Annotated in this window: 46 protein-coding genes (2 of these 46 running past the window's edge); 17 read left to right on the plus strand and 29 right to left on the minus strand. The window is 35.1% G+C overall.

Features of this window, described 5'->3' with window-relative positions; genetic code table 11:
- Positions 1–334, minus strand: partial view of a UDP-N-acetylmuramate--L-alanine ligase gene (locus DIT68_RS01785; RefSeq protein WP_109358092.1) — the 5' end (the start) only. 1,004 nt of this gene lie to the left of the window's left edge; the window shows 334 of its 1,338 coding nt (coding positions 1–334); it begins with the start codon at positions 332–334; its stop codon lies off the left edge, out of view.
- Positions 335–469: 135 nt separating this feature from the next.
- On the opposite strand from DIT68_RS01785, the gene truA reads away from it, so the two are divergent.
- The 3 genes from truA to DIT68_RS01800 all read left to right on the plus strand — a co-directional run bounded on the left by truA (position 470) and on the right by DIT68_RS01800 (position 4,193).
- Positions 470–1,213 (plus strand): tRNA pseudouridine(38-40) synthase TruA, encoded by a 744-nt coding sequence (truA, locus tag DIT68_RS01790; RefSeq protein WP_109358093.1) that lies wholly within the window; start codon positions 470–472, stop codon positions 1,211–1,213.
- A gap of 80 nt (positions 1,214–1,293) precedes the next feature.
- Positions 1,294–2,118 carry a PorV/PorQ family protein gene (locus DIT68_RS01795; RefSeq protein WP_146194092.1) on the plus strand — a complete coding sequence of 275 codons (825 nt, stop codon included), beginning with the start codon at positions 1,294–1,296 and terminating at the stop codon, positions 2,116–2,118.
- Entirely contained in the window at positions 2,115–4,193 is a 2,079-nt protein-coding gene (locus tag DIT68_RS01800) for a helix-hairpin-helix domain-containing protein (RefSeq protein WP_146194093.1), read from the plus strand. Before DIT68_RS01795 ends, DIT68_RS01800 begins: the two co-directional genes overlap by 4 nt.
- A gap of 249 nt (positions 4,194–4,442) precedes the next feature.
- Here the strand turns inward: DIT68_RS01800 and DIT68_RS01805 are convergent, their stop codons facing one another.
- Positions 4,443–10,889 (minus strand): FG-GAP-like repeat-containing protein, encoded by a 6,447-nt coding sequence (locus DIT68_RS01805; RefSeq protein ID WP_109358096.1) that lies wholly within the window; start codon positions 10,887–10,889, stop codon positions 4,443–4,445.
- A gap of 672 nt (positions 10,890–11,561) precedes the next feature.
- Positions 11,562–12,038: a DUF2452 domain-containing protein gene (locus tag DIT68_RS01810; RefSeq protein ID WP_109358097.1), complete on the minus strand. Its 477-nt coding sequence runs from the start codon at positions 12,036–12,038 to the stop codon at positions 11,562–11,564.
- A 216-nt stretch (positions 12,039–12,254) separates the two neighbouring features.
- Between DIT68_RS01810 and DIT68_RS01815 the strand changes: the two genes are divergently transcribed.
- The gene (locus tag DIT68_RS01815; RefSeq protein WP_109358098.1) at positions 12,255–13,067 is read left to right on the plus strand and encodes an enoyl-ACP reductase FabI; all 813 of its coding nucleotides are present in this window, start codon (positions 12,255–12,257) and stop codon (positions 13,065–13,067) included.
- 119 nt (positions 13,068–13,186) lie between these two features.
- Here the strand turns inward: DIT68_RS01815 and dnaA are convergent, their stop codons facing one another.
- Positions 13,187–14,617, minus strand: coding sequence for a chromosomal replication initiator protein DnaA (dnaA, locus tag DIT68_RS01820; protein WP_109358099.1), 1,431 nt, complete (start codon positions 14,615–14,617; stop codon positions 13,187–13,189).
- 308 nt (positions 14,618–14,925) lie between these two features.
- On the opposite strand from dnaA, the gene DIT68_RS01825 reads away from it, so the two are divergent.
- The 5 genes from DIT68_RS01825 to DIT68_RS01845 all read left to right on the plus strand — a co-directional run bounded on the left by DIT68_RS01825 (position 14,926) and on the right by DIT68_RS01845 (position 19,690).
- A complete protein-coding gene (locus tag DIT68_RS01825) occupies positions 14,926–15,339 on the plus strand; it encodes an acyl-CoA thioesterase (protein WP_109358100.1) in 414 nt (137 codons plus the stop codon).
- 18 nt (positions 15,340–15,357) lie between these two features.
- Entirely contained in the window at positions 15,358–16,320 is a 963-nt protein-coding gene (locus DIT68_RS01830) for a formimidoylglutamase (RefSeq protein WP_109358101.1), read from the plus strand.
- 38 nt (positions 16,321–16,358) lie between these two features.
- A complete protein-coding gene (locus DIT68_RS01835; RefSeq protein ID WP_109358102.1) occupies positions 16,359–18,644 on the plus strand; it encodes a patatin-like phospholipase family protein in 2,286 nt (761 codons plus the stop codon).
- 4 nt (positions 18,645–18,648) lie between these two features.
- Complete coding sequence (locus DIT68_RS01840) at positions 18,649–18,993, plus strand: translation initiation factor (RefSeq protein WP_109358103.1); 345 nt, start codon at positions 18,649–18,651, stop codon at positions 18,991–18,993.
- A gap of 232 nt (positions 18,994–19,225) precedes the next feature.
- Positions 19,226–19,690 (plus strand): hypothetical protein, encoded by a 465-nt coding sequence (locus DIT68_RS01845; protein WP_109358104.1) that lies wholly within the window; start codon positions 19,226–19,228, stop codon positions 19,688–19,690.
- Positions 19,691–20,138: 448 nt separating this feature from the next.
- Here the strand turns inward: DIT68_RS01845 and DIT68_RS01850 are convergent, their stop codons facing one another.
- Positions 20,139–20,990, minus strand: a complete 852-nt coding sequence (locus DIT68_RS01850; protein WP_109358105.1) for a Cbp1 family collagen-binding glycoprotein adhesin — start codon at positions 20,988–20,990, stop codon at positions 20,139–20,141.
- Between the two features lie 82 nt (positions 20,991–21,072).
- Between DIT68_RS01850 and DIT68_RS01855 the strand changes: the two genes are divergently transcribed.
- Complete coding sequence (locus DIT68_RS01855) at positions 21,073–22,851, plus strand: M61 family metallopeptidase (protein ID WP_109358106.1); 1,779 nt, start codon at positions 21,073–21,075, stop codon at positions 22,849–22,851.
- A gap of 6 nt (positions 22,852–22,857) precedes the next feature.
- Positions 22,858–24,144 carry an exo-alpha-sialidase gene (locus DIT68_RS01860; protein ID WP_109358107.1) on the plus strand — a complete coding sequence of 429 codons (1,287 nt, stop codon included), beginning with the start codon at positions 22,858–22,860 and terminating at the stop codon, positions 24,142–24,144.
- 15 nt (positions 24,145–24,159) lie between these two features.
- Here the strand turns inward: DIT68_RS01860 and DIT68_RS01865 are convergent, their stop codons facing one another.
- From DIT68_RS01865 to DIT68_RS01890, 6 genes are all read right to left on the minus strand, one after another.
- Entirely contained in the window at positions 24,160–25,293 is a 1,134-nt protein-coding gene (locus tag DIT68_RS01865) for an alginate O-acetyltransferase AlgX-related protein (protein WP_109358108.1), read from the minus strand.
- A gap of 3 nt (positions 25,294–25,296) precedes the next feature.
- Positions 25,297–26,718 (minus strand): MBOAT family O-acyltransferase, encoded by a 1,422-nt coding sequence (locus tag DIT68_RS01870; RefSeq protein ID WP_109358109.1) that lies wholly within the window; start codon positions 26,716–26,718, stop codon positions 25,297–25,299.
- Positions 26,719–26,729: 11 nt separating this feature from the next.
- Positions 26,730–27,875: a cysteine desulfurase family protein gene (locus DIT68_RS01875; RefSeq protein WP_109358110.1), complete on the minus strand. Its 1,146-nt coding sequence runs from the start codon at positions 27,873–27,875 to the stop codon at positions 26,730–26,732.
- A 124-nt stretch (positions 27,876–27,999) separates the two neighbouring features.
- Positions 28,000–29,385, minus strand: coding sequence for a phosphoglucosamine mutase (gene glmM, locus DIT68_RS01880; protein ID WP_109358111.1), 1,386 nt, complete (start codon positions 29,383–29,385; stop codon positions 28,000–28,002).
- Positions 29,386–29,397: 12 nt separating this feature from the next.
- A complete protein-coding gene (ribH, locus tag DIT68_RS01885) occupies positions 29,398–29,886 on the minus strand; it encodes a 6,7-dimethyl-8-ribityllumazine synthase (RefSeq protein ID WP_109358112.1) in 489 nt (162 codons plus the stop codon).
- 3 nt (positions 29,887–29,889) lie between these two features.
- On the minus strand, positions 29,890–30,531 hold the full coding sequence (locus DIT68_RS01890) for a tetratricopeptide repeat protein (protein WP_109358113.1): 642 nt from the start codon (positions 30,529–30,531) through the stop codon (positions 29,890–29,892).
- Positions 30,532–30,680: 149 nt separating this feature from the next.
- On the opposite strand from DIT68_RS01890, the gene recF reads away from it, so the two are divergent.
- From recF to DIT68_RS01910, 4 genes are all read left to right on the plus strand, one after another.
- A complete protein-coding gene (gene recF / locus DIT68_RS01895; RefSeq protein WP_255411146.1) occupies positions 30,681–31,817 on the plus strand; it encodes a DNA replication/repair protein RecF in 1,137 nt (378 codons plus the stop codon).
- Complete coding sequence (locus DIT68_RS01900; RefSeq protein WP_109358114.1) at positions 31,814–32,116, plus strand: DUF721 domain-containing protein; 303 nt, start codon at positions 31,814–31,816, stop codon at positions 32,114–32,116. Before recF ends, DIT68_RS01900 begins: the two co-directional genes overlap by 4 nt.
- Before the next feature lie 49 nt (positions 32,117–32,165).
- The gene (locus DIT68_RS01905) at positions 32,166–33,443 is read left to right on the plus strand and encodes a lipopolysaccharide biosynthesis protein (RefSeq protein ID WP_109358115.1); all 1,278 of its coding nucleotides are present in this window, start codon (positions 32,166–32,168) and stop codon (positions 33,441–33,443) included.
- Between the two features lie 374 nt (positions 33,444–33,817).
- Entirely contained in the window at positions 33,818–34,126 is a 309-nt protein-coding gene (locus DIT68_RS01910; protein WP_158276090.1) for a DUF2442 domain-containing protein, read from the plus strand.
- 154 nt (positions 34,127–34,280) lie between these two features.
- On the opposite strand, the gene DIT68_RS01915 is transcribed toward DIT68_RS01910, so the two are convergent.
- Genes DIT68_RS01915 through DIT68_RS01935 form a run of 5 tightly spaced genes read right to left on the minus strand, consistent with a single transcriptional unit; the run spans position 34,281 to position 39,571 of the window.
- Entirely contained in the window at positions 34,281–35,873 is a 1,593-nt protein-coding gene (locus DIT68_RS01915) for a phosphoethanolamine transferase (RefSeq protein WP_109358117.1), read from the minus strand.
- Between the two features lie 3 nt (positions 35,874–35,876).
- On the minus strand, positions 35,877–37,475 hold the full coding sequence (locus DIT68_RS01920) for an OstA-like protein (protein WP_109358118.1): 1,599 nt from the start codon (positions 37,473–37,475) through the stop codon (positions 35,877–35,879).
- Positions 37,476–38,753, minus strand: a complete 1,278-nt coding sequence (locus DIT68_RS01925) for an adenylosuccinate synthase (RefSeq protein WP_109358119.1) — start codon at positions 38,751–38,753, stop codon at positions 37,476–37,478. It abuts the gene before it with no gap.
- A complete protein-coding gene (locus tag DIT68_RS01930; RefSeq protein ID WP_109358120.1) occupies positions 38,750–39,106 on the minus strand; it encodes an STAS domain-containing protein in 357 nt (118 codons plus the stop codon). Before DIT68_RS01930 ends, DIT68_RS01925 begins: the two co-directional genes overlap by 4 nt.
- Positions 39,107–39,109: 3 nt before the next feature.
- On the minus strand, positions 39,110–39,571 hold the full coding sequence (locus tag DIT68_RS01935; RefSeq protein WP_109358121.1) for a Fur family transcriptional regulator: 462 nt from the start codon (positions 39,569–39,571) through the stop codon (positions 39,110–39,112).
- A 249-nt stretch (positions 39,572–39,820) separates the two neighbouring features.
- On the opposite strand from DIT68_RS01935, the gene DIT68_RS01940 reads away from it, so the two are divergent.
- The gene (locus DIT68_RS01940) at positions 39,821–40,633 is read left to right on the plus strand and encodes an SDR family oxidoreductase (RefSeq protein ID WP_109358122.1); all 813 of its coding nucleotides are present in this window, start codon (positions 39,821–39,823) and stop codon (positions 40,631–40,633) included.
- Positions 40,634–40,743: 110 nt separating this feature from the next.
- Here the strand turns inward: DIT68_RS01940 and DIT68_RS01945 are convergent, their stop codons facing one another.
- From DIT68_RS01945 to DIT68_RS01980, 8 genes are all read right to left on the minus strand, one after another.
- On the minus strand, positions 40,744–41,346 hold the full coding sequence (locus DIT68_RS01945; protein ID WP_109358123.1) for a hypothetical protein: 603 nt from the start codon (positions 41,344–41,346) through the stop codon (positions 40,744–40,746).
- Positions 41,347–42,216: 870 nt separating this feature from the next.
- Positions 42,217–43,467: a metallophosphoesterase gene (locus DIT68_RS01950; protein ID WP_109358124.1), complete on the minus strand. Its 1,251-nt coding sequence runs from the start codon at positions 43,465–43,467 to the stop codon at positions 42,217–42,219.
- A gap of 62 nt (positions 43,468–43,529) precedes the next feature.
- Positions 43,530–45,776 carry a RelA/SpoT family protein gene (locus DIT68_RS01955; protein ID WP_109358125.1) on the minus strand — a complete coding sequence of 749 codons (2,247 nt, stop codon included), beginning with the start codon at positions 45,774–45,776 and terminating at the stop codon, positions 43,530–43,532.
- Between the two features lie 19 nt (positions 45,777–45,795).
- Entirely contained in the window at positions 45,796–47,067 is a 1,272-nt protein-coding gene (fahA, locus tag DIT68_RS01960; protein ID WP_109358126.1) for a fumarylacetoacetase, read from the minus strand.
- Positions 47,068–47,159: 92 nt separating this feature from the next.
- Entirely contained in the window at positions 47,160–47,546 is a 387-nt protein-coding gene (locus tag DIT68_RS01965) for a hypothetical protein (RefSeq protein ID WP_109358127.1), read from the minus strand.
- A 109-nt stretch (positions 47,547–47,655) separates the two neighbouring features.
- Positions 47,656–48,930 (minus strand): serine hydroxymethyltransferase, encoded by a 1,275-nt coding sequence (gene glyA, locus DIT68_RS01970; protein WP_109358128.1) that lies wholly within the window; start codon positions 48,928–48,930, stop codon positions 47,656–47,658.
- Positions 48,931–49,175: 245 nt separating this feature from the next.
- A complete protein-coding gene (locus DIT68_RS01975; protein ID WP_109358129.1) occupies positions 49,176–49,958 on the minus strand; it encodes a C40 family peptidase in 783 nt (260 codons plus the stop codon).
- Positions 49,955–50,545 (minus strand): DinB family protein, encoded by a 591-nt coding sequence (locus DIT68_RS01980; RefSeq protein ID WP_109358130.1) that lies wholly within the window; start codon positions 50,543–50,545, stop codon positions 49,955–49,957. Before DIT68_RS01980 ends, DIT68_RS01975 begins: the two co-directional genes overlap by 4 nt.
- 300 nt (positions 50,546–50,845) lie before the next feature.
- Between DIT68_RS01980 and DIT68_RS01985 the strand changes: the two genes are divergently transcribed.
- Positions 50,846–51,103 carry a hypothetical protein gene (locus tag DIT68_RS01985; RefSeq protein ID WP_109358131.1) on the plus strand — a complete coding sequence of 86 codons (258 nt, stop codon included), beginning with the start codon at positions 50,846–50,848 and terminating at the stop codon, positions 51,101–51,103.
- 350 nt (positions 51,104–51,453) lie between these two features.
- Here DIT68_RS01985 and DIT68_RS01995 read toward each other — a convergent pair whose 3' ends face one another.
- From DIT68_RS01995 to scpA, 5 genes are all read right to left on the minus strand, one after another.
- Positions 51,454–52,680, minus strand: coding sequence for a chloride channel protein (locus tag DIT68_RS01995; protein ID WP_109358133.1), 1,227 nt, complete (start codon positions 52,678–52,680; stop codon positions 51,454–51,456).
- Positions 52,681–52,771: 91 nt separating this feature from the next.
- Positions 52,772–54,763: an excinuclease ABC subunit UvrB gene (uvrB, locus tag DIT68_RS02000; protein ID WP_109358134.1), complete on the minus strand. Its 1,992-nt coding sequence runs from the start codon at positions 54,761–54,763 to the stop codon at positions 52,772–52,774.
- A gap of 448 nt (positions 54,764–55,211) precedes the next feature.
- Positions 55,212–55,931 carry a hypothetical protein gene (locus DIT68_RS02005; RefSeq protein WP_146194094.1) on the minus strand — a complete coding sequence of 240 codons (720 nt, stop codon included), beginning with the start codon at positions 55,929–55,931 and terminating at the stop codon, positions 55,212–55,214.
- Positions 55,932–56,065: 134 nt separating this feature from the next.
- Entirely contained in the window at positions 56,066–57,118 is a 1,053-nt protein-coding gene (locus tag DIT68_RS02010) for an AI-2E family transporter (RefSeq protein ID WP_109358136.1), read from the minus strand.
- 5 nt (positions 57,119–57,123) lie between these two features.
- Positions 57,124–57,671, minus strand: partial view of a methylmalonyl-CoA mutase gene (scpA, locus tag DIT68_RS02015; RefSeq protein ID WP_233244141.1) — the 3' end only. 1,552 nt of this gene lie beyond the right edge of the window; the window shows 548 of its 2,100 coding nt (coding positions 1,553–2,100); its start codon lies beyond the right edge, outside the window — the gene reads right to left on this strand; it ends in the stop codon at positions 57,124–57,126.

Below are 57,671 nucleotides of genomic sequence, written 5' to 3' on the forward strand. Positions count from 1 at the left end.
GCGAGCCACCGATCACAACACGTTTTTTATTTTTAGACTGTTCATAAATATATTCAGGGTAGGAAAATATTTCCAATCCAAGTTCTTTGGCCTTTGCCAATTCTGGATTATCTTCTCTGGCGTGCATTCCCAAGATTACAGCATCTAAATCAGCGTGAATAAAATCAGTATTCCAGCCAATTTGCTCTGGAAGAATTCCCTCTTTTTTTAATCGCCCTTTAGAGGGTTCAAAAATTTCATCATCAGAACCTGTTACAAGGAATCCTTTTCTTGATAATGCAATAGCTAAATTGTGCATAGCACTTCCTCCAATGGCAATAAAATGAACTTTCATGAAATGATTGTTTGTGAATTATAAAAGTAAACATCTTTTAAAATGCACGGGTTCTGAAAATAATTTTCTATTAACTTTTTACTGTTGATACGTATTTCACTTTTGACCATTCTTATATTTTGCTAAATTTACGGCATGAAGAAACGCCTCTTTTTTCAATGCACCTATGATGGTAGCAATTATTCTGGTTGGCAGAGACAACCTGTTGTAAAAACTATTCAAGGAGTTATTGAAGAGAAATTGTCTATGCTGTTTGGAAATCAATCTATTGATATTGTGGGGTGTGGTAGGACAGACGCAGGAGTTCATGCCTTACAATCCTATTTTCATGCTGATTTAGCACCAGTTTTTTCGAATGATCAGTTGCAATACAAACTGAATAATATGCTTCCATTAGCTATTGCAATTAATGATATTGTGGAAGTGGATGCGGAGGCTCATGCGCGATTTGATGCAACTAAACGGACATATCATTACTTTTTGCATCAGAGGAAACTGCCTTTTCACCAAAATGCCAGCTGGTTTTATCCAAAAAAATTAAACATTTCTGAAATGAATGAAGCCGCTTCTTATCTCATAGGACGTCAAGATTTCACTTCATTCTCAAAACTGCATACTGACGTTAACAATAATTTTTGTGAGGTTTATCATGCAGAATGGAAGCTAGTAGGAGATCAATTAAGATTCGAGATTAGTGCTAATCGTTTCTTGCGTAACATGGTAAGGGCAATCGTGGGTACGCTATTGGAAGTTGGAAAAGGTAATATTTCTCCAGAAAACATAAAAGATATCATAGCTAAAGAAGATAGAGGAGAAGCAGGTTGTTCTGTGCCCGCCAAAGGTTTGTTTTTGCAAAGTATAGAATATCCTTATATTTGAGCATATTATTTAGGAAAATTAACGCGAACAAAAAGTTCAGGTTTTCGATTTTACAATTGCTTATTCATAAAATTCATGGTATGAAAACACTACTCACAGGAGGTTTTACTTTGCTATTTGCTTTTGCAATAAATGCACAGGGTTGGTTGTCACAAGGTGCTAGGAGTGGCGCAATGGCCAACAACGGTGTAACATTTATTGATGCATTTGCTTATCATCATAATCCTGGAGCTTTAGGTTTTATGGATGAAGGAAGTGCAGGAATTTCTTACGAAAGTAGATACGCGCTTAAAGAACTACAAACCCAAAGCTTCGCAGTTGCTGTTCCACTTAAAGTTGGAGTAATTTCTACTGGAGGTCAATTTTACGGTTACGATACCTACAGAACAACAAGAGCAGGACTGGGATACAGTATGAAGTTATCTGAAAAAATATCTGCTGGAGTTCAATTTAATTATTTAGGTACAAGGCTAGACCCCGCCTACGGTGTAAAACATGGAGTGAGTGCAGAGTTTGGAGCCTTGGCAAAATTAAACGATAAAATTAATTTAGGTTTCTCGGTGGTGAACCTGGGACGAACTAGAATCGCGGACTATAAAGACGATCGCTATGGAACACTTATTAGGTTAGGGCTTTCATATCAATTGATTGAAGGCTTATTGATGGTCGCGGAAATAGAACAAGAAATTAATTTTGATACGCGCTTAAGAGCGGGAATAGAATACCATCCAATCGATTTACTATATATACGTGCTGGGGTTCAAGGTTCTCCAATGGATTTTGCATTTGGTTTTGGTTTGAAGTATGAAAGAATGAAACTTGACTTTTCTTCTCAATACAACCAAGTTTTAGGCTGGACACCAGCAGCTTCTTTTATTGTAGACTTTTATAAGCCTAAGAAATGATGAAATATTTACTCTTTATATCATTCTTGGTGTTTGGAACAATTCTTTTCGGTCAAACGAAGAATGAAGTTATACAGCAAAGAATTGAGTTTATAGCCCAGGATTTAGAAGCCGAAGAACTGTCTTTGGAAGATGTTTTTGATGTATTGAATAATTACTATGACAATCCTCTAAATCTAAACCTAGCATCCAAAGAAGACTTGCAAGGCTTGTTACTGTTGAGCGATTTTCAGATTAACGCTTTTTTGAAAGCAAGAGAAGAGAAAGGTGTTTTTAATACCATTTTTGAAATTCAAGAAATTGAATATTGGGACATTCCAACATTGGAAAATATTTTGCCTTTTGTAATGGTTTCAAAAGTCGAGGAAAAGAAGAAAGGGAATCTTCAGAAGTACTTGAAAGAAGGAAAGGTCGAAGCTTACTTTCGCTACCAACGCAATATTGAAGATAAGGTGGGATACGCTGATGTTTCAGATGAAGAGAAGGAGGAAAGTAGCAAGTATTATTGGGGAGATCCAAATAAACTGTATTCTCGACTTCGTTATACACACAAGACCGATTTAAGTATTGGTGTTACCATGGAAAAGGATCCCGGTGAACAATTGTTTGGAGATAAATCGCCAAATGGGTTTGATTTCTATAGTGCTCATGCTTATTACAGCGGAAATAATTTTATTAGAAAAGCTGTAATTGGGGATTTTCAGGCACAATTTGGCCAAGGTCTAGCGATGTGGACAGGCTACGGATTTAGTAAAACTGCAGATGCCACTTCAGCTAGAAAAAATGCCAGGGGTTTAAAAGCTTTTAGCTCTACCGACGAAACAAGGTTTATGCGTGGAGCAGGACTAGAAATGGGAATTAAAAACTTTTCGTTAACCACTTTTGCTTCTTATAAGGGAGTTGATGGTTCTGTTGAAATGCTGGATACATTAGATTCTGAAGAAGCAAGAATGGCTTCATCCATAAACATGTCTGGTTATCACAGAACAAGCTCCGAATTAGATAGAAAGAACAGTTTGATGGAGTTGATTTATGGCGCAAATTTTAAGTACGAAAGTAGAAATTTCCATGTGGGAATATCTGCTGTTCAACAATCCTATGATGCCTATTATCAGAGGGTTGACCGATTGGTGAATAAGTACCAATTCGCCGGAAAAGAACTGTTGAATCTTAGCGCAGATTATTCTTACATATTTAGAAACTTAAGTATTTACGGAGAAATAGCACAAAGTAAAAGCTCTGATGCAGTGGCTGTTCTACAAGGCGCTACCATTGCTATGGGGAGAAGGGCTTCTATTACAGCTTTATATAGAAATTATCCAAAAGATTACCATACTTTTTATGCACAAGGATTTGGAGATGGAAGTAACACCAATAATGAATCGGGGATATATTTGGGTGGGTCATTTAAGCTAAATAAACAATGGAGTCTAAACTCTTACGTTGATTTCTTTAAATCACCTTGGTTAAAATTTAGAGTGGATAGCCCTAGTGAGGGGCATGAACTCTTAGCACAATTAAAATACCGTCCAAGTCCACGCTTTGAAACTTATTTGCGTGTTCGAGAAAAGAGCAAGATGATAAATGTTAGTGAATTCACAGGGAATATTCGACCAATAGAAAACTATGTACAACGTAAGTATCAAGTTGGTTTAACAGCAGATTTAGGTTCTGGTTGGAAATGGCGTTCACGGATTGATTACGTAACAGACCAAAGGGAAAGCAGCGGAAAGCAAGACGGTTTTGCCTTGTCTCAAGATTTGCTTTATAGAAGCAAAAAGTTTCCTCTAGAGGTTTCTATGCGTTATGCAATTTTCAATACGGATAGTTACGAAACTCGAGTTTATGCTTACGAATACAACCTTGAAAATGTGTTCAGTATTCCTGCTTATTTCAATAAAGGAAGTCGGGCTTACTTAATGTTGAGATACACTTTCTTCAATGAAACATGTGATTTGTGGGTGCGCTATGCTGCTTTTGTCTATAATCAAGAAGAAACTTTGAGCAGTGGTTCAGAAGAAATTACTGGAAATGTAAAAAGTGAAGTGGGAGTGCAGTTGAGGGTGAGATTTTAATTTGACTTATTTGAGAACTTTGGCTATTTCAGCGATCAAAGCACCCGTTTTTACATCGATGGAGAGCATATAATCGAAAACATTTAAGACTATTTTATAAGCTTTTACACTGGTTATTCAGTAAGACTAATTTGTGGTGATCCTGTAAATTGAATAAGATAAAAAAGAAAATCCTGCATTCTAATTACCTATAAGTAAATAGAATGCAGGAATAAAGGGTGCTAAAGGATAGCTTTGAGGTCTACTTCCTTATTTTACTAAAATCTTCGCATTAAACATTTGCCCATATACATTACGAATATTCGCAAAATATATTCCAGGGGAGAGGTGCGATAAGTTTAATTTGGCGCTTTTAGCATTCACTTTTGTGTCTAAAACAATCTTTCCAGATGGAGAGCTGATTGCGATGTTGTCAATTGGATCCGAAAACTGTTCTTCGTTGATTAAGTATATATTTACCCAATCTGATGTAGGGTTTGGATACAGAATGACTTCGGTATTTTTGTTGTCGTAATCTGGACTAATGATAATTTCTGTGTTGTTTGTAGAAATAAAATCATTGTAATCAAATTGAATCTCGGCGTCATTATTAATGATTTGGAAAGGAAGTAAATCCTGTTTTGGTTTGATTTGGAATTGAACATATCCATTACTTCCCTCAGGATTCGAAGTTGAATCTGGTAATTCGATGTTGTTGTTTATCCAGGTTACTTTTCCATTTACAACAGAAACCGAGAAGTGATGGGATGAACTCATTTTTCGGAATGTACTCCAATCCAAGTGCTCAGATAATTGATCTTCAATTTGAACACGCTGTGCCGCGTAGTTACCTAAGTTTTGGAAACGGATTTTGTACACTAAAGTCTGGTTATGGTAAGCTTGTGAAGAAACCCCAACTCCGTCTATTAGAATTAATTTATCATTTGGATCAATGGAACCCACAACAATATCTGTTAAGTTACTGCTGTTGTTCAAAGCATTACATTCCTGACCATCATAACTTAGATTTACATTTACAGTAATCAAATCATCTAGAGAACTGTACACATCAACAGAGTCAAATAAAGGGAGTGTAAAATTAGACATCGCCTCTATATTACTAAAATAAAAAGTGTATACTCTATTGTTTTGGTTTTCAACTAAATTATCCCATTGTGATCCTTTAAGAATTACATTGTTGGATAAAGTTAAATCTAAAGTTAAAACTTCTGGCGCATCGTATGCTCCTTTGTTGTGAATTACCAAATTGAATTCATTAGTTAAACCTCGTCTGAATGCTGCAGCTCCAATTTCAACTTCAAATTCAAGAAATAGACAAATGGCCTTGTTTCCAAAATCATTTCCACAATATTCGGCTTGTGTACTTTTATCAATGTTAAGCGTGTATGCCGTAAGTGGTGCAGTGACTTGCCAATCATTTGATACCACCTGATCAATGGTGTAATTACCGTCATCGAAATACATTTCATAATATCCACTTTCATTGGTGAAGATTTGGAAATTATTTGGACTCACAAGAAGTTGTGCATTTGCAATTCCTTGTTCTTCTGGATCTTGAACACCATTTTCGTTAGCATCAAAATAAACAACACCACAAACTTTAGATCCACAAGATTCTGTGATAAGCAAGGTTTGATTGATGTTTGGATTTACAATATTTGTAATTACTCCAGATGGCCACAATACAACTAGACTGTCAATTGAAGTTGCATCTAAGATTCCAAAAAGTATTTTCGAGGAGTTTTGACCTCCCATTGATGAACTTTGACTCGATACATTTTTCGTTTGCCAAACATCAACTCCATTAATGTTTGCTTTAACTTTGATGGTCGCACCAATTCCAAATCTATTCGAATTACAACCGTTTAACCTAACGCTAATGTGGTTGGTACAAGAAGCTTTTGCATTATTAAATAAATTATTGGTGTTACTTCCAACGTTAGCAACAATTAAATCATAATCTCCATCATTGTCATAGTCTGACCAAGCCATTCCATAAGAATCACTTTCTTCTTCGGTAATTGCGTTATCAATTTTGGTAAATGTTTTGTCGCCGTTATTTGCAAAGAGAAAATTCTTCTTTTGCTGGTCATTAGAAACTACTAAGTCTAAATCACCATCATTGTCATAATCTGCCCAAGCAGCTCCATTTGAGTTAGAAATATTTGTCACTAAAGCCAAATGTGTTAACTTAATGAAATCACCATTCCCTATGTTTTCGTAGAAGAAGTTGGGATCAGTACTTCTTGAATTAGACACAAATAAATCCAAATCACCATCATTGTCATAGTCACCCCAAGCGCCACCAACAGAGTATCCTCCGTCATTCGCGATGATGTTATTGGTGTCAAGAACTAATATACCATTTTCATTATTAAATAGTTGATTGTTTTCTCCATTGGTATTGGCGATAAACAAGTCTGGGTCTCCATCATTGTCATAGTCGGCCCAAGAAAGCCCAACTGCTGAAGTTGCTGATAAACTTACTTGACTTGCTTCGTCTACCACAAAACCTCCATTTCCATCACCTTTAAAGAGGTAATTGAAATTTGTAGGGTGATAATCTGAAACCACTAAATCTAAATTTCCATCTTTATTATAATCTGCCCAAGCTGAAAAATGAGAATATATTGGTTGATCAATCAATGGGCTATTTTGAACGGAGGTGAAGTTTCCATTTCCATCATTGTGGTAAAGTCGGTTAGATGAATTTTGATTGTTTGAGACAAAAAGATCTAAGTAGCCATCGTTATCATAGTCTCCCCAATTTCCAGAAATAGACGCTCCTAGGTCAGTCGCGATTGGTCCAGTGGTAACCTTGGAAAAGGTTCCGTCTCCGTTGTTATGATATAAAATACTTGGTTCATTAATAGCATTTACAGGAATAAATAGGTCATCAAATCCATCATTATCATAATCTCCCCAAGATGCACCCCAAGTATTATCAAAATCTAAATGAATTCCAGAGGTGTTGTCTTTTTCAAATTTCGAACTCGGGTCTATTGCTAATTTGATTGTAGGAAGTGAATCACCACAAGCGTCATTACCTTTAATATAAACAAATAAGAAATCTCCAGCTTGAAATGCTTGACCTGTTTTTATCATTGTTTTAAGTCGGTAACGATTGTTAGTAACATCCGTAATTCCAGGTATTCCATTCGCAGGAAAGGAAGCATCGTAGTCAGGGATATTAAAGGTATATGTGGACGCCGTGAAACTTGGGTCATTTATACTATTGAAAGCATTTGTTGTATTATACTGGAAGAATGAAGATCCATCTACTACATTAATTTTAGCAGAGTCTGGAGTAATCAGTTCTATTGTCATATCGTAGATGTTTCCCATCAATACGCTGGTAATATCAAATGTTAATTCCATTTGAGGTACACAAGGATCCTCCATTATTTCACTGGCAATCCTGGTTTGGAAAGCAGCATTGTATGGTTCGATGTATAAATTAAGTGACTCTGTAGGACAAGAAAACGAGGCAAGTGAGGAAGGGTAACCAGTACAATCAAACCCTGAAAAGGCAGTAATTTGCGCTTCATCACAGTTTTCAATTTGTCCGTTTATGGTGAAATTCATAGTCGTTTTCCCATTTACATCACCCACTTGATAAAAACCATTTTGTGCCTGTAAAGCTTGTCCTGTGGCATCGTTTGTAATTGAAGTAATGGATAGATTACTTGGGGTTTGCAAATAAATCCAAGTATTTGTCGCCTTCCCGTTTGTGCTGTTCTTTAGCTTGTAATTCCAAGAAACACTTTTGTTAATTGTATTTTGGTAAGGGTTATTAGATGATAATGTAATGTTAGCTGGGTTATATTTAATTTTATCAGGTATATTGGTTGTAATCATTCCAGATTCCTGACCATCAATTGCTTGGGTTTTTTGGTAATTGAAAGTCCAATCTATTTCTTCGAAAGTATTTTTAGGAGTATTACAATTGGCCATTAATTCTACTTCGATATATCCATGAAAACCATCATCACTATAATTCAATTGATTGCTATTGTAGTATTGGTCAATGTCAAAAGAGATAAAATTCCCTGCTATATTATCCGCAGGAACACCTGTTATCGATTGCGTTGAAATTGAATTTGTTTTTACGGTACGATATTGAACAATTTTGGCCTCAACAAATGAATAATTTGTCGGTATTTCTAGCATTATATCTTTTAAGCTAGCCCAAGAACGGTATTCATAAGGGAATAAATTTCCTCCAGCATAATTAGAACCCGTATTCCCAATAGAAAGACCGAAATATTGTCTTGTACTGTTAGTGCATGTTTCTAAGTTGACGTTATTGTGCCAATTGTTTCTAAAGGAATAACCAATTAAGGTAATTCGTCCATTTCTAAAATTACACGATTCTTTCTCATTGCTTGTCGGTGATGCAACTTGACTTAGATAAAAATCATTGAGGAATGTTGTTTCCTGAATTAAGCCTGGAACAGAAGCGGAAACCGCGTAGTTGAAATCAATGAAGATTGAATCTCCTGCGGAATATAAATAATTGGATAAAATAGGATTTAAGCTACTTAACTGCGCTCCACCTAAGTCGTATTCAAAGGTGCGTTCGTTTGAACCATTATTTACGACTGTTGGTACATTGCCCAATACAATGTGGTAGGAGTTGTTGCTCGCATCGTAAATTTTAATTTCAGAGGAAATAAATGTAAGCGCACTTCCATAGTTTACTTTAGAGCTGAATTGAGCAAAAGAAAAGTTCTCGTTTGTTGCTCCAACTGCTGCATATACCGAACCTTTAATGGTATCGCCAACCATGGCTCTGTCTGCTCTAACTTGTGCAAGATTTAGATTTCCAGTATTGTCTGCAATTCCGTTTTGATCATTGTCTGGAGATCCGAAGTTAGTTCTTTCCAAAGAAAAATCAATAACGTTCAAGGTGTTACAGTTTCCTCCCGGACAATGCAAATAGGTGGAGATTTCTTGGCTGCACACCAATGGTACTTCACAAATGTTGGTACAACTCGTGTCTGCTACGTAAGAAATATCTAAAGTAATATCTTTCCAGCCCGATGTTCCACAAGTTCCCATTACATCCAGTACCAATTCACTCTGGATTAAGTTGAAAGGATTTGGAGTAAAAAATTGAGCAGTTACCACGTTTGAGCTAGCATCGTAAGTGATGTTATTATTTTGCCAAATATCGCCATTACTTTTAAAGTCTAAATTTTGATAAACTAAATCAGGGGCTAAGGTAAATACAGCCTTATAATGCGCGCCAGGACCTTCTGGTAAATTGTTTTCGAAACTCGAGATTAAGAATTTAAATGCTTTTGTTTCACCAGCATTAATATCTAAAGGAGTTTCTGTAAATATATTGAGATTTTGTTTGTTTCTTTTTTGACCTAAAATCGACTTATCATAGGATTGAATGTTGCATACGTCGGTATAGGTTATATCAGCTTTCCAACCTTTAATTGCATCGTTATCACATGTCTGAATACAACAGGAAATAGCATCCCAGTTCACGTAAACTTCCTCTCCAGGAGCAATTGCTGGAATAGTAAAAATCAAACGTCCTTTGGGTGCCGTGCCTAAGCAAGCATAAGTGGAGGAGTTTTGAGTAGGAATTGCTGTTAAATTATTAGGATAGACGGGAACTCCATTACTTCCTATCTTGTAACTTAAGGTTGTTTCGTCAAAGCGACTGTAAATTGACTCATCGTATGCAGTTCCCAATGACTTATAAAGATCAATCTCTACCTGTGAAGCCACACCGCTTCCATTATTTTTAATAACGAGCTCTTGTGTAAAGGCGTTCCCGTTTCCAAAACATGAGCCGAAGCTTTCATTTGCTGTTACCTTAAGGTTTGGACTCTGAAAATCGATATTAACATTGGAGTAGGTTGTGGCAGAGGATGAAATGAATGGAGTCTCACAACCCCAATGTACTTTCATAGCAGAACTAACGGTAATGTCGTTGCAGCTAATTCCTGTTAAGGTTTCCTCAATAACAATCGTTTCGTTTTGATCCAAAAAGTGATCTCCATTTCCAATTGAGCTGAAATCTGACCCTGAAATGAAAATGGTATCATTGCTCCATGTTCCAACATTTAATCCCGTGATTGATAAATCCGAATGATTCATTAGGTCGGTGAGGATGAACTGATCTATTTTTCCATTTCCTCCATTAATTATAGTAATGTCTCTGGTTGTTGAACTCCCGCTTATAATTCCTTGACTCGTTGGCGAAACACTGAGGATGCTAAGTGCTGGATAAAGAATATTAAAGCTTTTACTCTCTGAAGTTTCAACCCCACCGCTGTGATTAATAGTCAAGGAATGGCGAAAAACACCTCCATTGTTTTGAAAATTAATGGCGCTATTATCTACAGAATAAGCCAGTTGAAATTGTAAACTGTCCCCTTCTGGGATGTTGTTCGACTTAAGTACCAGATTTAAACTAGAATTAAGGTCGAAACCATACAGTCCTTGATTAGATAATTCGTTCAAGGAACCAGAAGAGTAAGTAAATCCTTCTGGAAGAGATAGAATAAATTCAGGATTGTTTAGTACACTAGTTGAATTGTTAGTGATGGTTAGGGTAAGGGTATCTTCAGGACCGCATACTTCTAATTCTTCACTGTTCATAAATTTAATGTCCACAGTTTGAGCGATAGAAAGGCTGCTGACCACCAGGAGAAAATGAAATAAAATTGACTTCATATAATTGTTTTTGATGCTAGGTCTAAAATATGTGCCAATTAATTAAGTGCTTGAAAAACAGTTTTATAAGATTTATTAAGAGTACAGAATCCTCCATATTTTGGAAGTTTATTCCATTTTATGGAGAGCTAGTGAGTTTTGTAAATCTCTGTTGCAGAAATCTTTAGATAAAGTACTTTTCGCCTCTCACTTGAAATATGATCCTAGCCTAATGTCATACTGAGGCGGATTTCTGTTTTCAACTGATTGGAAATAGAAATTTGCGAAGGACCTTGTTAGTTTAACCCCGAATCACATGATTGTTGGGTTAGATGTGTTTATTGGTAAAGTATCGAATAGGTACTTTAGATAAAGTTGGAAAGCACTTGCATAAGGGGCTAATCGATTAATAAATTTATGTTTTTATATCAGGTGATTAGTGCAAGGTGAAGTAAGGAAAAATAGATAAGATAAAAGGTTGCTCTGTTTTCTAATATCTAACACGTAAATCAATCATCTTTTGCTTACGAGCAGATACTTTCTTGCGTTGTTTTTAACTTTAGTTCTAACACTCTTTTTGAAACCTCTAAAAATAAACCCATCTCGAATCAGTTTTACTTTTATCCTCTTCTATTTTTTTTAAAAGCTTAGCGATTTTCCCACTTCTTCGGAGGTATACCCTAACCTAGCGGGTCATAGTTCCAAATCGCTCTTATCCAATACATCCCAGGTATGGTCTGCCAATAATTGAACAGTAGCAACGTATTCAAAAGTTTTTTTCGATCTTCCCCATTGGTCAGGTGCAATCAAAGAAAGTAAGTAGTTTTTATCGTCTTTTTGATACAAATAATAGATGTGATTAATTAAAGGCTCGAAACGCATTTCAGCATTATAAATCTTTTCGGAAATAACTTTTCTATCTTGCAAGCCTTTTGCCTGACTAGCCAATAAATTCATTTGGTCATAAAGCTGTTTAAGCTGCATGTCTGTTTGATGCTCCATTGCATTCAATGCCCTTCCTTTAACCTTGCCTTCATCTACTGGTTTTACCAATGCGCTTCCTTGTGTATGAGGGTAGGGCAGGTTGTGTGGATTTTCTGTAATGTGATCAGGATCAATGGGATTGATGAAATCTTTATGCTTGTTCTCTTCCTCTTTATTTTTAGACATTTTTGTCGGACTTTAAATATGTTTTATTTTTTAAATGAAGCGTTAACCGCTCTATTTAAGCTCTTCTAAAAGCTACGGGAGTTTTTCCTATAAACCAATGAAAGGTATAACACGAAGATAAGAAATTGGTTCATGATTATTAAGTGTTTTTTCATTTGTTTCATTTCAATCTGTGGTTTTCAGTAAGTTTTCTATTTTTGTCCCAAAATACTTTATATGGCAAACAATATACTAAAAGGAAAACGCGGAATTATTTTCGGAGCATTAAATGAGAAATCAATTGCATGGAAAGTTGCTGAATTGGCTCATGCGGAAGGAGCAGAGTTTGTTTTAACAAATGCACCTATCGCAATGCGAATGGGAGAAATCAATAATTTAGCCGAAAAAACAAATAGTCAAGTAATTGCTGCTGATGCAACAAGTGATGAAGACCTTGAGAACTTAATTGAACAATCAATGGAAATTCTTGGAGGGAAAATTGACTTTATTTTGCATTCTATTGGTATGTCACCAAATGTGAGAAAAGGAAAGCATTACACTGAACTGAATTATAAATTCTACAGCCAAAGTTTAGATATTTCTGCAACTTCTCTACACAAAGTATTGGCGATTTCTATGAAGAAAGACGCAATTAGTGAATGGGGTTCAGTTTTAGCTTTGACATACATAGGAGCACAAAGAATTTTCCCAGATTACAACGATATGGCAGATGCTAAATCTTTATTGGAATCAATTTCACGTAGTTTTGGTTACCATTATGGAATCAAAAACAAAGTGAGGGTAAATACAATTTCACAATCTCCAACGGCTACAACAGCAGGAGAGGGGATCAAAGGATTCAATGAATTCATTAATTTCAGTGATCAAATGAGTCCACTAGGAAACGCAACGGCAGAAGCTTGTGCAGAGTATTGTATTTCTATGTTCTCAGATTACACAAGATATGTAACTATGCAAAACCTATTTCACGATGGCGGATTTAGCTCTACCGGAGTTACCCAGCAAGTAGTTGATAAATTTGCTGAATAATTGAACACAATATTTATGGAAAAAGGATGCTGAGAGGTGTCCTTTACAATAAAAAATCCTCAAAACAAAAATGCCGAATGAAAATCTCATTCGGCATTTTTATATCTTAATGATGCATTTTACTGCATCGATAATTTCTTTTCTAAGTCGTTTAAGTAAGCTTTAAACTGTTTGTCGGTTTCTGACAGGTTATTAACTGTTCTACAAGCATGCAAAACAGTAGCGTGGTCTTTTCCTCCACAATGTGCTCCAATATTTGCCAAAGAAGACTTTGTCATTTTCTTAGAGAAGAACATTGCAATTTGACGAGCTTGAACGATTTCTCTCTTTCTAGTTTTAGATTTTAAGATTTCGATTTCAATATCAAAATAGTCACAAACCACTTTCTGAATGTATTCGATAGAAACTTCACGGGTGATGTTCTTCACGAATTTGTCAATCATTTGTTTTGCTAAATCTAAAGTAATTGCTTTTTTGTTCAGCGACGCTTGTGCAATTAAAGAGTTTAATGCTCCTTCGATTTCACGAACGTTGGTATTGATACTATAGGCAAGGTATTCCACAACATCTTTTGAAAGCTCAATACCATTGCTGTACATTTTCTTTTCAAGAATAGCAATACGTGTTTCTAACTCTGGAGCTTGTAAATCAGCAGATAATCCCCACTTCATTCTGCTCAATAAGCGCTGCTCCATTCCTTGAATATCTACAGGTGCTTTGTCAGAAGTTAAAATGATTTGCTTTCCATTTTGGTGCAAGTGATTAAAGATGTGGAAAAATACATCCTGCGTTTTTTCTTTACCCGAGAAGAATTGAACATCATCTATAATTAAGACATCCATCATTTGATAGAAATGTACAAAATCGTTAGAAGTATTATTTTTAATTGAATCTATAAACTGGTGAACGAATTTCTCTGAACTTACATACAGCACTGTTTTGTTTGGAAATTGCTCTTTAATACCAATTCCAATTGCATTGGCTAAATGTGTTTTTCCTAGACCAACTCCTCCGTAAATCAGTAGAGGATTAAAAGCGGTTCCACCTGGTTTGTTGGCTACGGCATATCCAGCAGATCTAGCCAAACGGTTACAATCTCCTTCTACAAAGTTATCAAATGTATAAGCAGCATTTAAGTTCGATTCAACTTCAATCTTTTTTAATCCAGGGATAACGAAAGGATTGCGAATTTGATCTTCTCCAACTTTTAGAGGAACAGATACAGGGGTGTTTCTTAAAGAACTATTCCCTGAGGTAGGTATTTTTACGGTGTAAGGGGTAGAGTTTGGCGTATTACGTTCCATAATAATACTGTACTCTAATCTTCCATTGGCACCCAATTCTTTTTTGATTACTTTTTTAAGTAATCCAATATAATGTTCTTCTAACCATTCGTAGAAGAAATGAGAGGGAACTTGAATTGTTAAAACATCTCCATCTAACTTCACGGGAACAATTGGTGAAAACCAAGTTTTAAAAGCTTGTAATGGTACGATGTCTTTAATTACTTTCAGACAAGCTTCCCATTTTTGTTCATGCAGTTGACTCATTTAATCAGTTTAACGCGTTTATAGCAAATAAATATAATAGTAAGCGAATTTTATCACTTTTTGTCTCGTTATCGGAGGGCAAATATTTGGATAAAAAAGTTTAAAAAAAAATCAAATGCCTATTGACTTTTACAAAACTTTTACACCTACAACAAATAAAAAAATATAAATTTTATAATCGTTTTCATCGCAAAATTTTACTATTTTAAACGACGATTATGTCAGAATTGTAGCATTTTTTTATGAGTTGATTTGTTCACAATATACATATCTTTTTTAGAATATTAACTTTCTATTGTTAAAAAATAATGAGTAAAAATAAAGACGGTTTATACACCGCAAATACACAGCTTCGTGTAAGATATGGAGAGACAGACCAGATGGGCTATTGCTATTACGGAAATTATGCTCAATACTTCGAAGTAGGGAGGGTAGAAGCACTGAGAAGTCTTGGAACATCATATAAAGATATTGAAAATAAGGGGTTTATGCTTCCTGTATCTACCTATAGCGTGAAGTATAAAGCACCTGCGTTGTATGATGATTTACTGACAATCACCACAAAAATAATGGCTTTAGACGGGGTTAGACTTTACTTTGAATATGAAGTAAGAAATGACGAGAACAAACTTTTAGCTACCGCCGAAACAGTGCTTGTTTTTGTTGATAAAGTGACAATGAGGCCTGTTCTTCCTCCGCAAGATTTTATTGATTTATTGTAAGCTGAAAAATAAAATAAAATGAAAAGTGAATTCAATTCTTTTGAGCTGATAAAATTTGATGAATTTGACATTCAAAATAGCTTCACGCCAAGAACAGGAGAAATTAAACTGGGACAAGTTATTAACAATTCCGAAAATCCTAAGTATGTAATTCTCGGTATAGAAGAGTGTCTTGGACCCTTAAAAAATAAAGGAAGATCGGGGGCTCAAAATGGTTTTAAATCGTTTTTAAACGTTTTTACAGGTATGCAGTCCAATGAATCTTTATACGGTGAGCAAATTCAAATATTAGGAAAGGTAGTTCATAGGCATGAGCAGGAGGATGGCGAAAATCCATCAGTAGAAGAACTAGATAATTTCATTTTTGAGGTGTTAAAAGCGAATTTATCACAAAATCAAATCCCTATTTTAATAGGAGGAGGACACAACAATGCCTTCCCGTTAATCAAGTTTTCCGCACATCGATTTGACCAATCAATAAATGTTGTAAATCTTGATGCCCATGCAGATTATCGATTATTGGAGGGCCGACATTCAGGAAATCCTTTTTCCTATGCTTTTAAGCAAGGATTCTTGAATAAATACCAAGTTTTTGGACTACATCAGCGCTACAATAGTCAGCAAATCTTAGATGATTTACGCAGAGATAAGCATCAATTCACTTTCAACGAGTCGTATCTATTGGAGGAAAGGAATTATTTAGCAGACTTTAAAAAAGCGCATACTCAAATGAATTCTAGCGATCATTTCCTAGGTGTAGAACTGGATTTAGATGTAATAGAACGAATGCCAAGTTCTGCTTACTCTCCCGTTGGTATTTCCATTAAAACTGGGCGCCAGTACATTCGTACTTTTGCTACATGTGATAAAGTTGCGTATTTGCATTTACCAGAGGGTGCACCACAAAATGATGAAGAAAACCGTATAGTAGGAAAAACTTTATCCTATTTTGTGAGTGATTTCATTATTCAACACGGATAATCAAAATCTTTGTGCTATATTGTTGTATACCTTAAAAAATGATTAGACCAATACTAAAATTTCTGGAAGGCCTTAGGGCATTTTTTCCGATCAATTTGCTTTTTTCACAAGTAAAGTATAATCTGATTGTCTTATTTTACTGGATCTTTCTTTTTGGAATTATTAATAGTTCCATTGGTATGGGAATTGGTTTGCCTTATTTATTCCTATCGCCTGAATATCTGGGGTTATCTAATTATTTAGCATTTTTAATCCTAGGAATAAGTATTGGAGGTTTCATTATGGCCTTCCATATATACAGCTACATACAAATTGGACCCAAATATCCATTTATAGCCACTCTTTCCCGACCCTTTTATAAGTTCTCTTTAAACAATAGTCTTTTGCCCTTGGTGTTCATCGTCAATATGTGCATCAGAGTTTACAGTTTCCAAAAAGGACAGGAGTATGTTGGAGAATACCAGGTGTATGGGCAAATAGGCTCCTTATTGGGAGGAGTACTACTTTTTATTCTGTTTTCACTGCTCTATTTCTTTCCAACGAATAAGGATTTATTCTCAATTACCGGAAAACGTTCAGAAGAATTTCAAAAGAAAACAAGTAATGTCAAAGCAACCTTGCACAGAAAGCAAACCTGGTATGAGCCTTTTATGGACAAAAATGTGGACCGATATTATTACATTGGTTCAAGGTTTAAGCTAAGACAATCAAGAAGTAGTTCGCATTACGATATCAATGTACTGAACAAAGTGTTTTCACAAAATCATATTAACGCCTCTGTTTTTGAGGTCTTACTAGTGTTGTCCTATATTACTATTGGTTTTTTTAGAGATTATGAATTCTTTCAAGTGCCAGCAAGTGTTAGTGTTATGATGATCTTAACTATTGTAATTATGCTGGTTAGCGCTCTTTTTTCATGGTTTAAATCATGGACTTACCCGATTGTAGTGGCTTCCTTCTTTTTGGTTAATTATCTCAGTACCACAACAGATTTTTTTCAATTTAAAAGTTATGCGTTCGGTTTGTCTTACGAGAAAGAAAGTTTGGTAGACTTTACCAAAGAATCCTTGATTGATTATAAATATGAAGATAGTGTCATTGAACAGGATTATATAAACTACATTAAAACATTAGAAAACTGGAAAAACCAAACTGGAAAGAAAAAACCGAAATTAATTATTTTGAACACGAGCGGTGGTGGGTTGAGAAGTGCAATGTGGACTTTTAGGGTGTTACAAGAATTAGATAGTCTTACTGGAAAAAAATTCACCAAGAACATTCAAATGATAACAGGGGCATCTGGGGGAATGGTAGGGGCAGCATATTATCGAGATTTGATGATTATGGAAAGCAAGAATGAAATAAACTCAAGAACAAGCGGAAAGTATTTAATAAATGTTTCTAAGGATTTATTGAATAGACTGTCGTTTTCCATTTCTACCAATGATATGTTTTTCCGATTTCAAAATGTGGAAGTTAATAACCATAAATATAGTAAAGACAGGGGCTATGCTTTTGAGCAAGAATTAATTGCTAATCTAGATGGTGCTTTCCAAAGAACCCTTGGGGAATATGAAGAATTTGAGCGTTCTGGAGCATTTCCAACTATGATTTTTACGCCAACGATAGTTAACGATGGAAGAAGATTGTTGGTGAGTTCGCAGCACCATGGCTATCTACAAGCGACAGATCAGTTGGACGAAAGAGTGGGATTAAACCCTCAGATTGAAAATATTGAATACTTAAAATATTTTAGGAAAAACAATCCTGAGGATGTGAATTTTACTTCGATTCTTAGGATGAGTGCAACATTTCCTTATATAATGCCTATGATTACAATGCCTACTCATCCTGGAATGCAGGTTATGGATGCAGGAATAAGAGATAATTATGGTTCTAAAACGACAGTGAGGTACCTAATTGCATTAAGGAAATGGATACAGGAAAACACAAGTGGAGTAATTGTTTTAAAAGTCAGAGATACTAAGAAAACATTGGTAGGAGAGACTTTTGAGAATATTGGACTTTTTGAGCGTTTGCTGCTGCCCTTTGGAAATATGTATGGAAACTTTCCAAGGGTCCAAGACTTTAATCAAGATGAATTATTTTCCACCGCAATTCGATCAATGAAATATCCAATTGAAGTGGTTACTTTTAACTTGCGTGAAAATTATAATGATAAAATTTCGCTTTCGTGGCACTTAACGAAGAAGGAAAAAGAAAAGATTATAAATGCAATTCATTCTGAGGAAAACACGCAATCTCTTGAAAGATTATTGAAAATTCTTAAAATGGAAACAATCAAGAATAAAGAAACAAAATAAAACTATGGGTAAAAAAAGTAAAAAACGCGAAAATGTAGTGTACAGCACAAATCCAAATTTTGCTTACGACGACGATGAACAAATGGAAGAGGAAACCCTCGAAAACAATCAACAATTGCTCTATGTTTCGATAGACCGCAAACAAAGAAAAGGAAAGGATGTAACACTTGTTGAAGGATTTGTTGGCACAGAAGAGGACCTTAAAGACCTTGGGAAAAAATTAAAATCTTCTTGTGGTGTTGGAGGTACAGTAAAAGACGGCGATATCATGATTCAAGGAAACCACAGAGATAAAGTAATAGAGCTTTTGGAAAAAGATGGGTATAAAACGAAGAGGAAAGGAGGGTAGAGCCAATTGAAATTTAAAGAGAGAAGGAAATGCCAATAAATGGATAAATTGATTTTTAGGAGAGAATGCAAGCACAAAATTTTAGGTTTTAATGCATAAATCATTTTTTTATATTCAAAATCAAATGATTAGATGGATGTTTTTTTAGAATTATTTCATATATTTGATTAGCATTGTAAGTGTCAACTAAACATTGTATTTAAATCATATAAAACAAAACACCTAATAAATTATGGAAAACATCGATAAAATTTTAAAGCTGACAAAGGAATATCAAGAAGCTAATATTCGAATGAATGAAAGATATGCAATTTGGGAAAATGATAAATCTACTTTCATAAAGGATACACTCGCCAAAATTAGCAGTGCAATAAGTGCTCAAAATGACTTTTTCAAAAACAATGTTTACGTTGATTCAGATGATAACAACATAGCCATAAAATCCGGTGAAATAGCATTGCCTTTCGATGAGAATAATTTATCAGAAAATGGATTTCATATTGGCTTTAGCAGAATAAGCAATGGAAAGGTTTACGTCTATTTTCATCAGCATACATTATTAGGTTTAGGTGAAGACGAAAAATTGTTTCTATTTGATAATTTGGAAGATATAACGGAAGCCAAGATCATTAAACTCGTTTATGAAGGAATTGAAAAAGGAATGCATAGTTCCTTTTTGTTTGCAGGAGATAAGTGATTTACTTCTTGTTTTCCTCAGTTTTAACCAAAATAAGCCCTCTTTCCTCTATTCACGGTTTTTATTAAAGAATAGTGAATAAGGAAAGCAATTTTACAATTAGATTTAATAGTACTGTTAACGACATCTTCATTTACAAGGGAATACTTTTATACCAATGAGTGGTATGATCACCCAACGGAGTATCGTATTTCTTGTTTTGGATAAAGGTGAAGCACAAGAAGCACAGAAAAGAAGTTAGAGCTTAGCTTTAACTCGATAAATGTATTTAACTCATTGATTTTAAATATATGTTATCATCAGTTGAGGGCCTCGTCGGTTGAGTGTTAATTTTTCTGAGTATCTAAATTCGGAAATTCAGCTGTATTATTGTCATTCTATTTTTTCCACAAAAAAAGCGCAACAACCTTAAAGTCATTGCGCTTTCTAATGTCATTAACTAGTTCCTCTACTTTACCGTAACAACCAAATAATTAGAGATTTTCCAGAATTTATCAGCATCTAAAATAATCAATTTATTTCCGTCCCATTTATATGAAGAAATTGGATGGTCCGTAATTAAATCTGGTTTCTCACCAACGATTCTAATTTCTTTGACCTTTGTTTTATCCATTTTCTGGAAGTACTTTTCATTCAGATTCTCAGCAATGTTTGTTTTACGTCCAATTCCAATGAATCCTCCATCTCTAACCAAAACGCTGTTTGCTGTTAATTCATCCAGTGTTCCGTAGGCGTAATAAACAGTGTTCAATTCTTTCAGTACGTCTAAGGTCATTTCCACCTGTTCTTGGTATTCATCAAATAATTCTGAATATTCCATATCTAAATCGGCAAGCGTTCTTTGAAGAGAAGCAATTTGCTCATCTTTTGCACGAATTTGCATTACTAAACGGTCTCTCATGTTTTCCAATTCAGAAATTTTCAAATCTTTCTCGCTTAGCTTTTGTTTTAGGTTTTTAAGACTTTGAGCATTTTGTTTCCTCAAAAAGTTGATGTTCTGAATTTCTTGTAGAATCCATTCTTGGTCATCTTTTGAAATTTCAGGATTATCACTTCTTACTCTAATTTCTTCCTCTTTAACGTTGATTTTAGCTAAGTTGCTTTGTACTTCGTTGAAAAATGAAATGGCTTCATTCAATGCTGCATCTTTTTGTGAACTTTCAAGCTCTAATTGTGCAACTTTATTGCGAAGTTCAACCATTTCTGCATCTTGTTCAGGGCTAACATTTGAATCAGCATCAGCATCGCTTTTACAAGAGGCAAACGACAATAAAAGTGTAAATAAGAATAAGTATTTCATTAGTTTGTTTATTTGATTTTACTCACAAAATTAAGGAATTCTTTGGGTAAATCGTATATTTGAGAAAATTCAATGATATATTATGAAAATTTACAATTTACTCGCATTATTACTGCTCTTTAGTGGAATAGCATTAGGCCAGAAAGTGCATCATGAAGTTTCGATGCCTGCTCCAGAAACCCATTATTTTCATGTGGAAACCACCCTCACCGATTTTGATGAGGAGCAATTGGTAATCGTAATGCCCGTTTGGTCACCAGGTTCTTATTTAGTTAGAGAATTTCCAAAAAACGTGAATCTTGTTCGTGCAAAAGACGAAAATGGAAATGCCCTTGATGTTAAAAAAGTGAGCAAAAATAAGTGGGAAATCAATAAAGGAAAAGCTAAAAAAGTAACCGTTAATTATGAAGTTTATTCTTTCGAATTAACTGTGAGAACTTCATTCCTAGATAAAACGCATGGATATTTTAATGGAACAACCATTTTTACTTTTCCAGAAGGATATTTGGATTTAGGAGGAACTTTAACAATTGTGCCTCATTCTTCTTTTAAAACAATTACTGCTCCGCTCATTGAAGTTGCTGATGGCGTTAGCACAGACAATAACGCAAAGACTTTCCAATTTGATAATTTTGATCACTTGGCGGATTCACCAGTTGAGATTGGAAATCAAGAAGTTTTTAGTTTCCAAGCGGCTGGAATTAAGCATAACGTTGCGATGTATGGCCCTGGAAATTATGACGTAGAGAAGTTGAAAGTCGACATGGCGAAGATTGTTGAATCTACAACTAATGTATTCGGACAGAACCCAAATAAAGAATACTGGTTCATCATTCACAATACCGACAGTAGAGGTGGAGGATTAGAGCACATGAATTCTACTACTTTAAATGTAAACCGTTGGACTTACGCTCCAGAAGATTACAATAAGTTTCTCTCATTGGTTGCGCATGAATATTTCCACGTTTGGAATGTAAAACGTTTACGTCCTGCAAACTTGGTTGAGTATGATTACAGTCAAGAAAATTATACAGATTTATTATGGGTAATGGAAGGTTTCACTTCTTATTACGATGAATTAATCTTGAGAAGAGCAGGTTTTTACACCGAACAAGAATACATGAATGTTTTCCGAAATACCATAAATTATGTTGAAGGTACTCCAGGAAACAATGTTCAGCCAGTAGCCCACTCTTCCTATGATGCTTGGATAAAATCTTACCGTCCAAATGAGAACAGTAGAAACACAAATATTTCTTACTATTCGAAAGGTGGATTGTTGGCTCATGCAATTGATGCTATGATTATCAAGAAATTTAAAGGAAAGAAATCCTTAGATGAGTTTATGCAAGTGTTATATTCTAAATTCTATGAAGAAGAGAATTCAGGAATGACACCAGCTCAATTTAAGGCCACTTTGGAAGATTTCTTAGGTGACAATTTAGATGATTTCTTTAAGAAATATGTATACGGAACAGAAACGATTCCTTACGCATCTTACTTTAAAGATTTAGGTTTGAAAATTGACCAAATTAGAGAAACCAGAACTTCATTGGGTATTTCAGTATCTTACAACGATGGTAAAGTTATGGTCAACAGGGTTCAGTCTAATAGTGCTGCAGAAAGAGCCGGACTATCTCCCAACGATGAAATCATTGCCTTTAATGGATTTAGAGTAGATGAAAAATCATTGTTAGATTTTATGGGGAAATTAGCTGTAGATGACGAATTCAACCTGATTATCGCACGTGGTGACCAGTTGATGAGCATAGATGCTAAAATGGGTACCATCGAAGCACCTTATTATGAGTTTTCTTATGAAACGAATAAGTTAGGAACCTATTGGTTGCGTAAAAAATAAAAGAATATGAAAATTAAAAATTGCTTGTCTCTACTAATTCTGGGGACAAGCTTTTTTGCTTTTGGACAAAACTTTCAAAGGGTTCAATTGCAAAAACCAGCAGAAGCAACATACAAATATGCTCAGGTAGAGCCCAGTATTGTTATTAATCCAAGCAATACGAATGAAATAATCGCAGGAACCGTAATGAATGATTATTACTATTCAAAAGACAGCGGAAAAACTTGGTCGAGTTCTTCCTTAAGATCAATCTTTGGGGTAAATGGAGATCCTGTTTTGCACATCAATAAGAAGGGTAGGTATTTCTACTTTCATTTATCAAATCCAAAGGATGGGCAATGGATAGACAGAATTGTTTGTGATTATAGCGACACGATTACTGGGGAATGGACAAGTTCTGCAACAAAACCAAATCCGCCAAAAGCGCAAGATAAACCTTGGGTTTCTGAATGTCCAAAAACGGGGAATCTCTACCTCACTTGGACCGAATTTGATTTTTATGGTTCAGACAAGTGGACCGATTCAACACGAATACTTTTTTCAAAAAGTGTAAATAATGGTGAGTCTTGGTCGGAACCATTAGTTGTTTCAACACAATCTGGTGACTGTTTAGATGGAAATAACACCGTAGAAGGCGCTATGTCGGCAGTGAATAGTGATGGTGAAGTATTTGTGATTTGGACTGGTCCTTATGGAATTAGAATGAATCGTTCGAGTGATTTTGGTGAAACATGGCTCAATCACGAAATGCCAGTAATTGATCAAGTAGGGGGTTGGGTTTTTAAAATTAATGGACTGGGCAGAAGCAATGGACTTCCCGTCACTTATATTGATCAATCAAACGGTGAATTTCACAACAGGATTTATGTCAACTGGGTAGATCAATTCAATGGAAGAGGAAATCCTGATAGTTGGATGATTTATTCTGATGATAATGGAGAAACTTGGTCTGAAAGAACAAAAGTGAATCAAGACGAAGGGGCAAACGACCAATTTTTCACTTGGATGAGAATAGATCAAAGTAATGGAAATTTATATTTCATTTATTACGACAGAAGAAACACAGAGGGAAACGCCACAGAAGTTGTGATGGCCTGGTCGAAAGATGGGGGAAAAACAATCAAAGAAATGGTAGTTTCAAAGAATCCATTTACCCCAGATGAAGATGTATTCTTCGGGGATTATTTGAATATTGACGCTGTAAATGATGTGGTGAGGCCGATTTGGCCAAGAATGGACGACAGAGAGATTTCTTTGTGGACAATGCTGATTGATGGCAAGAAGTTGGACTAATTGAAAAACGTGAACTTATTCATAATCTTTGAGAAAGTGTTCAATGTGGGTTTCTAACCCGATGTAGATTACTACATCAGGCTTAAAAACTTCCATTATTTCTTCATTGATTTTGTATTGCCATGCATCAAAAATCATCACACTTTCTTTAAAGACTTCTTTGATAAAAGGACGAATTGCCGTACCAAATGAATCTCTAATAAAAAGAACACGTAGTCCGGTTTTAAGCTTTTTATGCACAAATCGATTTTCAAAATCCCAAGGGTAGGCAAAACCATCAACACCTTTAAAACCGTATTTATCAGCATCTATAGAAAGGGAGTTTGGTATTGTCGCTGTTTCAATTCTCTCGCTTAATTCGTCAATTCCCATCACGCGGTGGTGAAATCCTGACTGATATTTTTCATCAACTTCCCATTCAATTTCCGGAATATTTGGAATAATTTTATTTGGAAATCTATTTCTTAATTTGTCAATTAAAAGTTGGGTAACATGGAAACCTGCATGCTCATTCCAATGATTGTCAAGCTTAAAATACAGTTTAGATTCTTTCTTTTTAGATTTTAAAAGATCACTTGGATCGATAATTAAATCTGGAAAATCTGTTTTTAGGTGATTTTTTAATGCGTTAACTCTATTGGTTTCTGACAAATTGAAATTGTAAGGTAATTTTTCAGTGTATATTCTATGTTTTATTGGACAAATAATCCAATATACAGGGATTTCCAAAGCATCATAATATGCTTTTCTTTCCTTCCATTCATTAGCGAAAGAATCTAAAGTAGCAACAGAAAAGTCTAGCTTTCCACTCATTATATCCACTTCTTTTCCAGCTTTAAACATCCAACCCTCTTTCCCAATAATTGCTTTTTCAGGATAAGGAGAGATATTAAAAATCTTGAATTTTACCCTATGGAAGATATCTAGCATTGGAGCTCTAAGCATGAAGTTATCATTGATATAAGCATCAAACTCCGGTGGAAAATTATCTAGTTTTTTAATATTGAAATTTACTGAATCTTTAAATGCTCTATTTTCATCTTTTCTTTCAAAAAACTCAACGCCCGACATCGTTCCTATTGCGGGAATGAAAATTATAAGTAGAAATATAACCGATAACTGATATTTTATGAATTTATTTTCCTTCATATCTTAGAATCTAAAATATATAAATGGACTGTAAGAACCAGAATTAATATAAATAATCGATATGATAAGGAGTAATACCACACCCAAATCCATGAAAGCTTGAACGGTTGTAGTTAGCAATAATTCTCTTTTCTCTAAGAATTCCTTAATTTTCATAAAAAATAAGGAACTTGATATTATGGCCAAAACTAAGACTAAAATTCTCTCGTTATTCAAATAAGTGAGGAAACTAATTTCACTTGATTGGTCAAAACTAAAGAGTTTAGTAATGTATAAAAGTGCATCCGAAAATAATTCAACGCGAAATAAAACCCAGCCAATCATAACCACCAGGATGGTATAAAACCATTGAATTCCTTTTGGAAGTTTATCTAAGATGTTTTTGAAACCGATGCGTTCCATTATGAGGAAAAAACCATGAAATAATCCCCAAATTACAAAGCTCCAAGTGGCACCGTGCCAAATTCCTGTGAGAAAAAAGACTGTTATTAGATTAAAATAGGTTTTGTATGGTCCTTTTCTGTTTCCTCCCATGGGTATATAAACATAGTCACGAAACCATGTGGATAAGGAAATGTGCCACCTTCTCCAGAATTCTTGAATACTTTTAGAAATGTAAGGGAAATTAAAGTTCTCTAAAATTCTAAATCCAAACATTCTCCCTAATCCAATGGCCATGTCGGAATATCCAGAAAAGTCAAAGTAAATTTGAAGAGAGTAGGCGATAATACCTAACCACGCCACAGGAGTATTTAAGGAATCAAATGAATTATTGAATATGCTATCCGCTAATTCACCGCAAGTATTGGCGATAACTACTTTCTTAAAAAGTCCTAGTACAAAACGCTGAATTCCCGATCTAAAAAGTGGAAAGGTGGATACCCTGTGTTTTATTTGTCCTACAATGTCATTGTACCTCACAATTGGCCCAGCGATAAGTTGAGGAAATAAACTGATGTATAATGCGATGTTGGATAAGGAGGTTTTTTCGGTATTTTCATTTCTGTAAACATCCCAAATTAAAGACATTTGTTGAAAGGTAAAAAATGAAATTCCAAGTGGTAAGACAATATTTTGGAATGGAATAGTGGTGTAATCTGATTTAAACGCAGACCCTATTATATTGAGATTGTCAATTAAAAAGTCTAAATATTTAAATAAGACAATGATTAATACATTGACTGTGAGTCCAATAATTAGCCATGTTTTTTTGAATGAATTGTTTTTTTCAATCTGTTTTACAAACAAGTAATTGATTAAAATAGAGCCAATTAATATAAAAGTATAAGAAACACCTCCCCAGGCATAAAAGATTAAACTAAAGAACAGAATGGTATAGTTTCGGAACTTTTTTGGCGTAAGATAATAAAGCGTTAATAGTATAGGCAAAAATGCAAAAAGGAAGACTATACTATTGAATAACATAGGAACTCTATTTAGTCAACAAGTTCCTTTTCAAAAGCTTCTTTAAGTACTCCTACGGCGTAATCAACCTCTTCTTTTGTGGTGTATCTAGAGAAAGAAAACCTCACATTTGGACGCGTTGTATCGGCTTGAATTCCCTCCAAGACATGTGATCCTTTTGCACTTCCAGATGTGCAAGCAGAACCTCCTGAACAAGCCACGCCTTTTAAATCAAGGGTAAACAACAACATGGCCGATTTTGAAGTTTTTGGTAAGCAAACATTCACAACAGTGTATAAACTGTTTTCTGGGGTAATGTCTCCATGAAAAGAAACATCTTCTATATTCTTTCGAAGCTCTTCTATCATGTGAGATTTTAATCCTTGAACATGATTTTGGTGTGCTTCTAAATCTTCATAGGCGATTTCCATTGCTTTCGCTAAACCAACAATTCCATAAAGATTTTCTGTTCCACCTCTTAATCCTCTTTCTTGTGATCCCCCATGAATAAAGGGCAAGCCTTTAATGTTGTTATTGATGTATAAGAATCCAACACCTTTTGGACCATGAAATTTGTGAGCGGCTCCAGTAATAAAATCAATATCTAACGCGCTTAAATCAAAGCTATAATGCGCCATAGTTTGCACAGTATCGGAATGGAAGTAGGCTTTATGTTTACGACACATTTCACTCACTTTTTGTAAAGGCAGTAAGTTTCCAATTTCATTGTTTCCATGCATTAATGAAACCAATGTTTTTTTGTCGCTTTTGGCTAAAAGTTCTTCCAAATCTTCCAAATCAACATGTCCGTTTGGAAGTAGTTTCACCAAAGCAAATTCAAGGTCATTCTTTTTACAAACGTCTTCTGCAGTATGTATTACAGCGTGGTGCTCTATTTCAGAAGTAATAATGCGTTTTACACCTAGTTCGTTTATCGCAACACTGAAAGCCATATTATCTGCTTCAGTTCCGCCAGAAGTAAATATTATTTCAGAAGGTTTCGCTTTTATCAAACCAGCTACTTTTCTTCTTGAGGTCTCAATTGTTCCTTTGGCTTGACGGCCAAAAGAATGGGTAGAAGATGGGTTTCCAAATTCATTTTTTAAATATGGAACCATCGCTTCAAATACCTCTGGAGCAACGGGTGTGGTTGCAGCGTTGTCTAAATAAACTTTCATAATAAAATACCTTCTTTAAGTCATAAAAACCGACATTTTAATTAAAGTACAATTCCCTAAAATTTTAAAAAAAATTATTTAGGTTATTGTACTTTTAAAATTCTAATGTTCTTGTCTCAATAAATTATATAATACTTTCAATTTCTGCCATGATTTCTTTGGCTAATTGATCAGCTTTCGTTTCATTCTCGCTTTCAGCGTATATTCTAATAATTGGTTCAGTATTGCTTTTACGTAAATGAACCCATTCTTTTTCAAAATAAATTTTAACACCATCTGTTGAATCCACCTCTTGTTTACTGTATTTCTCAGCCATTCCGACAAGAACCTCGTCTACATTGGTTTCTGGAGTTAACTGAATTTTGTTTTTCGAGATTGTATATTTTGGGTAACTATCTCTTAACTCAGAAGCAGTCATTTTCTTATTTGCCAAATGTGTCAAAAACAAGGCAATTCCCACTAATGCATCTCGACCGTAGTGCAATTCTGGAAGAATAACACCTCCATTTCCTTCACCACCGATAACCGCATTCACAGCTTTCATTTTTTCAACAACATTTACTTCTCCAACTGCAGAAGCAAAGTATTCGTGGCCATGTTTTTCGGTAACGTCGCGTAAGGCACGAGTTGATGATAGGTTAGAAACAGTTGAACCTCCTTTGTGAGCCAATACAAAATCAGCAACGGCAACCAATGTATATTCTTCTCCGAACATTGTTCCATCTTCACAAACCATTGCCAAACGGTCAACATCTGGATCCACAGTGATTCCTAAATCTGCTTTGTGATGAACAATAGCTTCAGAAAGATCTTTTAGGTGAGCTGGTAAAGGCTCAGGATTGTGTGCGAAAACTCCATTCGGTTCGCAGTGAATTCCAGTTACTTTTTTCACACCTAAGGCGTCTAAAAGCAAAGGAACAGCAATTCCTCCTGTAGAATTAACAGCATCCACTACCACTGAAAAATCAGCTTTTTTAATGGCTTCGATATCAACGTAAGGAAGGTTTAGAACGGCTTCAATATGCTTTTGAATATAATCGTTATTATTGCTTAGTTTTCCTAAAGAATCAACATCAGCAAACTCGAAAGCTTCATTTTCTGCTATTTCAAGAACTTTCTCTCCTTCGGCGCCAGAAATAAATTCTCCTGCTCCATTTAATAGCTTCAATGCATTCCACTGCTTAGGGTTGTGACTTGCGGTGATGATGATTCCACCATGCGCTTTCTCCATTGTTACTGCCATTTCAACAGTTGGGGTAGTGGAGAGACCTAAATCGATTACATTAATTCCTAAACTTCTCAATGAAGCAATCACTAAACTATTTACTATTGGACCAGAAATTCTTGCGTCTCGGCCAATAACTACACTTAGTTTTTTAGCGTTGTTTTCTTGCTGCAGCCATGTTCCGTATGCAGATGAAAATTTAACAACATCAAGAGGGGATAGTCCTTCACCGACTTTTCCACCTATTGTTCCTCGAATTCCTGAAATTGATTTAATTAAGGTCACGTGTTTAAAGTTTTAAATTGATTTTTTTAAATGTACCATTTTTATGCAAGCTATTGCGGCTTCAATTCCTTTATTACCATGAATTCCGCCAGAACGATCAATCGCTTGTTGTAAATTATTGTCTGTTAAAACGCAAAAGATTGCGGGCTTATTGTACTTTAACCCTACGTCTTTTACCCCCTGTGCAGTAGCGTCACAAACAAAATCGAAGTGTTTGGTTTCGCCTTGTATTACTGATCCAATAGCCACAACACCGTCAATGTCTTCTTTTTCTAAAAGCCATTGCGAAGCTAGTGGTAACTCGAATGAACCAGGAGCAAAATGCACATGAATATTTTCTTTTTTCACACCGTTTTCTAATAGCGCTTCTTCAGCACCCTTGAGTAAGTTAAGAGTGATGTTATCGTTCCATTCAGAAACAACAATGCCGATTTTGAAATCGGCACCATTTGGTATACTGTCTTTATCGTAATGCGATAAGTTTTTATTTACTGTAGCCACAATTTATTCAATTACTGAGTTTTCTGCTCTTGTGATAAATTTATCAATTCCTTTTTGACTAGCGAAAGATAAATAATCACTCTTAATCACTTTATAATATTCTGCTGCTTTGGAGAAATCTCCTGCTTCTTCAGCGTTTATTCCCGCTTTGAAGTAAAACATAGGTGTCGTTACATCGTTTGTTTCTCGCTCTGCTGCTTTTACATACATTTTAACTGCATTCTTGTAGTCTCCTAATTCAGAATAACAATCTCCTTGTGTTCCAATCGCCAAAGTCATAAGGTAAGTATCATCAATATCTACACCTTTGAGCTCGTTTAATGCCGCCTCGTAATTCCCTTGCTCGAAATATAAATTTCCTAAGGCATATTGCGACACTTCACCTCCTTTGTAACCATCGTATTCAGATACTAAGAATTCAAACTCTTCAGTTGCTAGACGTGTAGAGTCATTTTCTAAATACATAATACCATTTGCAATTTCAGCTTCGGAAGCCTTTTCTTTTGGGCCAGAAACAAAATTCTGATAAGCAAGTACGGCTAGTACTACAACTGCAATTCCACCTACAACGAACGTAGAGTATTTAAGGATCTTGTTTCCTTTAAATTGTTCGATTATTTCTTCTTTTGTAATGTTTTCACTCATAATTAGCTATTTTAAAGCAAGTGCAAAAATAAGTTTTTTTTTCATCCAAAACGAACAAATTATAAAAAGTACATTGTTAGTAACTTATTTTAATTTTTAAAGTCCTTTAAAATTCTATTTATAATTCACAATTTCCCTATCTTTACGGCGTGAGCAGTCATATATCCCTTTCGAAATTAAGCTTGATTAATTTTAAAAATTATAAACAAGCCGATGTATCGCTTTCGCCCGATATCAATTGCTTTATTGGTCCTAATGGAGCCGGGAAAACGAATATTTTAGATGCAATTTACTACTTAAGTATGTGTAAGTCATACTTAAACCCTGTCGACAGCCAAAATATTCTATTTGGAGAGTCATTTTTCGTGATTCAAAGTATTTGGAATAAAGATGAGGATCAAGAATCTGTTTATTGCGGTGTAAAGAAAGGCCAAAAGAAGGTTTTTAAGAAAAATAAGGTGACTTATGAAAAATTAGCCGACCATATTGGACTTTTCCCTGCGGTGATGATTTCTCCTTATGATAGAAACTTAATTCTAGAAGGAAGTGAAGTAAGAAGAAAGTGGATGGATGGAATAATTGCCCAATTTGATAGAGATTTTCTTCAAGACTTAATGAAGTATGGAAAGGTCCTGAGTCAAAGAAATGCTTTGCTAAAAAATATGTCCAGTTATGGTTTTTTTGATCAAGAAAGCATTAGTGTCTGGGATGAACAATTAATCGCTTGTGGTAAAAATATTCATAAAGTCAGAAAAAGAGTAGTTGAAGAGTTTATTCCAATTTTTCAAAAATACTATCAATGGCTTTCTGATAATAAAGAAGAAGTGAGTCTGGAGTACCGTTCTCAGCTATTTGATCAATCTTTTGAGGAATTGTTGGAAGGAGCAAAGCGCAATGACCAAAGAAAGCAATATACGACGGTGGGAACACATAAGGACGATTTTGGTTTCACTATTAAAGGACATCCTATTAAAAAATTTGGTTCTCAAGGTCAGCAAAAGTCGTATTTAATTGCCCTTAGGTTGGCGCAGTACGAGTGGTTATTGTCTCGCCTAAATAGAAAGCCTGTACTGCTTTTAGATGATATTTTTGATAAACTAGACAACGGTCGGGTGGAAAGATTAATGCAAATGGTAAGTGATCAGGATTTTGGACAAGTTTTGATTACAGATACCGATAAACAAAGAATTGCAACTATCTTTGAAAATAATCAAATAGAGTATAAAGCTTTTCATATTGAGGAGAATTCTATAGTTGAAACGGAGACGAAAATTGCAAGTGTATGAGCGATAGAGAGCGAAATCAGAAAGACCAAGGAATAGATAAAATCATTGATAGGATGATGAAGGCTTGGGGATTGGAAGGTAAAATGAAGGAAATGGATATCATTAATGCTTGGCCAGAGATGATGGGAAAAGGGATAGCCAATAGAACCGAAAAGATTTACATTAGAAACAAAGTATTACACATTAAATTAAATTCATCGGTAATGCGGGATGAACTCCATTACGGGAGGAGTGTAATTATTCAAAGAGTAAATGAGTTTGCTGGATCTGAAGTGGTTAATGATATTTGGTTCGAGTAATACTTGAGCCCAAAAAACACTTCTTAATCTTCTAATAAACAATCAATAAATGCGTTCCAAAATCAATTTGAAGTCTGAGTTGATCAAATCTGCACTGGTACTTTCTTCTGGAACAGTATTGGCGCAAGGAATTAGCTATTTACTCACTCCATTTATAACCCGACTATATTCTCCTGAAGATTTTGGGCAGTTTGGAATTATTATGCGAATTGTTGCCTTCCTCGCTGTTATTGGTGCTGCGAGGTATGAATACGCCATTCCGTTACCAAAAAGGAATGCACACGCCTTTCAAATTTACAGGTTAGCACTAAGAATATTGATTTGGACGATTGGTCTCACTATAATCAGTGGAATTGCTTTTTGGTTTTTTAATGATGAGACGGAAAATTTATTGTTTTATGTCGTTTTAATTAGCGCAATTACCGGTTTTACTGTGTTTATAAGTATTGGTAGACATTGGGCAATTCGAATGAAATGGTTTAAGAATATTACTATTTCTACACTCTTGACCTCGGCAACCACAAATACAGCAAAGTTGTTGGCTGGCTTCGCGGGATTAGGAGTGTTGGGATTAGCAATTTCCACTTTATTGGGACTAATTGTGGGGAGTTTCGTATTTGTTCTTGATGCTGTAGGGATTTATAAAATCAATAATAAACGAGCAAAACTTCGAAAATCCGTAGTTGCAAGGCAGTACAAGGAGTTTCCTAAAGTTAATTTGCCCCATTCCTTAATTGATGCCAGCAGAGAATTGCTCATTGCTTTTTTTCTAACGATTTATCTAAGTACAGCTTTGTTTGGTTCTTATGACCATTCTTTTCGAATGCTTAAAATTCCGTTATTGCTGATTGGGGTTGCAATTGGACAAGTTTTATATAACCGAATTTCTGCAGATTTCGCTCAGGAGAAAAAAATATATCCTATACTAAAACGCTCTGTAATTCTTCTTTCAGCAATTGGGATACTCCCTTTTTCGGTAATCTACATTTGGGGAGTACCAATTTTTGAATTTGTTTTTGGAAATGAATGGAGATTATCAGGTGAAATTGCCGCTGTTTTATCTCCTTGGTTAATGGCCAACTTTGTTGCTTCATCCATCTCGATGGTTCCTGCGATTATAGGGAAATTGAGGTGGTTCTTTTGGGTTGGAATCGTAACCAGCATCATTCAATTATCTTGCTTTGCATTTTTTCCAGAAATTATGGAATGGCTCAATTTTACTGAAATTGGAATGTTCGAAATTATCTCCTGGATCATGTTTGCATTGTTTGCAGTAAGTGTGATTTGGATGTTGGAGATTGTTAGACGCTTGGATGAACGTGGGTAAATTTAGAATATTTAGACCGATTTTTTAATGAAATATCATTTTAAATTTAGTTCATGATTTGATGTAAATCTTGGTATTCCATTTTCATATATCATAAAAAATTCAGAATGATCAAAGCTCGATGAATAAAATAGTTGTCACTTTATGTTTATGCCAACAGTTATAATTGTAAATGGTTATCGTTTTTATTTATAGCAATGAAAATGGGGAGTCAGTTTACATCCATATTTCTAAAGCTTAAGGGAATTCAAAATTTTGGTTGTATCCATTAGAAGAGACCTACAGTTATGGATTTACTAAACGGCAGAGGAAAGATATTTTAAAATTGCTTGTTGAGCATAAAGAAACCTTAATAAAAGCCTGCTATGAATACTTTGAATAATAAAGACGATAAAAGATCAAGTGATTCAATAGATCGTTTAATTTTTGAACAAAAGCTTTGCATTAAAACCTTACATATTGATAAGGACCTTGATTTACTATTGCTCATTTTTAATAATGGAAATGTTTTAAAAGCAAAATTGTCAGATTACCCTAGATTAAAAAAAGCGAATAATTCTCAACTTTCTGACTATAAGTTAATAAATGGAGGGGTTGGAATACAATGGGAAGCTTTAGAAGAAGATTTATCGCTGAAAGGATTTATAAAAACCTCTGCTTTAAATCAAATGATGAGGAATTAACAAGATCATAATAATGATGAAAGCTTAATTGTTTAAGTTGTTTTAATACTTCGCCAAATGTATTATAATCACAAAATAAATCAAAAGTTAACGGTTGGAAATTATACGCGATTTGAGTAATCAATTACTTGTGAATATTCGCAAATTCAGAATTCTACAATTCCTCATCATAATCCTTTCCGTCCTCTAAAATCCTTTTTCTATTTGCTTGAAATTTAGCGTTCACAATACTATTCTCTTTTATTAATAAAGGTGTTTGAATTCTCGCTAAATCAATCAATGTGTGGAATAAATGATCTGTAACATAAGGAACGGTTTTTCTTTCATCGGATAAACCGATTTTACGCTTATTCATTGTTCGAGATTCATCAGAAAACCATACAAAGAAGGGTATTTCTACATTTGATTTAGGTAGTTTTCCAGCATAGTCATGTCCCAGATTGCCACCTTCATCAAAAACATTCTCCCCATGATCAGCGGTATATAGAACTATGGCGTTTTCGCAGTATGTATCGACAATGTTTAGAATGGAATCTACAACGTGGTCATGATATAAAATACTGTTATGATATTCTGCTCTAATTTGTGATTGCTTGTCTTTCCCACTGAATAAATCGAAGTCTGCTGGATATCTATTTTTATACGAGGAATGATTTCCCATTGTATGGACTACAATAAACTTTAGAGAATCATCAGTCTGTAAGATGTTTTGAATGGGTTTAAACAGTAATTCATCATAAGAATTCGTTAGCGTAGATTCCATAGAGTTACTACTGGAGAGATTTACAAAAATGGGATGATCTACTTTTCTTGCAAGCACTGTTACTAAATTCTCCCAAACTCCAATAGGTGTTTGGTTAGAGATCCAATAATTGGTGAATCCAGCACTGTGAAAAACATCAATTACATCCTTTCCCTGGTCTAGTGATATATCATTATTTAGTGCTGTTTCTGACAAACTAGTTAAAACAGAGGAAATCGTGTTGGAGTAGGAGGACACAACATTGTCAAATACCAATAAGTCTTCTCTCTGGCTTAATAAAGGAGTTGTAGCTTGTTCAGCGCCATACAATTGCATGTGATTTCGGTTGAGAGATTCACCTAGAATTAAAACAATGGTTTGTTCCCTTACTTCTGATTTAGCTTCGACTTTTTGTGTTGCTTTTCCTTCTTTGGCAGATTTAAACAAGTCCAACTGTTGTTCAAAAGTCACGGCAACTTTAATGAAGTTAGGAACTCCTTTTCGAATTAATCTGTTGTTCACCGCATTTTCAATCACAAAAGCTAAAAACACCAATAGGAATATACTATAGAGGTAAGGATTATTGATATTTGTCTTTTCACTAAGCTTCTTCTTGAAGGCTAAAATAGAAATGATGAGTAAAGGAATAATGAGCAATAGACTCTGATCCAGTTTTATACTCATAAAACCCAGACTTTCCTCAAAATTTGTGGCAGAAATGACAAACAAACTAGAGGTTGATAAAGGACCTTTTAATATAATCCAATGCAAGCTTTCTAGAATTGAAATAATACTAATTATGAATAATCCAACTCTATAAATCAAAACATTATTTGCTGCTCGATAGAAAAGAACGAACAGTGTTTGATAGAGAAAATTGATTGCAATTAATCGGGTAGCCACCAAATCGGAATTAAGAAAGTAGCCAAGAATAAGTGGGAAGTTGACAATTATCGTGAGGTATAATGGAATAATCTGATTTAGCTTTTTGAGAAAAGATTTCATAGTCTAAATAAATGCCATTATTTTGTTGAATAATAAAATAATATCTGATTTTTCCTTGTCTGAATAAATCATGTCTTGCCAACTTAGTGGCCTCTTATCGACACTCCACTTAAATTGCTCTACACGCTCTTCCTTTTTATCTATATCGGATATCGGATAAACGATTCCATCTGGATTCTCGCGATAAGTAGCTGTTTCGATATCACCATTTACAAATCTTAAACTGATATTTGATGAGAATATTCGATTCATTCCTTGACGATTTACCACAATAACAGTATCAGTCTCTTCTTCATCTTCTAAAAAGTAAAGTGTTTTAGCGTTTCCATCAATATCTACTTTTCGAATTTGAGTACTATCAAAGTAAGCGGTCATAAAAGTTCCTGCCACTTGATTAAAGTAATTTGTTGAATCCACTGGAGTAGCGACCAAACCATTTTTCCTTAAAAATGCTTTTTGAATACGGTCATCAGTTTCATAAATTGTAATTGTATCACTTGTTAATTGAGCGTTTTGCGCCCATAATGTAGGTTCAGTGTACATGTTCATTTCACCTTTAACCTTATCATAAATTAAGGAGTCACAAAGGCCTTGCATATCTCCTCTAAAGAGTTTCACATTGCTGTAAGCTTGCATGATTTGAGGTTTTCCAGCGGAGTCTGAAAAGCTGTACAATGTATCAGCATGAATATATAGTGTGTCTTGATCTCCAAACCTTTTTGCAAGTGCATGCCCTGTCAAAAATGCAAATTTCTTTCGGTCATCATTCACAGCGTAGTCGCCTTGAAAGCCTATTTTGTTTGTTGTGTCAATAATTTCAACATTTTTCTTCGCGATATAAATACTATCGGCAGCAGAGTAGAAGAGGCTGTCTGAACTAATGTGTAGATCTTCTCGATCAATGTAAGCGTTATTTTCTAGAACACCTTCGTCATTATTTAAGTCGTACCATCCTTTTTCACAGTACATTCTAATTTCGTTATTGCTAATATAAGTGGGGCCATAGAAAAAAGCTTTTTTTGAATTGGCGTTAAATTCTAGGGTGTCAGATTCAACAGTAAAATCATTACTGGTGTAGATTACATTTTTTCTAAAATTGAACTGTTTTGAATCTGGATAAAAGTAGCCAATGTCACTACTAAGTCGGTCGCTGGAAGAAATACTTGTGATTACACCTTTGTTTTTGTAAACCCCAACATTATTTTTTAAATCGTAATCTATGGAGTCAGTCGTGAGTTTATATTCATTGTCTCGAATTCTAACATTTCCATACAACTTGGCGTAATCTCTTTTGGTATCGAAAAAAAGAGAATCACAAAACATGTTTAGCGTATCCTCTTTATTTAAATGAATATTCCCAAAAGCCCGAACGGTGTTACGAACAAGGTTGTAATAGGCAGAGTCGCAATATAGTTTTGTTTCTTCCTTTTTGAATACAACATTTCCTTTTACGATGTAATTTCCTGTTGTCCCATCCAATTGAATTTCCTCAGAACCTTCTAATAATTCAATATATTTCTGGGCATGCGCAGTGCTTACAGACAAAAAAATTGCGCTTCCTATGAGAAGCGCAATTTTAAATATGTTGAATTTTGTTCTCAATTATTTTCTGTTGTTCAAAGTTTGACTTCGGTCTGGACCTACTGAAACTGTTGCAATTGGAACTTCAAGGTGTTTCTCCAAGTAATGAACATAATCTTTAAGTTCTTTTGGAGCATCAGCAAAGGAAGTCAATTTTGTTGTATCTGTATTCCAGCCTTTGATGGACTCATAAATTGGTTCAATCTCAATGTCCGTAATATCAAACGGAAGATAATCAACTTTCTTGCCATCAATTAAATAATGTGTACAAACTTTAATTTCTTCAAATTCGTCTAAAACATCCGATTTCATCATGGAAAGTTCAGATGCACCATTAATCATGATGGCATATTTTAATGCTGGCAAATCTATCCACCCACAACGTCTTGGTCTACCTGTAGTTGCACCAAACTCACCACCAGCTTTACGAATTTCTTCACCAACTTCATCATGTAGTTCGGTAGGGAAAGGACCTGATCCAACACGAGTGCAATAGGCTTTAAATATTCCTATTACATCACCAATTTTTGTTGGTGCGACACCTAAACCTGTGCACGTTCCGGCAGTAATTGTGTTTGAAGAGGTAACAAATGGATAACTTCCAAAGTCGATGTCCAAAAGGGTACCTTGAGCACCCTCAGCTAATATTGACTTACCTTCTTTCATCGCCTGATTGATGTAATGCTCACTGTCAATTGTCGTAAGTGATCTTAACAGTTCGATTCCTTCAAAAAATGCTGTTTCTAACTCCTCTACATTATATTCGAAACCTTCGTAATGATCCAACATTCCTTTGTGTTTCTCTTTTAAACTGTCGTATTTTTCTTGGAAAGTAGGAGTGAAGATGTCACCAACTCTAATTCCATTACGTCCTGTTTTATCCATATAAGTCGGACCAATTCCTTTTAGTGTTGATCCAATTTTAGATTTCCCTTTTGCTTGTTCCGAAGCTGCATCTAGCAAACGGTGCGTTGGTAAAATCAAATGAGCCTTATTCGAAATCAATAAAGTTTCTTTGATTGGTAGGTCGAATTGCGCCAAGTTCTCAATTTCTTTCTGAAATATAACGGGGTCAATTACAACACCGTTACCTACGATGTTTAAAGTATCTTTTCTGAAAATTCCAGAAGGAATAGTGTGCAACACGTGCTTAATTCCATCAAATTCTAAGGTGTGGCCTGCGTTTGGTCCACCTTGAAAACGTGCAATGATATCATACTTGGGAGTCAAAACATCGACAATTTTCCCTTTTCCTTCATCACCCCATTGTAATCCTAATAATACGTCTACTTTACTCATGCCTCTGGTGCATTTAATTGGTTAATGGCAGCTTGTTTATCTGCCGAAATATTAAAAACTGTATTTAACTTAGATATTTTAAAAAGTTCACTAACGGTTTTGTTAGCGTTAATTAGAAATAATTCTCCTCCCTTATTTCGAATATGTGTAAATATTCGTAGTATTAAATTCAAACCACTGCTGTTGATTTGTTTTAATTCTTTTAAATCTATAATGAATTTTTTTTGACCATTTTCTAACTCATGATCAACTATTGCCAAGGTTTCATCCACTTTTTCTTTCGTCAAAATAGTTCCCGAAAAGAAAAGGATGCAAATTGAAGACTGTATTTCTAATTGTGTAGAAAAGCTCACTGCTTAAGATTTATCTGTTGAATTTTTACCTGCATTTTCATCTCTAACACCATAGAAATAAAGCGAATGGTGATTTATTTTAACACCGAATACTTCTTCAATGGTAGATTTAATGTTCTGAATTCTCGGATCACAAAATTCAATAAGTTCGCCTGTATCCGTTAAAACCAGGTGGTCATGTTGCTTAAATCCATGTGACTTTTCGAATTGAGCAATGTTTTTACCAAACTGATGCTTGCGGACAAGGTTACAAGCTAGCAATAGATCAATGGTATTGTACAATGTGGCACGAGATACGCGATAATTCTTGTTTTTCATTTTAATATAAAGTGACTCTATATCAAAGTGACCTTCGTAATTATATATTTCTTCAAGTATAGCAAAACGCTCAGGAGTTTTCCTGTGTCCGTTTTTTTCTAAATATGCCGAAAAAATATTCTTAACTGTTTCTTGTACACTCTCCATGTATTCAATCTTAAAGGACAAAAATAAGGAAATTGTAAGATAGAAGCATTCTTTTCCTAAGATTTATAAATAAGTTATGCACACGGATTTTTTAATCATGAGGCCCAGCCTCTATTTTCCTGTTAAGAATTGCTAAACTGATTTATATCATGTTTAAAAAGAAGAGGGTACACCTATATATTGCTAACTTCACTATTTGAGAGTAAGGCGCTTCGAAAGGAGTGATTTGAAAAATTAAAAATAAAAAAAATGGAAAAAAAAGTAATTTTAATAACAGGTGGAGCAGGAGGTTTAGGTGTTGCCACTGGAAATAAATTAAAAGATTTTAAAATCGTTGTTTCTGATTATTCAGAGGATGTCGTAAACACGGCTGTGGAAAATTATAAAAAGAATGGAATCGATGCGATAGGTTTCAAAAGTGACATTACTTCGGAAGAAGAAGTAAAAAACTTAATCGCCTTTACTAAAAAGCAAGGAAGCTTCGGAGGGTTAGTTCATACTGCTGGTGTTAGTGAAACAGTGAATAACGTTGATAAGGTTTTTAACATCAACTTGCGTGGTACGGCACTTATTGTCGATGCTGCTTACGAAATAGCCGAAGCAGATACCTCTATTGTTCTGTTCTCTTCAATGATGGGGCACACCATTCCTGCGAATGATAAATATGATGAAGCTTTACGAAATCCGCTTGATGAAGGTTCTTTAGCCATAATTAAAGAATTTGTAAAGGATGATTCAAGTATGATGTACAATTTTACTAAGCGCGGAGTAATGTTAATTGTAGAAGACAATTTAATGCGTTTTGGTAAAAAAGGAAGTAGAATTAACTCTATTTCTCCAGGGGTAATTATGACAAAAATGGGATTAAAAGCAGCTGAAGAGCATCCGGAGATTATTAATCAAATGTTAAGCATGACCGCTCTAGGACGAACTGGAAAACCTGGTGACATTGCAGACGTGGTGAAGTTTATGATTAGCGATGACTCTAGATTTATGACGGGAACTGATATCTTAGTAGATGGAGGATTGGTGCCATCTATATTAAAACATGCAGAGCAATAGTTAAAATACCAAAGTTAATCAATAAAAAGCCTTCTTAGAATTACAGAATAATGCTGTATTTCTAAGAAGGCTTTTTTATTGTAATTTACTGTGGGGAATAACATCAAAAATTAATCCTTTCGCATACTGTTTTTATTGATTTCATTTTGTAACTCTCGACGTACTTTTTGTTCACGTTCCAAAGAACGTTTTCTCAAACTTTCTAATTCGTTTTGTGTTTCTTCTAATTTTGAATTCGCATTCTTGGTTTTTCTATTTCCTTTCTGATAGACAAGGAAAAGTATAATTGATAAAATAGTTAAGAATATTACGATGCTCCACATCATCAGCGTATAGGTAGATTTATGCGTTTGAATTCCAAAAACATCTATGCTATCAACGCTTTTTTTGGTAGACTCTAGTTCAATATTTAATTCTTGAATCTTTTGATCATTACTCTCAAGCTTACTTTTTTGTTCAGCAATGATGTCTCTAGACTCCGCAATTGTTTTTTCAAAAGAAGAAACTGTGTCTTGAATATTGCTTTGTAAAACATTAAGCTTGGATTTACTAATCACCTTGAATGATTGGTAGGAGTTTGAGCTCTCAATCATCTCTGTGAATTGAGATTCAATTGTGTTGCTTTTTTCTATTTCTTCTTCACCTTCTTGAGCTAAACTTCCATAGCTCAGTCCGATAAATAGCATACTGATGATAAAAATGTTCTTCTTCATTTGATTATTTTATTCTAAAATAGTAGATTTTGGATGCGAATTTTTAAAGATAATATTAAAAATTCACAAACGAAGCGGATAGTAAATTTTATCAATTAAAATAATAGGCTCTCCTTTTAAGTCGCAGTCGGTAAAGACCATTTTCTTCCTTACAAAATTTAAAATTCTATACTGTTGTTCAAAACATTGTCTTGTGATCATCAACTGGAACAAATCACAATACATGCGAGTTGCTAAAACAGCGAGTGAGCCTTTCAAAGGCACTTGTCATCTGCGTTACAGTAAAACGGAAAGCATTGGGTAGGGGTAAGAGTTCGAACTATTACTACTGGTGAAGATCCTAATAGATATTAAGGATTAGAAGGATTTTACAATTTTAGATAAACTGTAATTTTCGAGCGCTTTGTCCTAGGCAATAATGAAACCTTTTTAAAGCTCTGATCATGAATTATTTCCTTTATTATTTTAAATGCTTATCGAATACTTTACCCGAAGCCTAGAATTCTGTTTTAATTCCTTAACAGCACCCTAGGTTTTCTTACGAAACTAGCTGTGTTTTTATATCTGTGAATGGTAAGAAAATATTTAATATTAATGACCTCAAGCAATCCGCGTTCATCCGAATTTACAGTAAGTGATAAATCCACGAGTACCCGCGTTGCTCGCAGTTCTGCTGCCTAAGCCCAAAGCATCCGTGTCATCAGCATGTCATTACAGCGCTTAATCATTTTTTCGGAATAATGTTGATATTACTACTTTGCTGATAAAGATACCGATAGGCATATTATTTTATTTATGAATCCAAGGTCATAAATCGTTCCTTTATGATTAAATCAAGAGGACCGCTTGGGAAGATGCACAAACAAGAAGCTAAACTTCTTCACTATGTAATTTAAAGCTGATTACCTCTGGTGACATCCCTATTCTTCCTGGAAAGCCCAAAAAACCAAAACCTTTACTCACAAAAAGGTGCTGATCGTTTTCTGTATAGTGCCCCAGCCATCTTTTATAACGATACTTCACAGGGCTCCATTTCCAACCCGGTATATCAACACCTACTTGTGATCCATGGGTGTGACCGCTCAAAGTTAGGTCAAATTGTTTCGGGTGCTCTCTTAAAATATTTTCCCAGTGGTCTGGGTCATGGCTTAATACTATATTGAATCTACTTGCAGGAATGCTGTTTGAGGCCAAATCAATATCGCCATACTTTGGAAATGGACCCTGACCCCAGTTTTCTACGCCAATTATATCAATAGCGTCTGTGCCGTTATCAATCTGAATGTTCTCATTTTTAAGCAAAGTAAATCCTGATTCTTTAAAGATGTTTTCTAATTCATCAAGATTATTTTGCCTTGCTTCTTCACTCTCAAACTTAACATAATCTCCGTAGTCATGATTGCCTAAAATTGCGAACTTTCCGTATTTGGCCGATAAATTTTTGAGTGCCTCTACATATGGAATCATCTCTGCGGCTCGATTATTCACTAAGTCACCAGTGAACATTATTAAGTCTGGATTTGCCTCGTTAATAAGAGACAAGCCCTCTTGAACGGCATCTACATCGTCAAAACTTCCCGCGTGAAAATCTGAAAACTGAACTACTTTTAAACCATCGAAAGAAAGCGGTAATCTTTTCATGGATAAATCTAATCGCTTTACATGGAAATTGTATTTTCCTTTGGTAACGGCATATATTGTTCCTAAAACTGGTATTGCAGCCACTCCTAGAGAAATGTTGCGCACAAAAGTTCTTCTGCTCGCAAAGAGTTTTGAGTTGTCGTTTTTTGGAGCTATTTTATTTTTAATTAGCGCCAAAATGCGAAAGATGTCTTCTGAAAAAAGAAACAACGCAGCTAAAATTTTGGCAATAAAAAAACCCAATGAAATACCAAAGAATATATTGATTACAGCACTGGCGTTTACAATTCCTATTGAAGCACGATAGAAATTTAAGGCAAACCCCGATAGAAAAACCATGGAGGAAAGTGGGATGAACCACTTGAAAATTCTAAAATACTTCTTTTTGACTGTTTTATGATATCCTTTCCAGATATAAACATCGAGAATGATAAACGAAACCAGAATAATTGAAAAAAAGATAATATAGCGATAACTCATATAACTGAATAAGGATAACGATTAGTAAACAATGTAAGGTCTATAAAGTTCTTTTTATTTCATTATCCATGTGAATAATCGGCCTCATCTTCTTGCGATAAATCATCCCATCTTTCTACACGCTGTATACCTTCGGTCATTTCGAATTTATCGATTAATTCATTTAGGTGATATTTGTCCATTACCAATACCTGAATTTTACCTTCAAATATTCCGTCTTTAGATTCAAAACTAATGGAACGCATATTTACGTTGTGTTGGAAAGAAACTATTTGAGTGATTTTATTTACAATACCAATATCATCAATACCAATCAGTTTTAACTTGGCAAGGTGTTCTTTCACTGCTTGATTTTTCCATCTTGCAGAAATACAGCGGTAATTCATTTTACCCATTAAATTTTCTGCATTGGGACAATCTGTTCTGTGAATTTTAATACCGCTACTTACAGTTATAAATCCAAAAACATCATCACCGGGTAGGGGATTACAGCATTTTGCAAAGTCGTAATCTATATCCTTAAAATCATCACCAATGGTTAAGGTATCTTTCTTATTGTCAATTCGCTTACTGATATCAGTGGCATGTTTTACCTTTTTTACAGCAGTTTCTTTCTCGATACTTAGAGTACCTGCTACATTCTTGATCTTACGTAATTTAGTTAAATCAAGTTTACCTTTGGCAATCCGAATGTATAAATCTGTTGCCGTCGTAACATTATAGTATTTCTCTAAAACTGAAATATTCTCACTCGTAAAGCGAATATTGTGTTGTTTAAATTTGCGCTCTAAAATTTCTTTACCGTCCTCAGCAATTTTATTTCTTTCCTCGTTTAAGGCAGCTTTAATTTTTTGTTTGGCACGTCCAGTTACGACAAATTTTAACCATTCTTCGTTTGGCCTTTGTTTACTCGAAGTAATAATTTCAACTTGATGACCACTTTTTAATTGATGGCTAAGTGGAACAAGTTTTTTATTCACTTTTGCACCAATGCAAGTTAAACCAATGTCAGTGTGAATATCGAAGGCGAAATCCAAAGTTGTTGCACCAGTGGGCAATACGCGTAACTCTCCGTTTGGAGTAAATACATAAATCTCATCATTGAATAAATTCAATTTGAATTCATCTACGAAATCCATGGCGTCTTCAGAATGATTGCCAATTAAATCACGAATCTCTCCGATCCAACGGTCAAATTTATTCTCACCGTTCTTTGATTCTTTGTAGTTGTAATGAGCTGCTAAGCCTTTTTCAGCAATTTGATCCATTCTTTGTGAACGTATCTGAACCTCAACCCATTTACCTTGCGGACTCATCACTGTTGTATGAAGCGATTCGTAACCATTGGCACGCGGTGTTGAAATCCAATCTCTCAATCGGTCGGGGTTTGGTTGGTAAAAATCGGTAACAATACTGTACACTCTCCAGCAGTCTGGTTTTTCCAATTCTTCTGGTGTATCCAATGTAATACGAATGGCAAATAAGTCAAAAACCTCCTCAAAAGGAATTTCCTTACTCTTCATTTTTCGATAAATAGAAGCGATAGATTTTGTTCTTGCCTTTAAATCAAAAACATATCCTTCATTAGTCAAGGCTTCTTTTATCGGGTGAGTAAATCGACGAATGAATCTTTGTCGAACGGCTTGTGTAGACTTTAGTTTACCACTAATTTCACGATATGCTTGTGGATTCATGTAACGTAAACACAAATCCTCTAGTTCACTTTTTATGGTATACAATCCTAATCGGTGGGCCAGAGGTGCGTATAAGAAGTTGGTCTCAGAGGCAATTTTTAATTGTTTGTCAGGACGCATACTTTCTAAAGTACGCATGTTGTGTAGCCGGTCGGCCAACTTGATCAGTACCACTCTTAAATCATCAGAGATGGTTAGAATCATTTTTCTGAAATTCTCAGCCTGTATTGAGATGTTTTCGTCAAATACTTCTGGAATTTTGGTTAGACCATCTATAACTTTTTGAACCGTAGGCCCAAAAGATTCTTCAATGTCTTCTAAAGTAATGTAAGTATCCTCAACAGTATCGTGCAACAATGCAGCGATAATTGCGGTTGGACCTAATTCCATTTCTTCAGCACAGATTTTTGCAACCGCAATCGGGTGATATATGTATGGTTCACCCGATTTGCGTCGCATATCTTTATGAGCTTCAACTGCTACGTCAAATGCTTTACGAATTTGCTTTGTTTCTTCACGTGTTCTGCCGTTTTTAGTAACACGGAGTAAACTTCTGAACGCGTTTAAGATTTCCTTGCGTTCTTTTTCTAAATCAATTTCTGGCTTGTTTTCCACTCAATTCTTGTATAATAAGTTATTCTGCTGGTAATACTTTTGTAGATACTTCTCCAAAACCAATACGCACTCCATTTGCATTACAATGTCCACGCATAACCACCGTATCGTGATCGTTGATGAATTTACGTTCAGAGCCATCCTTCATTTTAATAGGTTTAGTTCCTCTCCAAGTTAGTTCTAGCATTGAACCAAAAGAACTGAGCTCGTCTCCAGATATTGTTCCAGAAGCCATCATGTCACCACAGCGAACGTTACAACCGTTGATTGTGTGGTGCGCCAATTGTTGAGACATATTCCAGTACATATATTTATAATTGGACTTACTCACTACTGTTTCCTCACTATTTTCAGGAACAATTCCTACTTCTAAGTTGATGTCGTAATGTGCGTCTTCTTTATATTCTAAATAAGGTAGAACTTTTGGGTCTTGTTTTGGCCCTTTGGTTTTAAACGGCTCCAAGGCGTCCATTGTTACTATCCATGGAGAGATAGATGACGCAAAACTTTTCGCTAAGAAAGGACCTAGAGGAACATATTCCCATTTTTGAATGTCGCGTGCAGACCAATCATTCATGATGCACATTCCAAAAATATAATCACTGGCTTCATCTGTTGTAATGTTTTCACCTAATGGTTTCCCATCAAATGTTACAAATGCCATTTCAAGTTCGAAATCTAGTAATTTAGAAGCGCCAAATACTGGGTCTTGGTCATCATTTGGTTTTGTTTGTCCTTTTGGTCGCTTAATCATTTGTTCGCTTGGAATAATTGAACTTGCCCTTCCATGATATCCCACAGGAATCCATAACCAATTAGGTAAAAGCGCGTTGTCTGGATCTCTAAATAAAGTACCCACGTTTGTTGCGTGACCTCTTGAGGAGTAAAAGTCCGTATAATCTCCGACTTGCACTGGCATCATCATTTCAACTTGATCAATATCATGTAATACCTGATCAACATGGTGACTGTTATTTGATAAATCTGTGTTTTCTAAACTAAACAATTTCGATAAGCGATTTCTTAAATCAGTGGTTGCTTGTTTTCCCTTTTTCATAATTGAATTAAGGGCGTCTGATTGAAAGTCAGCTTGACTAAAAGGTAAATTCTTAAAGTAACCCAATACATATAATGCATTTAAGTCAATTACTTTATCTCCAATTCTTGACCCTACACGGGCTTTGTCTTGTTTTGTTTTGAAAATTCCAAAAGGTAGATTTTGAATAGGGAAATCTGAATTTCCATCTACGTCAATCCAAGATTTTAATGACGGGTCGTTTGCTTTAATCATTTTATTATTGATTTGATATTGTTTCAAGCAAAAATACTAAAGTCTTTCGACTCATCAAAGGCAAACCACAGCTACTTATTATTTAAAATGGATTATTTGATTTGAACCGTAATTTCATTTTTGCCACCTTCTAAAGGGCCAAATCTCATATTTGCTTTGGCTCCTTTCATAAAATCAACTTTTTCTAATGTAGATTTTATACCATTAAAGAGTCTCTCTGCACTTGGGCCATACATATACATGATACCATCGCTGTGGTCTAGTGCTAATTCATTGCCATCATAAACTCCTAAATCTTTCTCTTTAATGATCTCTATGAGTTCGTACATTAGCGTGTATAATTCATATGTTGTTTCATATCCATAATCAAAATAGATGAATAATGCTTGTTTCAAACTGCTGTGAATAGGGTCATTGTCTGACACTTTATTGACAAGTGGAATAAGTTTTTTTGCTAGATTTTTATTAATGGTTTTCATAATATGCGGTTTGAAAACGAATAATTTATAGACTACTTAAAAAATCAAGTAATAAGCAAAAAGAGCAAATGATTAGTCAGATGCTCTTTTTATTAATGTCATTTAAATGCTAATATTTAAAGAGGGGATAAGCGGACATCATCGCTTTAACTTCGGCAATTACTTCTTTAGTTGTTGCTTCGTCATTGATGTTTGTCATCACCTTATCCATCAATTCAACAATTTTAGGAATTTCTTTTTCTTTCAGTCCTCTAGTGGTAATTGCAGGGGTTCCAATACGAATACCAGAAGTAACAAAAGGAGATTCTGTATCGAAAGGAACCATGTTTTTGTTTACTGTAATATGCGCATCATTTAATGCAATTTCAGCATCTTTTCCTGTAATTCCTTTTGAACGTAGGTCTATTAACATACTGTGGTTGTCCGTTCCTTCAGAAATTATTTTGTACCCTAATTTAACGAATTCAGCGGCCATAATTTTTGCATTGGCTGCAACTTGTTTTTGGTATTCTGTGAATTTTGGATCCAGCGCTTCACCAAATGCAACTGCTTTTGCAGCGATTACGTGCTCTAATGGTCCACCTTGAGTTCCTGGGAAAACTGCGGCATCTAATAGAGAAGCCATTGATCTCAAGTTTCCATTTTTCCAACGAATTCCGAAAGGATTATCAAAGTTTTTACCCAACATAATAATTCCTCCGCGAGGTCCACGCAAAGTTTTGTGTGTAGTAGAAGTAACGATATGGCAATGCTCCATTGGGTTGGCCAGTTGTTTAGTTGCTATTAAACCTGCTGGGTGAGAAATATCTGCTAAAATTAAAGCTCCTATTTTATCAGCAACCTTTCGAATACGTGCATAATCCCAGTCTCTACTGTATGCTGATGCGCCAACGATAATCATTTTAGGTTTAACTTCTTCTGCTTTTCTTTCTAAAGCATCGTAGTCGATACGTCCAGTTTCTTTGTCTACTCCGTAAAAATGAGGATTGTATAGTTTTCCTGAGAAGTTTACCGATGAACCATGTGTGAGGTGTCCACCGTGTGAAAGGTCAAAGCCTAAAATATTATCTCCTGGCTTTAAACAGGCCAACATTACTGCAGCATTGGCTTGGGAGCCTGAATGTGGCTGGACATTGGCCCATTCGGCACCAAATAACTTGCATAATCTATCAATGGCTAACTGCTCAACCTTGTCAACCACTTCACAACCTCCATAATATCTTTTTCCAGGTAATCCTTCGGCATATTTGTTTGTTAATACAGAACCCATTGCAGCCATTACTTCTTCACTTACGAAGTTTTCCGATGCAATTAATTCAATTCCGTGGACTTGACGTTCATTTTCCAGTTCAATTAGATCAAAGATCTCCTTATCTCTTTTCATTCCTTTATTTTTTATTCTAATTTTAAATAGTACGCCATTTTTTCAGGCCACATGAGATTTACTTTTTCCTTATGACTTGACTTAAATAGCTGAATAATCACTCTTCCTAGAATAACTAATCTTTCTTAGGATTGACAATATAAACAATTTTCGATTTCGATTTTAAAATCATATTAATTTCTTTTCTAAGGTGCTTTAAGTTCTTGGGTACTAAACCTAAATTTGAAGGTGTTGGTAATTTGATTTTAGATGTCATATTGATTGATACTTATTAATTTATGTGAATAGTATTCTTTGTTTTCATTATAGATGCCTTCTTCGGTTAGTTGATCTATTCTAACCCGACCGTGTGCATGAATTATTTCCTGATTTGGAAGTACAATTCCAACATGGTGAATGTTGCCTGTTTTTTCAGATACAAAAAAGGCTAAGTCGCCAGGTTTTTGTTCGTCAAACGCAACTTTCGAACCTATTAAATACTGCTGTGACGCATCCCTTGGTAGAGAAAAATTTAATTGATGAAAAACGGTTTGGGTAAATCCTGAACAATCAATTCCGAAGGCTGTGCGTCCTCCCCAAAGATATGGAGCGTTGGAGTAGGAGTGTGCTATTTCTAGAATGTTTTGAGCAGAAAACCTTTTTATTTCTGCGCTTGGTGGTGTATTGATCCAAGAAAATTTTTTCTCTTCAATTTTGAAACTATTTTCAGTTGAAATATTTAAAGAACCCTGCAAGATATTTTGTTTACCCCACGGCGTATTTAATTCCAGCAGCGCTTCAGTTTGTCTGCTTTTTATTTTCTTCAAGTTGTGGAAAGTCTCTTCAGATAATTTCAAAAGCTGCTTGTTGTCTACCCAACCTTCATAATCGTCATGTTGTATCCTTAGTTTAATCCATTGATTATGAATTCCAATAATTGTGACGGCTTCACCAAAAAGCAATTGCGTAACTATTTCTGAAGTGTCATCATGACTTGCTCGAACAGGAATAACTGTAAGGGCGCACATTGCATTAATTCCAGTTGTCATACTTTCTTTGGGAAATTTGGATGAGAGAGCACGTTTTTCACTTGCTGTATGTGTCTTTCATTATGATAAATCACAAACATAAGTGCATCACCTAATCTCAATCTAACCATTTTACTAATAGAAATAGGAATTTTTACTCTTTTCAAACTGACTTTTTCAGCATTTTCTAATATGCTGATTAAGTCTTTTTGGTTGTTAACAAAATTAGTCACCGGGTCATGGTCTATTAATTCTGGGGTAATTGAAGGATTTAAGTTTTTCGGAGCACGAAATTTTCGTTTTATGTTATTCAGCCTTCCTAATTTCATGGATTTCCATGCACTTCTACCGAGTGGAGAAGGAACAAAATTCTCTTTAGAGCTTGTGTATTTAGTGTTCTGAATTTTTTCAATAAAAATATGATGGTAATAAGAAGAATAACTGTTGAGATGAGATAAAACTTCTTGAATATTCCAGCTGTCCTTTGAAGGTTTCCATTTCAACTGATTATCACCCAGATGAACGCATTTTTTCGAAACAAGTGCAATATTTGATTCAGTAATATTCTTTAAATTTAACAGTAAATCATCTCTCAAAAATCCTTTCATATTCCATTTCTTAAACACCCCAAAATTAAGATGATTTAGCTTAGTGTCCAATTAAAATATCATAATTTTTTAAGCCTATTTATTCAAATAATTCCATCTTTTTTGGCAATATGAAAATTGGCTATTGAGCTAAATACCAGCGGCTTAAATTTATTTTATATTTATCTATAAAACAAGTATTTAAATTCTGTTTTTAAAATAATAAAATTGAAATCACTAAATATTGTTGAATAGTAAAACTTTAGGATTAACTTTACTTCGATTTAATAACGGTGTGGAAACACTTAAAAAAAATGAATAATGGCAAATATTAGAGATTTGAAAAAAAATATCAACGGAATGATCTATGACGTTGTGGATGAATGTTACAGTATACAATTATTTAATGATGCAAAAACAGCTGAATCTGATGCGTTTATAGACGATGCTGCTAACTTTCAAGAAGAAATAATGGGCGAAATCAAAAAAGCTCAAAACAAAAAGGACTTCAAAGCGATTGAAGAAAAAGTTCAAAAAACAAGAGAAGACTGGACATTGCGCTTAAACAAAATGCAATAATTCAAATTACAAGTTGAGCCGAATAGACTCGACTTCCAATTGAAAGCACCTTGTTCTAATTTGAATAAGGTGCTTTTGTTTTTTCCTTTACTTTGCCCCACCAATCCCCAAAACTGTCATCCTGATCATTGTTGAAAATTATGATTTTCAATAATGGAAGGATCTTGTCAATTTTAAGAGAAAACCGTTTTCTACTGTAATTTATTAAACTGCTGGTAAAGTTCCCGACAAGCATTTATGATAAAAAACAGTTCTTTTAGCAATCGTTTCCCTTATCTGAATCACCTAAAATAGTGCATCTCTCATCTCAATAGCATCAGGATTCTTCATTATGAAAATCACTGGCGGATTTAAGGCATACTGGACTTTCTTTTAATAAGAGATGTTTTTTTCAACATAATTTGTTGATCCTTGTAAACACTGTTGTTCCCGCTAATCAAATAGGCTATTGCTGTTGCTAAACCGAAGTAAATAATTCCACTGAAACCAAACAACTCTGCGCCTATTAATGTGCTTGCAATGGGGGTGTTTGTTGCTGCCCCAAAAACAGCAATAAATCCAATTCCTACCAGAAGATCCATTGGTAGTGGAATAATTAAGAAAAGTAAGTTTCCCAACATTGCACCAATGAAAAATAAAGGGGTGGCCTCTCCGCCTTTAAATCCTGCTCCCAATGTTAAAGTTGTCAGCATTAGCTTGATAAAAAAGCTATATTTCTCCATAGGTTGTGTGAATGCACTTTTAATTTCAGAAATACCCATACCTAAATAAGCGTTGATATCAAAAAAGATGTAAAGCACGAGTAGTATAAATCCTCCAATCATAGGCCTCAAATAGGGAATGGGAACTTTACTGAATAATTGAGTAAACAAATGTTTGAATTTGCTAAAAAAGAAAGCGGCTGACCCAAAAACTAATCCAGCTAAAATAGTTGAAAGTAAGGTGTTCACAGATATGTCCGGGAAGCTTTTAATAGAATATTGGGTGTGATGAGTTCCCCATAGAAGGCAAGAAAAATGCCCGCCAAAGGAGGAGAGAAGGACCCAAATGGAATCTTTTAGCTTAAGTTTTTTGTCACGGGCCAATTCGAATGCAAATACTGCGCCTGCAAGAGGTGTCCCGAAAACTCCTGAAAATCCTGCTGCAACTCCCATTCTTAATAATCGTTTTCGGTGTTTTTTTGTCCAGCCAAAAAAGTGACTTACCCCATCACCAAGCGCACCACCCATTTGAACAGCTGTTCCCTCACGACCAGCGGAACCACCAAATAAATGTGTTGCTATTGTACCGATAAATACCAAAGGAATTATCTTCCAATGAATGGGCTTTTGCGGGTGATGCATTTCTCTAATGAGGTAATTATTTCCGCCTTCAACACCTTTTGCGCCATGGTAATACAACAGTCCTATCAAGAGTCCACCAAGAGGTAGTAGATAAACAAAGAGGGGATTATTGCTCCTTAATGCTGTAGCTAAAGTTAAACTTTCTAAGAAAAGTGCAGAAATACTTCCTGCTAAGAAGGAAATAATCAGTAAGAGCAGTACCCATTGACTAATTTTTATGATATTATCTTTCATAAATCACATCTTAAAGCGCGTTTTAATTAGTTGATGGTTTTCGTAATTTCTAATGGCTGTTCTAAGGCTATACCTTACTGTAATCTTAACGCTAATTTTCTTTTGTTTTTACTAGTTTTTGTAATCTGTACATTTCATCTCTTAAACGGGCTGCTTCCATAAAGTCTAAATCCTTTGCAGCTTTTTTCATTTGACGCTCTGCATTTTTTATACTTTTCTCTAATTCATTAACAGCCATATACTGTTCTACAGGATCTGCGGCAATCATACTGTTGTCTTCCTCCTCAGTTCGATAATGGAAAGCGTTTTCGTTGGTTTTGTTTAGAGCGGTTGGAACCATTCCATGGGCCTCGTTATAAGCTTGTTGAATTGACCTTCTCCGATTTGTTTCGTCAATGGTGCGTTCCATGGATTTTGTAACCTTGTCTGCATACATAATTACTTTTCCATTGACATTTCTTGCAGCACGTCCTACCGTCTGAACTAAAGAACGCTCATTTCTTAAGAAACCTTCTTTGTCCGCGTCCAGAATGGCTACCAAGCTTACTTCTGGTAAATCTAAGCCTTCACGAAGTAAATTCACACCGATGAGGACATCAAAAACGCCCTGACGCAATTGTTGTAAAATTTCCACACGCTCCAAAGTATCCACTTCGCTATGAATATAGCGACAGAGAATTCCCATTCTGTCCAAATATTTTTGCAGTTCTTCAGCCATCCTTTTGGTTAAAGTGGTAACCAATGTTCTTTCCTTGATTTCGATACGTTGCTGAATTTCTTCTATTAAGTCGTCAATTTGATTAAGGCTGGGACGAACTTCTATTTCCGGGTCTAACAAACCTGTTGGGCGAATCACCTGTTCTACCACAACACCATCGGACATTTCCACTTCGAAATCAGCTGGTGTCGCGCTCACATATATCGTTTGGTTGACAATAGACTGGAATTCTTCAAATTTTAGTGGTCGGTTATCCATTGCGGCTTGTAAGCGAAATCCATACTCTACCAAATTGATTTTTCTTGCCCTGTCTCCGCCGTACATTGCACGAATTTGTGGTAGTGTTACGTGACTTTCATCCACCACCATTAAGAAATCATCTGGAAAATAATCTAGTAAGCAGAATGGTCTTGTTCCTGGTAATCGCTTATCGAAGTAACGGGAATAATTCTCAATTCCTTGACAATATCCTAATTCACGAATCATTTCAAGATCATACTCCGTTCGCTCAAGTAATCTTTTCGCCTCAACATGTTTCCCTTCATCCTTAAACTTCTCAACCTGAATTACCATGTCATCTTGTATATATTCTATAGCCGCCTTAGTTGTTTCGGGTGAGCTAACAAAGATATTCGCAGGATAAATATTAATAGATTTTAATTCGTCAATTACATCATTGCTTTCTGGATCAATCGTGTAAATTCCCTCAATATCGTCATCCCAGAATTCAATGCGCAAAGCATAGTCCGCATAAGCCAGGTAAACATCCACAACATCTCCAGTTACTCTAAATGTTCCACGCTTAAACTCTTCCCCTGAACGAGAATATAGATTCTCTACTAGCTTAAAAAGGAATTTATTGCGCAAAATTGTATCTCCCACAGAGATAGGAATAATACTTTTTTCGAACTCATTGGGGTTTCCAATACCATAAATACAAGAGACAGATGAAACAACAATAACATCTCTACGACCTGAAAGTAGGGCAGAGGTCGCTGAAAGTCTTAATTTTTCAATTTCATCATTTATGGCTAAATCTTTTTCAATAAAGGTGTCTGTAACAGGTAAATAGGCTTCTGGTTGATAATAATCATAATAGGACACAAAATATTCAACAGCGTTTTCAGGAAAAAACTGTTTAAACTCATTGTATAATTGGGCAGCTAAAGTTTTGTTATGCGATAGAATCAAAGTGGGTTTATTCACTTCCTTAATCACGTTGGCCACGGTAAAAGTTTTACCACTGCCAGTAACTCCGAGTAGTGTTTGGTGCTTAGTGTCGCTTTGAACACCAGCGGTTAATTCTTTAATCGCCTGAGGCTGGTCGCCCATTGGCTCGAAAGGAGAAACAAGTTTAAATTCCATATTACAAACATAAATAAATTGAAGTTTACAATGGGCTTATAACCGATAAATCAGTCAAATGTTTTCTCAAAAGCTAAGCGCAGGAGATAAATTCAAAACTATTTTCCAGATTTCTGAAATTCAGCGTTAGTTTGAGATCCTGCTGTTCTTGGGAGTATAATGTCTTATTACCCGATCTTTCTCAACTCCCAAAAAAATGATAGTATTTCGAACTCCCTTGTATTCAGTTAATCCATATATTTTTAGACCTTATTTTTCAGCTTGTAAAAGAGTTTGAAGTAATGTCAAGTATAGTTTTATGGTTTGTTCTTAGATTCCAAAGGCTGCTCTTGACTGTAAAGTGACCGTTTCTTCGAATTTTTCCTCCATATTTTTTTGTGATTAGACCAAATAAAAAAAATCCCGTAGCTGAAAAGTTACGGGATTCAATATTGTATGGATCAAAGGTTTAGTTAACAATTTCATCGTATTGTGCTTGCCACCTTTTATCTTCTTCGAAATACGGAGCGCCAATATCCATCATTTCCTTCGCTTTATCCGGTTGTCTCAAATCTACTAAAGCCTTTGCTGATTCATATAAACCAAGCATGAGTAATTTTTGGTCAGCTTCAGACCAGTCTCCGATTTGTGCATCTTTGGTTAGTTTGTTACCTTCTTCCCATTTAATTCTCGCCGTTGATTGGTCATTATTCCTACTTCTTAAAGCGCCTTCAATGTAAAGTGCAGGAGCATAGTCACGACCAAATTTATATAAGCGCATAGCCCAACCAAAAGCTCTTCTGTACTCTTCATTATCTGTTTCGTTTTGAATAATTTCTAATAAGGAGAGTTTCATTTCATTGATAAATTCACTTTGAGCTGCTTGTACATCACCAGATTTGTCATAACGCAACATTTTTCCGATTGCTGTGAACGACTCTTTGTAAGCATTTTTGTAGGCGTCACTGCGTGTTGCTTGAAAAGAAATTTTATAGAGTCCATAAGCTAAATAATAATAGGGTTCTGCATCCTTCTCTGTTGATCCTTTTTGCGTGTAGCGTTCAGCGTGTTTAATTAGTTTTTCCCAATCTGTATCTGCCTGGATAATCAAAAGGTCAGAGTAATCGTTCTGTGAGAAAACACTAAATGAAATTAATAATGCTGTAAGTGCTGTAAAAATTGTTTTCATTTTCATTGTAAATTTTAGCTATTCAAAATCAAGAACTATGCCTAAATTTTAAATATAATTTTTAAATCAAATTAATAGTTTGCCTATAATAATACATAATATTATAGACATTGATGCAATGATTTACTGAAAAGTCAGGATTTTTTGTCTTCCATCAGAAACTGCCAGTGTTTTAGGTTAGGGGAGTGGTCTACTATTACTTTTATAACGGCCAGAATTGGAACTGTAAGCACCATTCCTAACAACCCAGAAATAGCTCCAAAAATAACCAGACTTAATATAATCATCAAGGGATTGATGTTTACGTTACTTCCCATAATCTTTGGAGTGATGACATTCCCCTCTAAAAACTGGACAAAGGCAAAAACAGCCACAACACCAAATATGTACCAAGCAGAGTCTTTCGTGAGAATCGCCAAGATTATTGGGATTGAAGCACTAATTATAACACCAATATAAGGAAGTGGTGTAAGTAAAGCGGTTAGAATACCCAAAAACAAAGCGTATTTAATTCCGAGGAGCAATAGTCCAAGGTAGGTAAGTGTTCCAACCACCAACATAACGATTAGCATGCCTTTGATGTATTGGTAAAGGTTATGTTTTACATCATCTATAACTTCGTCGCTATCACTATTTCCTTTACTTTTTCTTTGTGACTCCTTAACGAAACGGTAAACATTATTCCTGTAAAGGAGCATGAAGAAAATGTAAACAGGGCAGGTGACTAAAAACATCAACATATTTGATAGTCCCTTGTATCCACTTTCTAAAAAAGAGATTAAACCTCCTTTTATTGCAGAAAGATACTCTTGAAGCGTTTCCTTTTCAATAGAAATCATCTCACTGATTTTAGAAGCGGATAAATCGTTGGAGTCAAGATTTAAAAAATTTTCATTTTCATTCATCATTTTTGGTAATTCCGTAACAATGGCTTGACTTTGAAAAATTAAAACGAAAATAATTCCTGAAGTGAGAACAATGGTTATGAACACTGTTAAAAGTACGGAAAGCGCTTTATTTACCCCAATTCGTTCAAAAAACTTCACAATGGGAAGTAGAATAAGCGAGGCTATTGCGGAGAAAATAATAGGCATCAGCACCGATGTGAAAAAATAAAGTGCGAGCACAATGAAGATAATGATAAAAAAGATTTTCGCTATTTTATCCAAAGATTGGTTCTTTTTCATTTAGTTTATTTAGCGCTTTCAATTAGTAAATCAAGAATTTTAATAGCAGATGTAGAAATTTTAGTTCCTGGACCAAATATTCCAAATACACCTGCATCGTAGAGGTATTTATAATCCTGTTGTGGAATAACTCCTCCTGCCACAACCATGATATCGCCTCTGTCTAAGCGCTCTAATTCAGCGATGATTTGTGGAACCAAAGTTTTGTGACCAGCAGCCAAAGACGAAACGCCAACGACGTGTACATCATTTTCGACAGCTTGTTTTGCCGCTTCTTTAGGTGTTTGAAACAATGGACCGATATCTACATCAAACCCAATATCTGCGAATGATGTGGAGATCACTTTTGCACCTCTATCATGTCCGTCTTGTCCCATTTTAGCAACCATTATTCTAGGTCGTCGTCCTTCTAGTTTTGAGAATTCCTCCGCTTTGTTTTTGGCTGTGTTAAAGTCATTGTCTTTCATAGATTCGCTTGAATATACTCCACTAATGGATCTAATTGTGGCTTGGTATCTTCCAAAAGACTTCTCTAAGGAAGAAGAGATTTCTC

Origin of the sequence: Brumimicrobium oceani (assembly GCF_003143775.1) — a bacterium.
In the GTDB taxonomy this organism is placed as follows: Bacteria; Bacteroidota; Bacteroidia; order Flavobacteriales_D; family Crocinitomicaceae; genus Brumimicrobium; species Brumimicrobium oceani.

Coding starts and splice junctions, on each gene's coding strand:
- truA (WP_109358093.1), top strand. CDS start 470: ATGAAGAAACGCCTCTTTTTTCAATGCACCTATGATGGTAGCAATTAT.
- DIT68_RS01795 (WP_146194092.1), top strand. CDS start 1,294: ATGAAAACACTACTCACAGGAGGTTTTACTTTGCTATTTGCTTTTGCA.
- DIT68_RS01800 (WP_146194093.1), top strand. CDS start 2,115: ATGATGAAATATTTACTCTTTATATCATTCTTGGTGTTTGGAACAATT.
- DIT68_RS01805 (WP_109358096.1), bottom strand. CDS start 10,889: ATGAAGTCAATTTTATTTCATTTTCTCCTGGTGGTCAGCAGCCTTTCT.
- DIT68_RS01810 (WP_109358097.1), bottom strand. CDS start 12,038: ATGTCTAAAAATAAAGAGGAAGAGAACAAGCATAAAGATTTCATCAAT.
- DIT68_RS01815 (WP_109358098.1), top strand. CDS start 12,255: ATGGCAAACAATATACTAAAAGGAAAACGCGGAATTATTTTCGGAGCA.
- dnaA (WP_109358099.1), bottom strand. CDS start 14,617: ATGAGTCAACTGCATGAACAAAAATGGGAAGCTTGTCTGAAAGTAATT.
- DIT68_RS01825 (WP_109358100.1), top strand. CDS start 14,926: ATGAGTAAAAATAAAGACGGTTTATACACCGCAAATACACAGCTTCGT.
- DIT68_RS01830 (WP_109358101.1), top strand. CDS start 15,358: ATGAAAAGTGAATTCAATTCTTTTGAGCTGATAAAATTTGATGAATTT.
- DIT68_RS01835 (WP_109358102.1), top strand. CDS start 16,359: ATGATTAGACCAATACTAAAATTTCTGGAAGGCCTTAGGGCATTTTTT.
- DIT68_RS01840 (WP_109358103.1), top strand. CDS start 18,649: ATGGGTAAAAAAAGTAAAAAACGCGAAAATGTAGTGTACAGCACAAAT.
- DIT68_RS01845 (WP_109358104.1), top strand. CDS start 19,226: ATGGAAAACATCGATAAAATTTTAAAGCTGACAAAGGAATATCAAGAA.
- DIT68_RS01850 (WP_109358105.1), bottom strand. CDS start 20,990: ATGAAATACTTATTCTTATTTACACTTTTATTGTCGTTTGCCTCTTGT.
- DIT68_RS01855 (WP_109358106.1), top strand. CDS start 21,073: ATGAAAATTTACAATTTACTCGCATTATTACTGCTCTTTAGTGGAATA.
- DIT68_RS01860 (WP_109358107.1), top strand. CDS start 22,858: ATGAAAATTAAAAATTGCTTGTCTCTACTAATTCTGGGGACAAGCTTT.
- DIT68_RS01865 (WP_109358108.1), bottom strand. CDS start 25,293: ATGAAGGAAAATAAATTCATAAAATATCAGTTATCGGTTATATTTCTA.
- DIT68_RS01870 (WP_109358109.1), bottom strand. CDS start 26,718: ATGTTATTCAATAGTATAGTCTTCCTTTTTGCATTTTTGCCTATACTA.
- DIT68_RS01875 (WP_109358110.1), bottom strand. CDS start 27,875: ATGAAAGTTTATTTAGACAACGCTGCAACCACACCCGTTGCTCCAGAG.
- DIT68_RS01890 (WP_109358113.1), bottom strand. CDS start 30,531: ATGAGTGAAAACATTACAAAAGAAGAAATAATCGAACAATTTAAAGGA.
- DIT68_RS01900 (WP_109358114.1), top strand. CDS start 31,814: ATGAGCGATAGAGAGCGAAATCAGAAAGACCAAGGAATAGATAAAATC.
- DIT68_RS01905 (WP_109358115.1), top strand. CDS start 32,166: ATGCGTTCCAAAATCAATTTGAAGTCTGAGTTGATCAAATCTGCACTG.
- DIT68_RS01915 (WP_109358117.1), bottom strand. CDS start 35,873: ATGAAATCTTTTCTCAAAAAGCTAAATCAGATTATTCCATTATACCTC.
- DIT68_RS01925 (WP_109358119.1), bottom strand. CDS start 38,753: ATGAGTAAAGTAGACGTATTATTAGGATTACAATGGGGTGATGAAGGA.
- DIT68_RS01935 (WP_109358121.1), bottom strand. CDS start 39,571: ATGGAGAGTGTACAAGAAACAGTTAAGAATATTTTTTCGGCATATTTA.
- DIT68_RS01940 (WP_109358122.1), top strand. CDS start 39,821: ATGGAAAAAAAAGTAATTTTAATAACAGGTGGAGCAGGAGGTTTAGGT.
- DIT68_RS01945 (WP_109358123.1), bottom strand. CDS start 41,346: ATGAAGAAGAACATTTTTATCATCAGTATGCTATTTATCGGACTGAGC.
- DIT68_RS01950 (WP_109358124.1), bottom strand. CDS start 43,467: ATGAGTTATCGCTATATTATCTTTTTTTCAATTATTCTGGTTTCGTTT.
- fahA (WP_109358126.1), bottom strand. CDS start 47,067: ATGATTAAAGCAAACGACCCGTCATTAAAATCTTGGATTGACGTAGAT.
- DIT68_RS01965 (WP_109358127.1), bottom strand. CDS start 47,546: ATGAAAACCATTAATAAAAATCTAGCAAAAAAACTTATTCCACTTGTC.
- glyA (WP_109358128.1), bottom strand. CDS start 48,930: ATGAAAAGAGATAAGGAGATCTTTGATCTAATTGAACTGGAAAATGAA.
- DIT68_RS01975 (WP_109358129.1), bottom strand. CDS start 49,958: ATGACAACTGGAATTAATGCAATGTGCGCCCTTACAGTTATTCCTGTT.
- DIT68_RS01980 (WP_109358130.1), bottom strand. CDS start 50,545: ATGAAAGGATTTTTGAGAGATGATTTACTGTTAAATTTAAAGAATATT.
- DIT68_RS01985 (WP_109358131.1), top strand. CDS start 50,846: ATGGCAAATATTAGAGATTTGAAAAAAAATATCAACGGAATGATCTAT.
- DIT68_RS01995 (WP_109358133.1), bottom strand. CDS start 52,680: ATGAAAGATAATATCATAAAAATTAGTCAATGGGTACTGCTCTTACTG.
- uvrB (WP_109358134.1), bottom strand. CDS start 54,763: ATGGAATTTAAACTTGTTTCTCCTTTCGAGCCAATGGGCGACCAGCCT.
- DIT68_RS02005 (WP_146194094.1), bottom strand. CDS start 55,931: ATGAAAACAATTTTTACAGCACTTACAGCATTATTAATTTCATTTAGT.
- DIT68_RS02010 (WP_109358136.1), bottom strand. CDS start 57,118: ATGAAAAAGAACCAATCTTTGGATAAAATAGCGAAAATCTTTTTTATC.